The 55853-nt window shown below is 72.9% G+C and carries 52 protein-coding genes (2 of these 52 cut by a window edge); 21 read left to right on the top strand and 31 right to left on the bottom strand.

Translation table 11 applies throughout. The features are described from left to right. From IG84_RS0121650 to IG84_RS0121620, 7 genes are all read right to left on the bottom strand, one after another. Positions 1 to 483, bottom strand: the 5' portion of a protein-coding gene (locus IG84_RS0121650; RefSeq protein WP_051862180.1) for an ATP-binding cassette domain-containing protein. 1434 nt of this gene lie to the left of the window's left edge; 483 of the gene's 1917 nt are visible here — the first part of the coding sequence; the start codon lies at positions 481 to 483; the stop codon falls past the left edge of the window. A gap of 16 nt (positions 484 to 499) precedes the next feature. Further along, complete coding sequence (locus tag IG84_RS0121645; protein ID WP_078649161.1) at positions 500 to 2251, bottom strand: ABC transporter ATP-binding protein; 1752 nt, start codon at positions 2249 to 2251, stop codon at positions 500 to 502. A 70-nt stretch (positions 2252 to 2321) separates the two neighbouring features. Further along, complete coding sequence (locus IG84_RS40760) at positions 2322 to 2438, bottom strand: SapB/AmfS family lanthipeptide (RefSeq protein ID WP_107053937.1); 117 nt, start codon at positions 2436 to 2438, stop codon at positions 2322 to 2324. Beyond that, positions 2435 to 5095, bottom strand: coding sequence for a class III lanthionine synthetase LanKC (lanKC, locus tag IG84_RS0121635; protein ID WP_051862152.1), 2661 nt, complete (start codon positions 5093 to 5095; stop codon positions 2435 to 2437). The genes IG84_RS40760 and lanKC overlap by 4 nt, the downstream gene beginning before the upstream one ends. 165 nt (positions 5096 to 5260) lie before the next feature. Next, positions 5261 to 6277, bottom strand: coding sequence for a DUF6114 domain-containing protein (locus tag IG84_RS0121630; RefSeq protein WP_245659485.1), 1017 nt, complete (start codon positions 6275 to 6277; stop codon positions 5261 to 5263). Further along, positions 6268 to 6777 carry a DUF6230 family protein gene (locus IG84_RS0121625; protein WP_382467418.1) on the bottom strand — a complete coding sequence of 170 codons (510 nt, stop codon included), beginning with the start codon at positions 6775 to 6777 and terminating at the stop codon, positions 6268 to 6270. The genes IG84_RS0121630 and IG84_RS0121625 overlap by 10 nt, the downstream gene beginning before the upstream one ends. A 322-nt stretch (positions 6778 to 7099) precedes the next feature. Then, positions 7100 to 8389: a glycoside hydrolase family 18 protein gene (locus IG84_RS0121620; RefSeq protein ID WP_031059637.1), complete on the bottom strand. Its 1290-nt coding sequence runs from the start codon at positions 8387 to 8389 to the stop codon at positions 7100 to 7102. Between the two features lie 343 nt (positions 8390 to 8732). Here IG84_RS0121620 and IG84_RS0121615 point away from each other — a divergent pair, with 343 nt between their 5' ends. After that, the gene (locus IG84_RS0121615; RefSeq protein ID WP_031059634.1) at positions 8733 to 9905 is read left to right on the top strand and encodes an acyl-CoA dehydrogenase family protein; all 1173 of its coding nucleotides are present in this window, start codon (positions 8733 to 8735) and stop codon (positions 9903 to 9905) included. Between the two features lie 165 nt (positions 9906 to 10070). Here IG84_RS0121615 and IG84_RS0121610 read toward each other — a convergent pair whose 3' ends face one another. After that, entirely contained in the window at positions 10071 to 10484 is a 414-nt protein-coding gene (locus IG84_RS0121610) for a hypothetical protein (RefSeq protein ID WP_031059630.1), read from the bottom strand. A gap of 208 nt (positions 10485 to 10692) precedes the next feature. Between IG84_RS0121610 and IG84_RS0121605 the strand changes: the two genes are divergently transcribed. The 5 genes from IG84_RS0121605 to fxsA all read left to right on the top strand — a co-directional run bounded on the left by IG84_RS0121605 (position 10693) and on the right by fxsA (position 16721). Then, on the top strand, positions 10693 to 11133 hold the full coding sequence (locus tag IG84_RS0121605; RefSeq protein WP_030608595.1) for an Lrp/AsnC family transcriptional regulator: 441 nt from the start codon (positions 10693 to 10695) through the stop codon (positions 11131 to 11133). Positions 11134 to 11241: 108 nt separating this feature from the next. Next, positions 11242 to 12882 (top strand): amidohydrolase, encoded by a 1641-nt coding sequence (locus IG84_RS0121600; RefSeq protein ID WP_031059626.1) that lies wholly within the window; start codon positions 11242 to 11244, stop codon positions 12880 to 12882. Positions 12883 to 13472: 590 nt separating this feature from the next. Beyond that, positions 13473 to 15185: an apolipoprotein N-acyltransferase gene (gene lnt, locus IG84_RS0121595; protein ID WP_031059623.1), complete on the top strand. Its 1713-nt coding sequence runs from the start codon at positions 13473 to 13475 to the stop codon at positions 15183 to 15185. After that, positions 15182 to 15961, top strand: coding sequence for a polyprenol monophosphomannose synthase (locus tag IG84_RS0121590; protein ID WP_031059620.1), 780 nt, complete (start codon positions 15182 to 15184; stop codon positions 15959 to 15961). The genes lnt and IG84_RS0121590 overlap by 4 nt, the downstream gene beginning before the upstream one ends. A 193-nt stretch (positions 15962 to 16154) precedes the next feature. Next, positions 16155 to 16721, top strand: a complete 567-nt coding sequence (gene fxsA / locus IG84_RS0121585) for an FxsA family membrane protein (protein WP_031059618.1) — start codon at positions 16155 to 16157, stop codon at positions 16719 to 16721. Positions 16722 to 16801: 80 nt separating this feature from the next. Here the strand turns inward: fxsA and IG84_RS0121580 are convergent, their stop codons facing one another. From IG84_RS0121580 to yczE, 4 genes are all read right to left on the bottom strand, one after another. Beyond that, positions 16802 to 17179 (bottom strand): RNA polymerase-binding protein RbpA, encoded by a 378-nt coding sequence (locus IG84_RS0121580; protein ID WP_030261439.1) that lies wholly within the window; start codon positions 17177 to 17179, stop codon positions 16802 to 16804. Positions 17180 to 17436: 257 nt separating this feature from the next. Continuing rightward, on the bottom strand, positions 17437 to 18789 hold the full coding sequence (locus IG84_RS0121575) for an MFS transporter (RefSeq protein WP_031059615.1): 1353 nt from the start codon (positions 18787 to 18789) through the stop codon (positions 17437 to 17439). A 73-nt stretch (positions 18790 to 18862) separates the two neighbouring features. Beyond that, positions 18863 to 19663: a glycerophosphodiester phosphodiesterase family protein gene (locus tag IG84_RS0121570; protein ID WP_245659481.1), complete on the bottom strand. Its 801-nt coding sequence runs from the start codon at positions 19661 to 19663 to the stop codon at positions 18863 to 18865. A 170-nt stretch (positions 19664 to 19833) separates the two neighbouring features. Beyond that, a complete protein-coding gene (gene yczE / locus IG84_RS0121565; RefSeq protein WP_382467394.1) occupies positions 19834 to 20646 on the bottom strand; it encodes a membrane protein YczE in 813 nt (270 codons plus the stop codon). Positions 20647 to 20745: 99 nt separating this feature from the next. Here yczE and IG84_RS0121560 point away from each other — a divergent pair, with 99 nt between their 5' ends. Further along, positions 20746 to 22251, top strand: a complete 1506-nt coding sequence (locus IG84_RS0121560; protein ID WP_031059605.1) for an SCO1417 family PLP biosynthesis transcription factor — start codon at positions 20746 to 20748, stop codon at positions 22249 to 22251. 138 nt (positions 22252 to 22389) lie between these two features. Here the strand turns inward: IG84_RS0121560 and IG84_RS0121555 are convergent, their stop codons facing one another. Continuing rightward, positions 22390 to 23988 carry a hypothetical protein gene (locus IG84_RS0121555; protein ID WP_078649158.1) on the bottom strand — a complete coding sequence of 533 codons (1599 nt, stop codon included), beginning with the start codon at positions 23986 to 23988 and terminating at the stop codon, positions 22390 to 22392. A 40-nt stretch (positions 23989 to 24028) separates the two neighbouring features. Next, complete coding sequence (locus IG84_RS0121550) at positions 24029 to 24223, bottom strand: hypothetical protein (protein WP_030261424.1); 195 nt, start codon at positions 24221 to 24223, stop codon at positions 24029 to 24031. Positions 24224 to 24440: 217 nt separating this feature from the next. On the opposite strand from IG84_RS0121550, the gene IG84_RS41225 reads away from it, so the two are divergent. Continuing rightward, positions 24441 to 24614, top strand: coding sequence for a hypothetical protein (locus IG84_RS41225; RefSeq protein ID WP_157848926.1), 174 nt, complete (start codon positions 24441 to 24443; stop codon positions 24612 to 24614). Here IG84_RS41225 and IG84_RS0121540 read toward each other — a convergent pair. Further along, positions 24607 to 25233 (bottom strand): histidine phosphatase family protein, encoded by a 627-nt coding sequence (locus IG84_RS0121540; RefSeq protein ID WP_031059600.1) that lies wholly within the window; start codon positions 25231 to 25233, stop codon positions 24607 to 24609. The two genes, IG84_RS41225 and IG84_RS0121540, sit on opposite strands and share 8 nt — an antisense overlap. A gap of 149 nt (positions 25234 to 25382) precedes the next feature. Beyond that, positions 25383 to 25928, bottom strand: a complete 546-nt coding sequence (locus IG84_RS0121535) for a DinB family protein (protein ID WP_051862151.1) — start codon at positions 25926 to 25928, stop codon at positions 25383 to 25385. 218 nt (positions 25929 to 26146) lie between these two features. Between IG84_RS0121535 and IG84_RS0121530 the strand changes: the two genes are divergently transcribed. From IG84_RS0121530 to IG84_RS0121520, 3 genes are all read left to right on the top strand, one after another. Beyond that, the gene (locus tag IG84_RS0121530) at positions 26147 to 27544 is read left to right on the top strand and encodes an MFS transporter (protein WP_063761829.1); all 1398 of its coding nucleotides are present in this window, start codon (positions 26147 to 26149) and stop codon (positions 27542 to 27544) included. A 116-nt stretch (positions 27545 to 27660) separates the two neighbouring features. Then, positions 27661 to 28356, top strand: a complete 696-nt coding sequence (locus IG84_RS0121525; protein ID WP_031059592.1) for a type 1 glutamine amidotransferase domain-containing protein — start codon at positions 27661 to 27663, stop codon at positions 28354 to 28356. Positions 28357 to 28466: 110 nt separating this feature from the next. Next, positions 28467 to 29831: an aldehyde dehydrogenase family protein gene (locus tag IG84_RS0121520; protein WP_037800706.1), complete on the top strand. Its 1365-nt coding sequence runs from the start codon at positions 28467 to 28469 to the stop codon at positions 29829 to 29831. Positions 29832 to 29838: 7 nt separating this feature from the next. Here IG84_RS0121520 and IG84_RS0121515 read toward each other — a convergent pair whose 3' ends face one another. After that, positions 29839 to 30723 (bottom strand): NAD(P)H-binding protein, encoded by an 885-nt coding sequence (locus IG84_RS0121515; RefSeq protein WP_245659479.1) that lies wholly within the window; start codon positions 30721 to 30723, stop codon positions 29839 to 29841. Beyond that, complete coding sequence (locus tag IG84_RS0121510; RefSeq protein WP_031059582.1) at positions 30720 to 31145, bottom strand: nuclear transport factor 2 family protein; 426 nt, start codon at positions 31143 to 31145, stop codon at positions 30720 to 30722. The genes IG84_RS0121515 and IG84_RS0121510 overlap by 4 nt, the downstream gene beginning before the upstream one ends. An 88-nt stretch (positions 31146 to 31233) precedes the next feature. Here IG84_RS0121510 and IG84_RS0121505 point away from each other — a divergent pair, with 88 nt between their 5' ends. Together IG84_RS0121505 and IG84_RS0121500 are read left to right on the top strand one after the other, a co-directional pair. After that, positions 31234 to 31827 (top strand): TetR/AcrR family transcriptional regulator, encoded by a 594-nt coding sequence (locus IG84_RS0121505; RefSeq protein WP_031059579.1) that lies wholly within the window; start codon positions 31234 to 31236, stop codon positions 31825 to 31827. A 26-nt stretch (positions 31828 to 31853) separates the two neighbouring features. Beyond that, positions 31854 to 32417 carry a GNAT family N-acetyltransferase gene (locus tag IG84_RS0121500; RefSeq protein ID WP_031059576.1) on the top strand — a complete coding sequence of 188 codons (564 nt, stop codon included), beginning with the start codon at positions 31854 to 31856 and terminating at the stop codon, positions 32415 to 32417. Between the two features lie 39 nt (positions 32418 to 32456). On the opposite strand, the gene IG84_RS0121495 is transcribed toward IG84_RS0121500, so the two are convergent. From IG84_RS0121495 to IG84_RS0121480, 4 genes are all read right to left on the bottom strand, one after another. Next, the gene (locus tag IG84_RS0121495) at positions 32457 to 33200 is read right to left on the bottom strand and encodes a GntR family transcriptional regulator (RefSeq protein ID WP_031059572.1); all 744 of its coding nucleotides are present in this window, start codon (positions 33198 to 33200) and stop codon (positions 32457 to 32459) included. A gap of 146 nt (positions 33201 to 33346) precedes the next feature. After that, positions 33347 to 34174, bottom strand: a complete 828-nt coding sequence (locus IG84_RS0121490; RefSeq protein ID WP_031059569.1) for an HpcH/HpaI aldolase/citrate lyase family protein — start codon at positions 34172 to 34174, stop codon at positions 33347 to 33349. Then, a complete protein-coding gene (locus IG84_RS0121485) occupies positions 34171 to 35064 on the bottom strand; it encodes an HTD2 family dehydratase (protein ID WP_031059565.1) in 894 nt (297 codons plus the stop codon). Before IG84_RS0121485 ends, IG84_RS0121490 begins: the two co-directional genes overlap by 4 nt. A gap of 33 nt (positions 35065 to 35097) precedes the next feature. Continuing rightward, complete coding sequence (locus IG84_RS0121480) at positions 35098 to 36495, bottom strand: MFS transporter (protein WP_051862145.1); 1398 nt, start codon at positions 36493 to 36495, stop codon at positions 35098 to 35100. 268 nt (positions 36496 to 36763) lie between these two features. Between IG84_RS0121480 and IG84_RS0121475 the strand changes: the two genes are divergently transcribed. From IG84_RS0121475 to IG84_RS0121465, 3 genes are read left to right on the top strand one after another with little or no spacing between them, the layout of a single operon-like run. Then, positions 36764 to 37981 carry an MmgE/PrpD family protein gene (locus IG84_RS0121475; protein ID WP_037800705.1) on the top strand — a complete coding sequence of 406 codons (1218 nt, stop codon included), beginning with the start codon at positions 36764 to 36766 and terminating at the stop codon, positions 37979 to 37981. Continuing rightward, complete coding sequence (locus tag IG84_RS0121470; protein WP_031059549.1) at positions 37981 to 39171, top strand: CaiB/BaiF CoA transferase family protein; 1191 nt, start codon at positions 37981 to 37983, stop codon at positions 39169 to 39171. The genes IG84_RS0121475 and IG84_RS0121470 overlap by 1 nt, the downstream gene beginning before the upstream one ends. A 24-nt stretch (positions 39172 to 39195) precedes the next feature. Further along, positions 39196 to 40359 carry an acyl-CoA dehydrogenase family protein gene (locus IG84_RS0121465; RefSeq protein ID WP_031059547.1) on the top strand — a complete coding sequence of 388 codons (1164 nt, stop codon included), beginning with the start codon at positions 39196 to 39198 and terminating at the stop codon, positions 40357 to 40359. Here IG84_RS0121465 and IG84_RS0121460 read toward each other — a convergent pair whose 3' ends face one another. The 4 genes from IG84_RS0121460 to IG84_RS0121445 form a co-directional block, all read right to left on the bottom strand. Continuing rightward, entirely contained in the window at positions 40360 to 40914 is a 555-nt protein-coding gene (locus IG84_RS0121460) for a PadR family transcriptional regulator (RefSeq protein ID WP_031059545.1), read from the bottom strand. Between the two features lie 92 nt (positions 40915 to 41006). Continuing rightward, positions 41007 to 43028, bottom strand: coding sequence for an oxidoreductase (locus tag IG84_RS0121455; protein ID WP_031059543.1), 2022 nt, complete (start codon positions 43026 to 43028; stop codon positions 41007 to 41009). 268 nt (positions 43029 to 43296) lie between these two features. After that, positions 43297 to 44295: a zinc-dependent alcohol dehydrogenase family protein gene (locus IG84_RS0121450; RefSeq protein WP_031059542.1), complete on the bottom strand. Its 999-nt coding sequence runs from the start codon at positions 44293 to 44295 to the stop codon at positions 43297 to 43299. A 38-nt stretch (positions 44296 to 44333) separates the two neighbouring features. Further along, positions 44334 to 45140, bottom strand: a complete 807-nt coding sequence (locus tag IG84_RS0121445; protein WP_031059541.1) for a DeoR/GlpR family DNA-binding transcription regulator — start codon at positions 45138 to 45140, stop codon at positions 44334 to 44336. A gap of 173 nt (positions 45141 to 45313) precedes the next feature. Here IG84_RS0121445 and IG84_RS0121440 point away from each other — a divergent pair, with 173 nt between their 5' ends. After that, entirely contained in the window at positions 45314 to 45742 is a 429-nt protein-coding gene (locus tag IG84_RS0121440; protein WP_157848925.1) for a hypothetical protein, read from the top strand. A gap of 166 nt (positions 45743 to 45908) precedes the next feature. Further along, on the top strand, positions 45909 to 46271 hold the full coding sequence (locus IG84_RS0121435; protein ID WP_031059535.1) for an STAS domain-containing protein: 363 nt from the start codon (positions 45909 to 45911) through the stop codon (positions 46269 to 46271). A gap of 60 nt (positions 46272 to 46331) precedes the next feature. On the opposite strand, the gene IG84_RS0121430 is transcribed toward IG84_RS0121435, so the two are convergent. Further along, a complete protein-coding gene (locus tag IG84_RS0121430; protein ID WP_031059532.1) occupies positions 46332 to 46817 on the bottom strand; it encodes an Lrp/AsnC family transcriptional regulator in 486 nt (161 codons plus the stop codon). Between the two features lie 59 nt (positions 46818 to 46876). On the opposite strand from IG84_RS0121430, the gene IG84_RS0121425 reads away from it, so the two are divergent. Beyond that, positions 46877 to 48145 carry a trans-sulfuration enzyme family protein gene (locus tag IG84_RS0121425; protein WP_078649153.1) on the top strand — a complete coding sequence of 423 codons (1269 nt, stop codon included), beginning with the start codon at positions 46877 to 46879 and terminating at the stop codon, positions 48143 to 48145. Here IG84_RS0121425 and IG84_RS0121420 read toward each other — a convergent pair. The 3 genes from IG84_RS0121420 to IG84_RS0121410 form a co-directional block, all read right to left on the bottom strand. Then, the gene (locus IG84_RS0121420) at positions 48045 to 49460 is read right to left on the bottom strand and encodes a GNAT family N-acetyltransferase (RefSeq protein ID WP_425424039.1); all 1416 of its coding nucleotides are present in this window, start codon (positions 49458 to 49460) and stop codon (positions 48045 to 48047) included. The two genes, IG84_RS0121425 and IG84_RS0121420, sit on opposite strands and share 101 nt — an antisense overlap. A 117-nt stretch (positions 49461 to 49577) precedes the next feature. After that, entirely contained in the window at positions 49578 to 51161 is a 1584-nt protein-coding gene (locus IG84_RS0121415; protein WP_031059527.1) for an alkaline phosphatase D family protein, read from the bottom strand. Between the two features lie 168 nt (positions 51162 to 51329). After that, positions 51330 to 52217 (bottom strand): alpha/beta fold hydrolase, encoded by an 888-nt coding sequence (locus IG84_RS0121410; RefSeq protein WP_051862135.1) that lies wholly within the window; start codon positions 52215 to 52217, stop codon positions 51330 to 51332. 194 nt (positions 52218 to 52411) lie between these two features. On the opposite strand from IG84_RS0121410, the gene IG84_RS0121405 reads away from it, so the two are divergent. Next, positions 52412 to 53299 (top strand): RNA polymerase sigma-70 factor, encoded by an 888-nt coding sequence (locus IG84_RS0121405; RefSeq protein ID WP_031059524.1) that lies wholly within the window; start codon positions 52412 to 52414, stop codon positions 53297 to 53299. Positions 53300 to 53555: 256 nt separating this feature from the next. Then, a complete protein-coding gene (locus IG84_RS0121400; protein ID WP_031059522.1) occupies positions 53556 to 54308 on the top strand; it encodes a GntR family transcriptional regulator in 753 nt (250 codons plus the stop codon). Here the strand turns inward: IG84_RS0121400 and IG84_RS0121395 are convergent. Continuing rightward, positions 54265 to 55853, bottom strand: the 3' portion of a protein-coding gene (locus IG84_RS0121395; protein ID WP_051862133.1) for an NACHT domain-containing protein. 565 nt of this gene lie beyond the right edge of the window; only the last 1589 of its 2154 coding nucleotides appear in the window; the start codon falls outside the window, past its right edge — the gene reads right to left on this strand; it ends in the stop codon at positions 54265 to 54267. The two genes, IG84_RS0121400 and IG84_RS0121395, sit on opposite strands and share 44 nt — an antisense overlap.

The raw sequence follows: 55853 nt of genomic DNA, 5'->3' as shown, positions 1-55853 counted from the left end.
CAACAGGAGGGCGGGGTCCAGGGTGGCCAGGCCGAGCAGTGCCCCCACCGAGGAGGCGGCGAAACTCTGCACAAACATCACGACCGCCCCGTACGCCTCCCGGGCGATCTCCACCTGTTCGGTCAGGCGTGCCACGCCGCCGGTGTCGGCGGGCCGGTCAGAGCCGGCCGACCGGCGCAGCGTGCCGGACGTCACCAGGGTGACCAGCTCGTCCCGGAGCGGTTCGACGACCGCAGCGAGCCCCAGCGTCGCGTGGCGCGTCGCCCACGCCCCGGTCCCGACCGCGACCGCCAGCACCCCCAGCCAGGCGAAGCCCGTCCCGGCCCGCCCGGCGAGGAAGCCGTCGTCCACGGCACGGGCGATGACCCACCCGGAGAGGAACGCCGGTACGGCCTGCACCAGCGACCACCCCGCGAGCCGTACGAACTCCTTGCGCCGCCGGCGCAGCGAGGACCGCAGCAGCCCCGCGGCCGGGCCCGTCACGCCGCGCCCCCGGCCGTCACGCCGCACCCTCGGCCGCCGCGGCAGCATCCGCGCCGGGGTCCGCGCCAGGGCCCGCACCGGCCGGATCCGGCTGGAACGCGGCCCGGTACGCCGGCTGCGACCAGAGTTCGCCGTGGGTGCCCTGCCCGCGGACGCCGCCGCCGTCCAGCCAGACGACGCGGTCGGCCCGGGCCGCGGTGGACGCCCGGTGGGTCACGACGAGCCGGGTGCGCCCGGCCAGGGCACCGGTGAGGACCTGGCTGATGTGGTGCTCCGTCACGGTGTCGAGGCTGGCGGCGACATCGTCCAGCACCAGCACCCGCCCGGCCTGCACGAACGCCCGTGCCAGCCCGACCCGCTGCGCTTCACCGCCGGAGATCGGGGCGTCGGCCGGACGGGTGCCGTACCCCTGGGGCAGCCGCCTGATGAAGGTGTCGGCCCGGGCCGCCGCGGCCTGCCGCGCCACCTCCTCGGCGCCGGCCGGCCGCGGACCAAAAGCGATCGCGTCGGCGAACGTCTCGCCGAGCAGCACCGGACGCTCGAAGCCGTACGCCACCGCCTCGCGCAGCACCGACCTGCCGAGCCGGCGCAGCGGCACGCCGTCCAGCAGCACCTCGCCCTCGTCCGGGTCGGTGAGCCGCCCGGCCAGCGCGGCCAGTACGGACTTGCCGGACCCGGACCGGCCCACGACCGCGACCAGGGACCCGCCGGGGACGGTCAGCCGCAGATCCTCCAGTACGGTGCCGCGCGGTCCCCGTACGGTGACGCCCCGGAACTCCAGCGTCCCGGGCCCGTCGGGAAGACGCTCGCCGCCGTACGCCACCGGCGGTTCGGCGAGCACCTCGGCCACCCGGCCCGCCGTCGCCCGGGCCAGCGCGAGCCGGCTCGCCGAGGACACCAGAGAGCTGATGCCGGTGGCCAGTACGACGTACTCGCCGGCCGCGAGGACCTGGCCCGGCGAGATGCGGCCGTGCGCGAGCTGCAGACCGGCGACCGCGAGGACGGCGACCTCCAGCAGGGGGATGACCAGCGCCTCCCGCCCCGAGACCCGCGCGAGGACCTGCCACATCCCGGCCCCGTGCCGGCGCAGCTCCGGCAGTGGGCCGAGGACGCGGCGCACCTCGCGGTCCACAGTGCCGGCCGCGGCGATCGTACGGATCCCGGCCAGGGCGTCGACGAGCCGGGCGGCCACCCGGCCCTGGGCCTCGTAGTAGCGCTCGTTGATGTCGGAGGCGTCGCGGACGAACGTACGCACCAGGGACAGCACGACGGGCAGCCCCACCAGGAAGGTGAGGCACAGCCAGGGGTCGATGAGGGCCAGCGCGACGACCGCGCCCACCGGGGGCACCAGGTCCACCACGGCCCACACCAGGGTCGAGGCCACCTGCCCGGTACGGGCGCAGTTCCCCACCAGCCGGCCGACCAGGTCACCGGCCGTGAAGCGGCGCGTGGCACGGATGCCCAGGTCCAGTACATGCAGCAGGAGGGTGTGGCGGAGCCATGCGGTGGAACGTGCCTCGGCCAGCTTGCCCACGAGGTCGTCCAGCAGGTCGCACACCATCAGGACGACGATCGCCGCGATGCTGAGGGCCAGCCAGGTGACGGTGTGCCCGCCGGTGAGCACGGCGTCGACGGTGCGGCCCATGAGGGCGGGCAGCACCGTGTACACACCGGCCAGCAGCAGTGAGGTGGCCATCATGGCGGGCACCCAGGGCCCGCCCCGCCGCGCTGCCGCCAGCAGCAGCCGGTCCGCGGCGCGTCGGTCCATGGCCTCTCCCAGTACGGATACACGAAGGGGCGGGGACGCCTTGCACGTACGTCCTCGCCCCGACTTGCTTTCAGCAGAGCAGCAGGCTGAGCTGGCTGGTGCCGCCGCAGTACTTGCTGGCGCCACTCCTCCTCGGCCGGCCGCCGTGGTGAGCGGTCTCCATGCCTTGCAGGTCCAGGATCGTCATGTCATTTCACCTCCGCACTTCTTCTCCATGGGGACGGGGACGGAATGGCTTGGGGGCCCGGAGTGCCGGGCGTCGCGCGGCGGGGCGAGGAAGGGCAGCCGCACGGGGGAGTCGTGGAGGGCGGCGCCGAGCGCCAGCAGCACTCCGGCGCTTCCGGTGCCGAGGTCCATGGAGAGCCGCAGCAGCTCCTCGCCGGGGAAGGCGAGCCGGCCTTCGTGGACCACGGCGTACCGGGCCAGCCGGCGTATCTGGTCGGCGACGGCCGGGTCCCGCTCGGCCGCGGTCCCGGCGGGGTGCGCGCGGCTGAGGTGGAGGATCATCCCGGCCAGGCCGTCGAAGAGCCCGGGCTCGACGTAGAACCGTCCCTCGGCGGCGCGGCGGATCATCGCGGCGGCCGCCGTGAATCCCTCGTTCTCCCGGTGCGCCAGGTAGTCGTCCAGGACGAGGCCGATGCCCACGCTGCCGTCCGCGAGGTAGGGCATCGTCCGCCAGCCCTCGTTGACCTCCATGACCCCGTCGTCGCGGACCAGGCACCGGCGCAGGTCCTGCCGCAGGGCCGTCGAGGCGAGATCGAGGAACTCCGGGTCACCCGTGTGCTCGTACCACCGGAGGAACAGCAGCGCCGGGCCGGACGAGCCACGCAGCAGGCCGGCGTACGGCTGTCCGCCGCCGCTCACCTCCGGGACCGCGTCGGCCGGGCCCAGCCGGGCGGCCACGGCGTCCACCGCTTCCCTGGCCGCGTCCTGCAGGGCCGGCTCGCCGGTGACCGACGCGAAGTGGAGGAGATTCAGCCCGATGCCGGACAGCCCGCCCCGGAGGTCGAGGCCGAGCCGGAGCCACTGCTCGCCCGCGCACTGGTCGAGGATCTTCAGCGCCTCGTGCCGGTGCCCGAGGTGGTCCAGGACGTACGCGACGCCGTGCAGCCCGTCGTAGAAACCGAGCAGGGACCCCGGCTCCGGGCGCAGGGCGCGCCGGATCAGCCACTCCTCGTGGGCGGGGTGGCGGCCGGCGCCCGTCACGTCCAGCGCGTACAGGACCCCCGCCGCGCCGTACGCCAGGCCCAGCCCGCCGCCCGGCGAGGCGAACTGCTCGATGTCGCCGGGGAAGAGCCGGTCGTCCCGCAGTGGCGTGGCCGCCGCGAGGATGGCGCCCGCCAGCTCGTCGCGGGCCTGTGCCCAGCCCTCGCGGTCCGGACGCAGCCGCGGGTCGGCTGCCGCTTCGGCTTCTGCTTTCGGGGGCGCTCCGCCGTCGCCGGTGAGAGTGCGCACCGCCGCGTCGAAGAACCCGTCGGGGACGGGGAACGTGCGTGCTGCCTCCCGGGCGAGCTGTCCCGCCTTGCCGGGCGCCAGGGCGAGCAGGCCGGTCAGCGGCAGGAAGAGGAAGAGTTTCAGGCAGGCCAGGGCGTAGTCGTCGACGGCCGGGCCGTGCAGCTCGCGCGGTGCCGTGAACCCCTGGGCGCCGAGGGCCTGCCGCTTCCCCTCCGCGGCGTCCGCCGCCCCTTCGAGGTCGATCAGCACCACACCGCCGTCCGGGCGCACGATGACGTTCGACGGCTGGAGATCACCGATGACCACACCGCGCGCGTGGACCTCGCCGACGGCCCGCGCCACGCGGTCGTACAGGTCGAGGGCCCAGGCGGTGTAATCGGCCGTCTCTGCCTCGTCCGCTCCCGCGAGGGTGAGCGGATACCGGTCGACGAACTCGTCGTTGAGCTCCGTCCCTTCGATGAACTCCTCGACCAGGAAGTGGTGGTCGCCCCGTACGAAGTGATCGTGCAGCGCGGGCACGCAGTCCAGGCCCCGCAGCCGCTCCAGCATCTCCCGCTCGCGCTCCTGACGGGCGACCGCGTCCCGGCCGTCCGGCGTCAGTCCCGCGTGCGGGCGGGCCTCCTTGAGCACCACGCGGTCGCCGGTGCGCAGGTCCTCACCCGCGTAGATACCGCCGCCGTTCGAGAAGTGCAGGGCGCTCTCGAAGCGGTAGGGCAGGTCGGCGAGCGCGGCGCCGCTGCCGCGCGCCGCGAGGTGCGGGGCGAGGAAGCCGGGCAGGTCCACCCAGTCCGGTACCTGGAAGGTCGGCGTGCGGACGTCCGGCACCAGCCGGCCCTCGCCGTCCTCCATCGCGGGCTCGACCTCGCCGTCCGGGGAGACGCAGTACCGCTCGGCGAAGGCGCCGTACCGGACGTACAGCGGGCCCTCGCCCCAGCGCAGATCGCTGAGGATGTACGGCCCGGCCTGCCCCTCGAGGATCCCACCCAGCTCGGTGAGCACCCGCTCCAGCTCCGCCTCGTCCGCCGGGTACACCGTCACGAACTTGCCGCTCGAACCGCGGTGGGCGTACTTGGCGTTGGCGAGCAGCAGCGTGTCTTTGTCCGGCAGGAACTTGAAGGCGAGCCGGCGCGGGAGGCAGTACTCCCAGACAGCGGTGAGGATGTCCGCCGCGTTGTCGAGACACGCCGAGACGTGGATCTTCCAGCCCTGGAGGGGGAGCGTGCCGCCGGCGGGACGGAACACGATCCAGTCGTCCAGCTCGGCGCGGCGCCAGCCGTCGGGGGCCGGCCGTCGCGTCTGCGGGAATGCGGTGCCTCCGCTGTGCGCGCGGGCCGGCGCGTCGTAGAAGTGAGGGTCCATCAGGCAGTAGACCTCGTAGCGCTTGTCCACCGACCCCTCCCGGCGGTCTGTGCCGCGGGTTCTCCCTGCGGCCTCTATCTGCGACGATCGCAGAGTTGCCGGGCGGGGAACAGCGTCGTCCGTCACGTGATCGACGGGAAAAACGCAGGCATCACCCATGACATTTGTACTGGTGAGGCCGTGCATCGCCAGGGTTCAGGCGGTCGGCGGCACCGGCCCGTCCGCGCGCAGCCGCAGGCCGTCGGCGACGATCAGGTCCGAGGTGACCAGCGCCTGCTCGGCGGAGACGTCGGTCATGTACACGAAGGGCGGCACCAGCGGCGGTACGGGCAGCCGGTCCGGGGTGAAGGTCAGGCAGAGCACCCCCTCCACGCAGCCGCGGAACTTCGTCAGGTAGAGCGTGACGTCGCCGCTCAGCTCCAGCGACGAGGCGCCCAGCCCCAGTTCGTCGCTGCCGTCGTGGGTGAGGAGGCGGTAGTCGGTGAGGGAGGCGGCCTTCATCTTCAGCACCATCGCCCGGACCGGGCCGCGTGCGGTGGGCACGTCCTCGACCCCGGCGAGAGTGAAGCCCTTCGGCGCGAAACGGCTGGTCGTGACGGTGGGGACGGCGGCGGGGGCGGGGAAGCCCGGCCCGGCGGCCCGGGCCTCGGTGGCGGGTGTCCCGAGCGCGGCGAGGAGGGCGACGGGCAGGGCCACGGCGAGGGTGGTGGACGGGCCCGTACGGGCGGCCGGGGGAGCGGCGCCGGCCTGTGCCGCCGGGCCCGGCTGCTCGGGAAGCGGCGTCCAGCCGAAGCCCATCGCCGCGCCCGCGATGCCCAGCCCCATGCCGACCAGGAAGCCGCCGAGGTTGGTGGCCGCGAAGGAAATCACGGACAGGATCAGCGCGTTGACGCTCACGTAGTGCCGCGCGGCCGGGGCGCACCACAGGAACAGCCCGGCCACGATCAGCGCCAGCCCGATGCCGAGCGCCGCGAGCCCGCCGAGCCCCAGGCTGACCAGCACGCCGAGCGGGGAGAGCGGGACGAGCAGCAGCTCTGCCCCGCCGAGTACCAGCAGCAGCCCGGCCCAGAACGGCCGGGTCCGCCGCCACCCGCGAAACCGGGCCCGCACCTCAGGCCAGGGCAGCCGAGCCGCCTGCACTGTCAGCCGCGCGCGCAGGGCCGTGAGCCGCCTCGTCAGTGCGGCGGGCAGCCCCGGGCGCCTCAGAAGCATTTCTCGCCGTCCAGGCTGACGCCCAGCTTCAGGCCCTTGAGGCGGAAGTTGCCGCCCGTGGCCGACCAGGCGTGCGACTTCACGCCCGCGACCTCGATGTCACCGGCCTGCAGTCCGAATTTCCCCTTCGGGCCGCGGATGCCCGGTACTTCGTCCAGCGTCGAGGCGTCCCGGCCGATCTGCGCCGTGCCGAAGCGCGCGTCGCCGACCAGGTCCTCCCCGTCGATGACGAGGTTGTCCGCGGTGACGGGGCCCGCCTTCCCGCCCGCGGTGAGTTTGAAGACCACCGGCCCCATCGGCGTGCTGACCTGCGCCGACTGGCAGATGTCGGAGAGTCGCGCCGTGCCGATGCCGAGCAGGGCCACCGGATGGCCGGTGCCGTCGGCGGTGCGGTCGGTGTGTACGTACGAGGCCAGCCCGTCGCTGGTCAACTTGCCCGAAGTCACCTGAAAGTTGGTGCCGGAGACGGCGAACGACGCGGCGAGTACGCCCTGCGCCATCACGGTCGCCAGCGCCCCGACGGCCAGTACCGCCGGCACGGCCAGGGCCGCGCTCTTCCTCCAGGACGTGCGGCCTTCTTCCGGTACGGCCCGCTGATTCCTGCCCACTGCTTCCTCCCGGGGGAGCGCTCGGTCATGGCGGTACGGTCACAGCGCTGACGTGCGGTTACTTGCGGTAACGAAGGTAGCTGTCGAGAGATTAGGGCCCTTGTTGACGGTGCGTCAACAGTGCTGCACGACGAAGGGCGGTGACCATGACGGGCACGACGAAGGGCGGGCGGCCGCAGCCACCCGCCCTCACGTACGACTCGCCCGAGGGGTGTTAGTTGATCGCCTTGATCAGCTCGCCGCTCGCGGTGTCCCCGCTCAGCTCCCAGAAGAACGTGCCGCCCATGCCCTGCTCGTTCTTGAAGTTCATCTTCGTGCCGATGGTCTCCGGAGTGTCGTAACTCCACCACTGGTCACCGCACTTGGCGTACGCGGTGCCGCCGACCTTGCCGGTCGCCGGGCAGCGTCCCTTGAGGTCCTTGTAGTCCTCGATGCCCGCCTCGTACTTGCCCGGCGCCGCGCCGGTCGCCGTGCCGCCCGGCGCGTCCTGCGTGACACCGCTCCAGCCGCGCCCGTAGAAGCCGACGCCCAGCAGCAGCTTGCCGGCCGGGATGCCGAGGCCCTTGAGCTTCTTGGTGGTGTCGGCGGTGTTGAAGCCGGCCTTCGGTATGCCGTTGTACGAGGTCAGCGGGGAGTGCGGGGCCGTCGGCCCCTTCGCGTCCCAGGCGCCGAAGTAGTCGTACGTCATGGGGTTGTACCAGTCGACGTACTGTGCGGCGCCCGCGTAGTCGGCGGCGTCGATCTTGCCGCCGGAGGAGGCGTCCGCGGTGATCGCCGCGGTCACCAGGTTGGAGCTGCCGAACTTCGCGCGCAGCGCCTTCATGACGTTCGTGAAGGCGGTCCGGCCGCTGGTGTCGCAGGTCAGGCCGCAGGCGTTGGGGTACTCCCAGTCGATGTCGATGCCGTCGAAGACGTCCGCCCAGCGCTTGTCCTCGACCAGGTCGTAACAGGACTGCGCGAACGCCGCCGGGTTCTTGGCGGCCTCGGCGAACCCGCCGGACCAGGTCCAGCCGCCGAAGGACCAGATCACCTTGAGGTTCGGGTGCAGCGCCTTGAGCTTGCGCAGCTGGTTGAAGTTGCCGCGCAGCGCGCCGTTGTCCCAGGTGTCGGCCTTGCCGTCGACGCTCTGGTCCGCGGTGTACGCCTTGTCGTAGTCGGCGTACGCGTCGCCGATCGCGCACTTGCCGCCGGTGACGTTGCCGAAGGCGTAGTTGATGTGCGTCAGCTTGTTCGCCGAGCCGGAGGTCTCGATGTTCTTGACGTGGTAATTGCGCTGGTAGACGCCCCAGTTGGTGAAGTATCCGACGACCTTGTTGCCGGCCGCCTTGGTCCCCGCGCCCGAAGCGGGTTGTGTGGCGGCGGCCTTGGCGGTGGCGGGGGCGGAGTCGGCGGGCGCGGCCGCGGCGGTTCCGGTGAGCGCGCCGGCGGCCATCGCGGCCGTGCACAGGGCCGCGGCCACGGCCGCGAATCCATGGTGGAGGCGCTTCTTGTGCGGTCTGAGCATGGTTGCTCCTCGGAGTGGGGGTCCATCGAGGGGGAAGTGCTGTGACCTGCGTCCGCAGTGGCGCCGAACGCGTGGAGCGTCGGGGGAGAAGGTAGAAGGACTAGACCAACTCGGTCAATGGTTTGGACCAATTTGCTGAACTCCCGCACACGATCCGGCGACCACCGGAAGAAGCCGATCAAGGAGTGAAGGACACCGCCGTATTGGGCATACTCCTTGCGCCACCGCCGCAGGTCATCGCCTTCCGCGACCCGGAGAGAGACCATCACGGCAGTGGGACCGGTCGCGCCGCGCCACCCGAGCGGCGCGCGCCGCAGTGCCCTACAGGGAGGAGAGCGCCGCCATGACCGAGTACGGCCCCAGGCCCGTGGACCGCAGGCTGCCCACCGACGAAGCCCGCCAGCTCATGACGCTCGTACGCGATCTGGCGGCCCGCGAGATCGCGCCCACGGCCGCCGCCGAGGAGGAGGTGGGCCGGTTCCCCCGCGAGCTCTTCACCCTGCTCTCGGAGTCGGGCCTGCTCGGCCTGGCCTACGCCGAGGAGTTCGGCGGGGGCGGCCAGCCGTACGAGGTCTACCTCCAGGTCCTCGAAGAGCTGGCCACCGCCCGGCTCACCGTCGGCCTCGGCGTCAGCGTCCACACCCTGGCCTGCCACGCGCTCGCCGCGTACGGCACGAAGGAGCAGCGTGCCGAGCACCTGCCCGCGATGCTCGGCGGCGGGCTGCTCGGCGCGTACTGCCTCTCCGAGCCCGCCGCCGGGTCGGACGCCGCGTCCCTGACCACCCGCGCCACGCGCGACGGTGACACCTGGGTCCTGGACGGCACGAAGGCGTGGACCACCCACGGCGGCATCGCCGACTTCTACACCGTCCTCGCCCGCACCGGGGGAGCGGGCGCGCACGGCATCACGGCCTTCCTGGTGCCCGGCGACGCCGAGGGGCTGAGCGCCGCCGCGCCGGAGCGCAAGATGGGCATGAAGGGCTCGCCCACGGCGCAAGTGCACTTCGACGGGGTGCGGATCGGGGACGCGCGCCGGATCGGCGAGGAGGGCCAGGGCTTCGCCATCGCGCTCGACGCGCTGGACTCCGGCCGGCTCGGCATCGCCGCGTGCGCCGTGGGTGTGGCGCAGGCGGCCCTCGATGAGGCGCTGGGGTACGTCGCGACCCGCCGTCAGTTCGGCCGCCCCCTCGCCGACTACCAGGGGCTGCGCTTCATGCTCGCCGACATGGCCACGCAGGTGACGGCCGGACGGTCGCTCTACCTGACCGCGGCGCGGCTGCGGGACGAGGGCCGCCCCTTCACCAAGGAAGCGGCCATGGCCAAGCTCTTCTGCTCGGACGCGGCGATGCGCATCACGACCGACGCGGTCCAACTGCTCGGAGGGTACGGCTACACCGCGGACTTCCCGGCCGAGCGCTATATGCGCGAGGCCAAGGTCCTGCAGATCGTCGAGGGCACCAACCAGATCCAGCGGATGGTCATCGCCCGGCACCTCGCGGGCCCCGAGTCACGCTGACGGTACGGCCCGCTGACGGCACAGCCCGCAGGCGGCGCAGTACCGCTGACGGAGCGTCAAAGGCCGTATTGCGGGAGGCGGGTGCTCATCGTGCGGCAAGAGGGTGCGAGTGAGTCGGGCGGCTCACTCGCACGGTGATGTCGCGGTTGCCGGTCCGCGGGCGCGTCAGCGGTGCCGGCGCATCAGGGGGACGCGCACCGGACGGGAGCCGGGGCCGCCCACGTGGGAGAACGGCTGGGTGCGCCAGTCCAGGCCCGCCGGGAGCGTCAGGAGCATGCCGCTGTCCTGCTCCTGGGGGGCCAGTACGTCATCGGCGGAGGCCGTCTCGGCCACGCCCCGGCCGGACCCCTGGCAGACCGTCAGGCCGAAGGGGTTCCAGGGCGAGGAGCAGACCGCGTGCTCGGGCAGCGTGTCCTCGTCGGCGAGCAGCGCGATGGGCTGCCCGCAGTCCGGGCAGCTGACGCGGTAGAGCTCGACGGTGTCGAAGGCGTCGAAGTCGTCGTCGCGGAAACTGTCGCCCTCCTGGGCGGCGGTGTTCTCCAGCGTGGATTCCTGCTTAGGGCGTCGCATGATGTCCATCCCCCTCGGGTGGGCTGCGAGTACCGCCATCGTCCTGTGTTGGGCGGCCTCGACCACCACGAGCATTTCCCTGCCTCTCCGCTGCATAATCTCGGCTTCCGGCCGGACACGGAGTGAAGGGTGTGGTCTTCGTCACACAGGGGGGCGCGCGGTGTCCACGATCCGGCGCGAGCTGCGCCGTAGTGCTCCGGCACAGTAGGTTGATCGTGTGGAGGAGCTGGACCGACAAATCGTGGATCTGCTCGTCAAGGACGGGCGGATGAGCTACACCGACCTGGGCAAGGCCACTGGCCTGTCCACCTCGGCGGTGCATCAGCGCGTGCGCAGACTGGAGCAGCGCGGCGTGATCCGCGGCTATGCCGCCATCGTCGACCCCGAGGCGGTGGGGCTGCCCCTGACCGCCTTCATCTCGGTCAAACCCTTCGACCCCAGCGCCCCGGACGACATCGCCGAGCGGCTGGCCGAGGTCCCCGAACTGGAGGCATGCCACAGCGTCGCGGGCGACGAGAACTACATCCTCAAGGTCCGGGTGGCCGCGCCGCTGGACCTGGAGCACCTGCTGACCCGCATCCGTACCCTCGCGGGCGTCTCGACGCGCACCACCGTGGTGCTGTCCACGCCGTACGAGGCCCGGCCGCCCCGCATCTGAAGCGGGGGGCCCGCGGGCCCTCAAGGGGCGGCGGCACCGTACGGGTACGGCCGCGCCACACCCACCCCGCGCGACCGCCGGGCACGCGCAGGGGCGAAACTGTCCGGTATGAGTGAACGCACCCCCGCACCGGCCCCCGACCGCACCGTCCTGCTGCGCCGCGGCGAGGTCCACAGCCCGGCCGACCCCTTCGCCACCGCCATGGTCGTCGAGGGCGGCTCGGTCGCCTGGGTCGGCTCCGAGGGCGCCGCCGACTCCTTCGCCGACGGGGTCGACGAGGTCATCGACCTCGACGGCGCGCTCGTGACCCCCGCGTTCACTGACGCACATGTGCACACCACCGCCACCGGGCTCGCGCTGACCGGCCTGGACCTCAGCGACACCCGCTCCCTCTCCGGCGCCCTGGAGCGCATTCGCTCCTTCGCCGCGGCCCGTCCCGCCGACCGCGTACTGCTCGGCCACGGCTGGGACGCCTCCGCCTGGCCCGAGGGCCGCCCGCCCTCCCGCACCGAGCTGGATGAAGCCACCGGCGGCCGCCCGCTCTACCTCAGCCGCATCGACGTGCACTCCGCCGCCGTCACCACCGCCCTCCAGGACCTCGTCCCCGGCCTGCGGGAACGCGCCGGATTCGACCCCGCCGGGCCGCTCACCGGCGACGCCCACCACGCCGTCCGGCAAGCCGCCTACGACACCGTCACCCCCGCCCAGCGCGCCGACGCACAGGCCGCCGCGCTCGCGCACGCCGCGTCGCTCGGCATCGGCACCGTCCACGAATGCGCCGGCCCGGAGATCTCCGGCGAGGACGACCTGACCGCGCTGCTCGCCCGCGCCGCCGCCGGCGACGGCCCGCGCGTCGTCGGCTACTGGGGCGAGCTCATCACAACCGCAAAGGACGCGGAGCGGATCAGGAAGCTCGGCGCCGTCGGCGCCGCGGGCGACCTGTTCGCCGACGGCTCGCTCGGCTCCCACACCGCCCACCTCTGCACCCCGTACGCCGACGCCGCGCACACGGGCAACGCACTGCTCGACGCCGACACCGTCGCCGCGCACGTCGCCGCCTGCACCGAAGCCGGCCTCCAGGCAGGCTTCCACGCCATCGGCGACGCCGGACTCACCGCCGTCGTCGACGGCGTACGGACGGCAGCCGACCGCGTCGGCCTGGACCGGGTACGCGCCGCCCGGCACCGCATCGAACACTGCGAGATGCTCACCCCGGCCACCATCTCCGGCTTCGCCGAACTCGCCCTGACCGCCTCCGTACAGCCCTCCTTCGACGCCCTGTGGGGCGGCGAGCACGGCATGTACGCCACCCGCCTCGGCGCCGAACGGGCCCGCACCCTCAACCCCTACGCAGCCCTCCTCAAGGCCGGCGTCCCGCTCGCCCTCGGCTCCGACAGCCCCGTCACCCCGCTCGACCCCTGGGGCACCGTCCGCGCCGCCGTCTTCCACCGCACCCCCGGACACGGCATCTCCGCGCGCGCTGCATTCACCGCACACACCCGCGGCGGCTGGCGGGCCGTCGGCCGCGACGACGCGGGCATCCTCGTACCGGGCGCACCCGCCGACTACGCGGTCTGGCACACCGGCGAACTGCTCGTCCAGGCCCCCGACGAGCGCGTCGAGCGCTGGTCCACCGACCCCCGCTCCGGCACCCCCGGCCTGCCCGACCTCACCCCCGGCCAGGAGCTGCCGCGCTGCCTGCGGACGGTCGTCGGCGGCCGGACCGTCTTCCAGCGGCCGAACGAGTGAACCTCCCACGGCGGGTGCCGCCGGGCGACGTGCCCGGCGCGTACTCGCCCTACCTGCGGCAGTTCGGCACTGACCTGGTTGAACGCAAAAACGACGCAGGTAGAACAGATGTTGACAGGAGCCCGTCGGCGGCCGGTAGGTTCGGCCGAGTCCACCACAAGGACGTCCGACCGGCAGACCTCCGCGCAGCCGTCGAACGCAGCTGGGCCATGGGGTGGTGCGCCGCACGGCACACCACAACTGGGAGCCAGGTCCACCCCTGCGGCACGGAAGCGACGGTTCAGGTTTCGGCAGGTCGGCGGGTGCGACCCGGGTGGGGCCCGGACGCTCAGTAGACAACGGCTCTCGGTCGACCCGCAGCCAGCGGGCCCCAGGTCGGCCCGAAGGGCGCCGGGCCCCGATCCGCACCCCGCGGATCTCCGCCCCACCCGCACCCCGCCTCGTCACGAGGCCCTCTCCCCGTAAGCGGCACCGTCCTCGCCTCACAGAGAGCGAGCGCGCGTACCCGTACCGGTCACCGGCGTCCCGCGCGCACGCGCCCCGTTGTACCGTCGGCTCACCACCGCACGACCTGCAGGAAGGCCGCGACTGTGCCATCGGGCTCCGAAACCACCGCCGAAGCCGTGCCAGGCCCCGCCAAGGGCCCTGGCGGGGACGGCCCCGCCGCCGACGGCGGCCCCGTGGCCACCGAGGCGCCCGACGCCGCAGAACGCCGCCCCGGACGCCTGCGGCGCCTCGCCGCCCTCGTGCGCCGCGAAACGCCGCGCACGGTACTCGCGGTCCTCGCCGGACTCACCCTGGGGCTCGCCTTCCCGCCGTACGACCTGTGGCCGCTGTCCATCGTGGCGGTGGCGGGACTCAGCCTGCTCACCCGCGGCCGTACGGCACGTCAGGCGGCCTGGACCGGCCTGGTGTTCGGCTGGCCCTTCTTCTTCCTGCTGCTGAAGTGGCTGCACGTGGTCGGCTGGGACGCCGTGATCGGCCTCGCCTTCGCCGAGGCCGTCTTCGTAGCGCTGCTCGGCGCCGGACTGGCGGTCACCTCGCGCCTGAAGGCATGGCCCCTGTGGGCCGCCTGCCTGTGGGTCGCCCAGGAATGGGCCCGCGACCGCGTGCCCTTCGGGGGCTTCCCCTGGGGCCGGCTCGCCTTCGCCAACACCGGCTCGCCCTACACCCCGTTGGCCGCCCTCGGCGGCGCGCCCCTGGTGACCTTCGCCGTCGCGCTCACCGGCGCGCTGCTCGCCGCACTCGCCGTGACGCTCTGGCAGCTCCGCCGGGCGGACAGCGCGGCCGGTACGCGGCTGCGCCGGGCCCTCCCGGCCCTCGAAGCCTTCGGGCTCGCCGCGGCCGTCACCGTCGCCGGGTACGCCGTGCCGGTACCGACCGAGGCCACCGACCACCTGGACATCGCCGTCGTGCAGGGCAACGTGCAGCAGCCCGGCATGGACTTCCTCGGCCGCCCGATGATGATCACGGAAAATCACGCCCGCGCCACCGAGAAGCTGGCCGCCGACGTGAAGGCCGGCCGCGCCAAGAAGCCCGACCTCGTCATCTGGCCGGAGAACTCCTCCGACCTGGACCCCTTCCAGTACCCGGAGGCGTACGACCGGATCAACAAGGCCGTGCGGGCGATCGGGGTCCCCGTGCTCGTCGGCGCCCTCGTGGACCACCCGACCAAGTCCGGCTACGTCTTCAACGAAGGCATCCTCTGGGACCCGAAGACCGGCCCCGGCGCCTCGTACACCAAGCAGCACCCGGTGCCGTTCGGCGAGTACGTGCCCTTCCGCAAGGAACTCAGCAAGGTCATCACGCGCCTCCAGCGGGTGCCGCGCGACTTCTACCCCGGTGACCACACCGGCGTGATGAACATGGCGGGCGCGAAGCTCGGCGACGTCATCTGCTTCGAGGTGGCGTACGACGAGATCGTGCACGACACCGTGAACGCCGGGGCGCGCGCCCTCATCGTGCAGACCAACAACGCCACCTACGGGCGCACCGGCCAGCCCGAGCAGCAGCTCGCGATGTCCCGGCTGCGCGCCGTCGAGCACGGCCGCGCAGTCGTCACCGCGGCCACCAGCGGCATCAGCGCCGTCGTCGCCCCGAACGGCGAAATCACCCACCGCATCCCCGAATTCACCCAGGGCGTGGTCAGCGCGAGCCTTCCGCTGCGGGAGGAAAAGACCGTCGCCGACCGCGTCGGCGCGTCTCCGGAATGGGTGATCGCTATGGTGGGCCTTCTGTCCTGCGCTGCCGCCTTCGTGCTCGGCCGGCGCGGGCGTACGAAGGACGGGAAGGGACAGCAGTGACAGACGGCGGACAGGGCGGCGAGCGGCGGCAGTACGGACCGCTGGGCGACATCTTGGTGATCATTCCGACGTTCAACGAGGCGGAGAACATCAAGCCGGTCGTCGACCGGGTGCGCGCCGGAGTGCCCGCCGCGCACGTACTGGTCGCCGACGACAACAGCCCGGACGGCACGGGCAAGCTCGCCGACGAACTGGCCGCGGCCGACGACCACGTGCACGTCCTGCACCGCCAGGGCAAGGAGGGCCTGGGCGCCGCCTACCTCGCGGGCTTCCAGTGGGGCATCGAGCACGGCTACGACGTCCTCGTGGAGATGGACGCCGACGGCTCCCACCAGCCCGAGGAACTGCCCCGGCTGCTGACCGCCCTGAAGGGCGCCGACCTCGTGCTCGGCTCGCGCTGGATGCCCGGCGGCCGGGTGGTGAACTGGCCCAAGTACCGCGAGTTCCTCTCCCGCGGCGGCAGCACGTACTCCCGGCTGCTGCTGGACGTGCCGATCCGGGACGTCACCGGCGGCTTCCGGGCCTTCCGCAAGGAGACACTGCAGGGGCTGGGCCTGGAGGAGGTCGCCTCGCAGGGGTACTGCTTCCAGGTCGACCTGGCCCGGCGGGCCGTCGAGGCCGGCTACCACGTCGTCGAGGTACCCATCACGTTCGTCGAACGCGAGCGGGGCGACAGCAAGATGAACCGCGACATCGTCGTGGAGGCCCTGTGGCGCGTGACGGCCTGGGGCGTCGGCTCCCGCCTGGACAAGCTGCGCGGCAAGAAGAGCGGCTGAGGGGCGAGGGGAGCTGCTGAGGTGGGCCTGTGGATAACTCGGGGGCGGGGGGCGGCCGGGGCTAGTTTGGGGGTGTGCGGTGGTGGCGGGGGAGGGGGTCCCACTCACTGGTGGGGGAGAGGGAGGGGCCCTGCCACGGCTGCGGGGCGCAGGGGCCCGTAGCGAACGCCGCCCGACCAGGCACACTTGAACCATGACGTCCGCCACCACGCCCCCGCGTTCCCGTCCGCCCCAGCGCTCCCGCGCCCGCCGTCTGGTGCCGCTCGGCATCGCCGTGTGGGTCGTCCTGGAGGTCTGGCTGCTCACCCTGGTCGGGCAGGCAGCGGGCGGACTGACGGTCTTTCTCCTGCTGGTGGCCGGCGTGGTCATCGGCGGTTACGTCATCAAGCGGGCCGGCCGGCGCGCCTGGCAGAACCTGGCGGGCGCCTTCCAGCAGCCCGGCGCCGATCCCGCGAAGCCGGCCCCGGAGGCCGGCGGCGGCAACATGCTGCCGATGCTCGGCGGGCTGCTCCTGATGTGCCCCGGGCCGGTCTCGGACGCGGCGGGGCTGCTGTGCCTCTTCCCGCCGACCAGGAAAATCCTCCAGCGGCGCGTGGAGCGCCTGCTGGCCCGCCAGGTGCGCCACACCCCGGGCTCCTTCGGCGACGCCTTCCAGCAGGCGCGTATGCACGCTCCGGACGGCAAGGTCGTCCCGGGCGAGGTCGTCCGCGACGACGAGCCGCCCGCCCCGCCCCGGCAGGACCCGCCGCTGCCCCGCTGAGGACGTGGGCTCCGAGAACGCCGCGAGGGCCGGTACCCCTGCCGTAGCAGGGATACCGGCCCTCGACGTGAGGTTCGCCGTCAGGCGGACTTCTTGTTGCTGTCGCGCGGGTGCACAGCGATGTTCATGGTGCCGGAGCGCAGGACGGCCAGCCTCTCGGCCAGCACCTCCTCGAGCTCCTCGCGGGTGCGCCGCTCCATGAGCATGTCCCAGTGCGTACGCGCGGGCTTGCCCTTCTTCTCCTCAGGGCCATCGCCATCCACCAGAAGTGCGGGAGCGCCGCAAACCTTGCACTCCCATTCCGACGGAATCTCGGCCTCTACCGAGAAGGGCATCTCAAAGCGATGTCCCTTCTCGCATGCGTACTCCACCGCCTGGCGCGGGGCCAGGTCGATGCCGCGGTCGGTCTCGTAGCTGGTCACCACAAGTCGCGTGCCGCGAAGAGCTCGCTCACTCATGAATCGTGCCTCCCGGGCTTTGTCGCCCACAGGACAGGTGTCGCTGTCGTCGTCATCCGGTCAACGTCCGGTCGGCGGTGAAGATTCCCGAATTCGGGACCCAGGTCGCCCGTCGTGCCGCCCCTTGTTGTACCCACCAGCGCCCGGTTTGTCACATCTGGCAGCAGATGTCACCCGACGCTGTCCGAAGTTCAGCGCGCAGTAACGGTCCGCCTGGTGAGCCAAAGGCGTACACTACCGGCCCGCGTGCCACTTGCCTAAATCAGGTCGGGGACGCGGTTTCCGGCCGCCACCGCCGCGCGCCGCACGGGCACACGGGCGAGCAGGACAAATCCGATCAAGAAGAACGCCGCCAGCGAGGCGATCGCGTCGCGATAGCTGCCCGTCAGTTGGTAGGCGATCCCGAAGACCAGCGGCCCCAGCCAGCTCACACCCCGGTCGCTGATCTCGTACGCGGCGAAGTATTCGGCCTCTTTTCCGCGCGGGATCAGATGCGAGTACAGCGACCGCGACAGCGCCTGACTGCCGCCCAGCACCAGCCCGATCGCCACGGCCAGGCAGAAGAACCACACGGGCGCGTGCGCGGGCAGGAAGAACCCCGCCACGATCACCGCCGTCCACGCCACCAACGACGCAAGAATCGTCCGTTTGGCGCCGTGCCGCCGGGCCAGCCGGCCCATCAGCACCGCGCCCGCCGCCGCCAGCGCCTGCACCAGCAGCACCGCGACGATCAGCGTCGTCTGGTCCAGGCCCAGCTCCTCCGAGCCGTACACCGACGCCTGGGTGATCACGGTCTGCACCCCGTCGTTGTACACCAGGTACGCGAGCAGGAAGGCCAGCGTCAGCGGGTACCGGCGCAGGTCGCGCAGCGTCTCCCGGAGCTGCCGCAGGCCCCCTCCAGGGGGCGGGGGCGTGGCCGTACGGAGCGGGCGGCGGTCCCGGAGCCGGCGCAGCGGTACGAGGGTGAAGACCGCCCACCACAGGCCCGCCGACGCCAGGCAGATCCGGATGGCGTCCTCCTGCGAGACACCGAAGGAGGCGTGGCCCGCGTACAGGACCAGATTGGCCACCAGGACCAGCGCGCCCGCCGCGTAACCGAACGCCCAGCCCCGTGAGGACACCGCGTCCCGCTCCTCGGGGGCCGCGATCTGCGGCAGGTAGGAGTTGTAGAGCATCATCGACACGACGAAGGACACGTTCGCGACGATCAGCAGCGCACCGCCGAGCAGATAGCGGTCGCCGCCCAGGAAGAGCAGCCCCGTCGTCGCCGCCGCGCCCGTGTACGCGGCCCCGCCCAACAGCGGCTTCTTGCGCCCTGTGCGGTCGGCGACGGCCGCCGCCAGCGGCATCGCCAGCACCGACAGCAGCAGCGAGGCCGACACCGAGTACGCGTAGAACGATCCGGCGCGTACCGGGATGCCCAGCGGGTGGACGAAGCCGTGCGCGTCGGCCGCCGCCTTCGCCACGGACGTCAGATACGGCCCGAGGAACACCGTCAGGACGGTCGTCGAGTAGACGCTGTTGGCCCAGTCGTACCAGTACCAGCCGCGCTGCTCGCGCCGCCGGTCGGCCACGTCGTTCGGCTCGGCCGGTTCGACAGCGATGTCCACACCCACAGGTTCCCCCTTGCGCTCCCCGTCACGGCGGCGGAAGCGGTCGCGGTGCCGGTGCCCGTGGGTCAGGTCAGGTCCAGGCGCCCCGCGCGGTCAGCACATCCCGCAGCGTGTCTATGTGATCGGTCATGATGCCATCTACACCTAGATCCAGGAGATCCGCCATCCGCGCGGCGTCGTTCACGGTCCAGACGTGCACCTGGAACCCGAGCTGCCGGGCCGCGCGCAAGAAGAGCCGGTCCACCACCCGTAGACCCGCGTGCCGCTCCGGTACCTGTACGCACACCGCGCTGCGCCGTACCGCGGCGCCCAGCAACCGGTCCAGCGGCAGGCTCCGCCCGTAGGAGCGCAGCCGCAGCCCCGCCACCCCGCGGGTGCCCAGCGAGGTGGCCAGCCGGCCGCCCGCGAGCTGCTGCGCCCGCCCGGCCCGCGCCTCCGAGAACGAGCCGACGCACACCCTGTCCCACGCGCCCGTACGGCGCAGCAGCGCCAGCAACGGGCGCAGCGCCGCCTCGGCCTTCACGTCCACGTTCCAGCGCGCCTCCGGGAACTCCTCCAGCAGCTCCTCGAAGAGCGGCAGCGGCTCCCGGCCCGCCACCCTGGCCTGCCGCACGGCCCGCCAGGGCAGCGCCCCGATCCGGCCGCTGCTGTCGGTGACCCGGTCCAGGGTGGCGTCGTGGAACGCCACCAGGCGGCCGTCCGACGTGGCGTGCACATCGGTCTCCAGATAGCGGTAGCCACGTTCGACGGCGTGGCGGAAGGCGAGCGCGGTGTTCTCCAGGCCGTCCGCCGCGCCGCCCCGGTGGGCGAAGGCGAGCGGCGCCGGGTGGTCGAGGTACGGGTGGCGGGGGCGCGGGCGCAAGACGGTCACGCGGGCAGTATGGCGCGCGCTCCGCACAGAGAGGCAGCGGGGTCCGGCCCCGGAGGCGCGCGCATGGCCTTCGAGGCGCGCCTCTGCCCTTCGAGCCGCGGCCCTGGTTCCCAAGGCGCAGCCCGAGGCGCGTCCCCCTGAAGGCGCCCCGCCCCCGTAAGCCGCGCGCCTCAGGCCCCGCAGCCCGTGACCGCCTCCGGTGCCGCCTCCGATGCCGTCGCCGGTTGCTCCTGTGGCGCGGACTTCCCCGTGACCACCCGGGACGGCTCGTCCAGTGCCTTGATCGCGAAGAGCCGCAGGAAGAACTGCGCCATCGGCCCGATGGCCAGCGCGTACACGACCGTGCCCACGCCGACCGAGCCGCCGAGCGCGAAGCCCGAGGCCAGTACGGTGATCTCGATGCAGGTACGGACAAGGCGAATGGGGCGGCCGGTGCGCAGATGCAGCCCGGTCATCAGCCCGTCCCGCGGCCCGGGACCGAAGCGCGCGGAGATGTACAGGCCGGTCGCCGCGCCGTTCAGGGCGACCGCGCCGGCCAGTACCGGGATGCGCACCCAGAACGACGAGGACGCGGGCACCAGGGCCATCGTCGCGTCCATCACCAGGCCCAGCACGATCACGTTCGAGACCGTGCCCAGGCCCACGCGCTGCCGCAGCGGGATCCACAGCAGCAGGATCAGCGCGCCGGAGACGATCGTGACCGTGCCGATCGTCAGGCCGGTGTGTTCCGCGATGCCCTGGTTGAGCACGCTCCACGGCTCCAGGCCGAGGTCCGCGCGTACCATCAGCCCCATGCTCACGCCGTACAGCACCAGACCGACGTAGAGCTGGACCAGCCGTCGCGGCAGATGGCGCCCGCGGGGCCGCCCGGCGGCCGCCTCCGGCTCACCCTCCCGGCCGTCCGCCGAACCGCCCTCCGGCCCCTTTCCCGACCCCTCCGCGGGCCCCTTTGCGGACGCCTTTGCAGGTCCCTTTGCAGACAACGGGTTCCCCTCCTGGCAAGATTGGACTGTAGGAGGTCAGCCTGTGGCGGGCTGGCGGCCGGGATCCATGGCCAATCACGGAAAGGTGGACTGGTCGAAATGGCGCAGTGGACTTCAGCGGTGGGTGCGGCCCAACTCGCCCGCCTGGTGCGGTCGCAGGACGACCGCGCCGCCTCGGCGGCGGTCGGCGGCCGCCGTATCCCCGCGTACCGGACCCTCGCCGACGGCGTCCGCCTCCTGGTGCTCGAAGGGCGGGTCCCGGTGGCCGCGCGGCTGCCCGCCGAGCGCGAGCTGGCCGCCGCGCTGTCCGTCAGCAGGACCACCGTCGCCGCCGCCTACGAAGCGCTGCGCGCCGAGGGCTTCCTGGAGTCCCGGCGCGGCTCGGGGAGCTGGACGGCCGTGCCGGCCGGCAATCCGCTGCCCACCCGGGGCCTGGAGCCGCTGCCCCCGGAGGCCGCCGGCTCGATGATCGACCTGGGCTGCGCCGCGTTGCCCGCGCCCGAGCCCTGGCTCACCCGCTCCGTGCAGGGCGTCATGGCGGACCTGCCGCTGTACGCCCATACGCACGGCGACTATCCGGCTGGGCTGCCCGCGCTGCGCCAGGCCCTTGCCGACCGCTACACGGCCCGCGGCATCCCCACCATGCCCGAGCAGATCATGGTGACCACCGGCGCGATGGGCGCGGTGGCCGCGATCTGCCGCCTGATCACCCGCCCCGGGGAGCGGGTGGCCGTCGACTCGCCCTCGTACGCGAACATCCTGCAGCTCATGCGGGACGCCGGGGCCCGGCTCGTCCCCGTGGCGCTCGCGGAGCGGCTGGGCGGCTGGGACATCCCGGCCTGGCGCCAGGTGATGCGGGACGCCGCGCCCCGTATGGCGTACGTCGTCGCCGACTTCCACAATCCCACCGGCTCGCTCGCCACGGAGGAGCAGCGGCGCGGACTGGTCGCGGCGGCCCGCTCGGCCGGCACGGTCCTGGTCGTCGACGAGACGATGGCCGAGCTGTGTCTCGACCCCGGGGTCGAAGTGCCGCCCGCCGTCTGCTCGTTCGATCCCTCGGGCAGCTCGGTGATCACCGTGGGTTCGGCGAGCAAGGCGTTCTGGGCCGGCATGCGCATCGGCTGGGTGCGCGCGGCCCCGGACATCATCCGCAGCCTGGTCGCCGCCCGCGCCTACGCCGACCTCGGCTCGCCGGTCCTCGAACAGCTCGCCATCACGTCGCTGCTGGACGGCGGCGGCTGGGAGGAAGCGGTCGCCATCCGGCGGGAACAGGCGCGCGAGAACAGGGACGCGATCGTCGACGCCGTCCGACGCCACCTGCCCGACTGGGAGTTCAGCGTCCCCAGCGGCGGCCTCACCCTCTGGGCGCGCACGGGTGGCCTGTCCGGCTCGCGCATCGCGGAGGCGGGGGAGCGGCTGGGCGTAAGGGTGCCGTCGGGCCCGCGCTTCGGTGTGGACGGCGCCTTCGAGGGCTTCGTGCGCCTCCCATTCACGGTCAGCGGCGCGGTCGCCGACCAGGCCGCCTCCCGGCTGGCCGGCGCCGCCCACCTCGTCGCCACGGGCCGCTCCCAGGACAGCGACACGCTGCACTCCTTCGTGGCCTGACACCGGTCCCGGAAAGTGCCCTGGCACCGGTGCCGCAGGGTGACCGCACACCGGTTTCGGAAGAAATGATCCGGGCGGCCGCCGGTGGAGCGCGTCACCGGTGGCCGCCCGGAGAAGAGGGCCCGTGAGGGCGGTCGGTCACACCGCCCCGGAGGCGGTGCCGGCGCGGTACCCGAAGTCCGCGTCGTCGGCGGGCGGGGCGGCGGCCGCGGGCACGGAGCCGAGGGCCGTGCGCTCCGGCAGCAGCGCCAGTACCGCCTGCCGGTGGTACTCGCTCGTCGCGTCGTCGAACGGATCGGGCGTGGCGGGCACTTGGAGGCGGAGGACCGGGCCCGAGCCGAGCCGGGCGTAGCCGCGCCCCGGCGGGACCTGGTCGGCGGGCGTGGTCTCCGGGGGCGCGCCCAGGACGGCGCGCACGTCCTCCGGGCCGGAGGGCCCGAGCACGACGCGCGCCCGGGTATGGGCGCGTACCGGCTCGCTCAGCAGCTCCGCGCTCTCGAACTGGTCGGCGACGGCCACGGTGACGCTCGCGGCGCGCCCGTGGCGCAGCGGTACTTGGAGGAGGCGCTGCGGGTCGTCGCGGCCCTCGGCGGCGGCGAGGTGGGTCAGCGCGCTCGGCCGGTCGACGAGGACCCACAGGGGCTGGCGGATGTCGTCGGGGACGGGCAGTCCGGCCTGCCGCGCGCGGTTCGCGGCGATCAGCCGCCGCTCCGTCTCGTGCGCCGCCCACTCCAGCGTGGCCAGCGCGCTGGTCAGCCCGGACTCCACGCCGAGCACGCCGGGCCGCCCCAGCAGGAAGGCGAACTCGCCGGTCCCGCTGCCGTCGATCACCAGCACGTCACCGTGGCAGAGCGCCTGCAGGGCGACGGACCGCAGCAGGGTCGTGGTGCCGCTCCCGGGGCGCCCCAGGGCCAGCAGGTGGGACTCGGTGGAGCGCGGTCCGGTCCGCCAGACCACCGGCGGCACGTCCCGCGACTCGGCCTCCTCGGCCGCGCCCGACACCGGGACGGTGCGCTGGACCGCGCCCGCGTCGGTGAAGCCCAGCACGGTCTCGGTCGGCGTGGTCACGAAGCGCTGGGCCGCGATGTCGGTCGGCAGCGCGGGCAGCACGGTCAATACCAGTTGGTTGCCCTCCTGGTCCCACGCGAAGTGGTACTCCCGGCCGCGCCCCGACTTGGCGAGCAGTACCTGTTCGATGCGGACCCGGGACTGGGGCTCGGCATCGGTGAAGTAGACCGGGTACTTCAGGCGCAGCCGCGCGAGCCGCCCGTCCTCGTCGAACTCGTACTCGGTGAAGGCCGCGGTCCAGTCGCCGTCGTGCACGTACAGCGGGTTCGGGTCGCCCTCGAAGCTCAGGTACGGCACCAGCGCTTCGTACAGGGCGCGCAGCCGGCCGGTCTCGGCCTCGGTCGGCCCGGCGTCGGCGGGCGTCCGCTCCCGGCCCGCCCAAGCGGCCGCCGCCATCACCGAGATGAGGCCGAGCAGCGGTCCGTACGGCACGAGCGCCAGGGACACCAGGCAGACGGCCGTCGTGGCCAGCACCGGGCCGCGGCGCTCCCGCGGCGTCGCCGACCACCGCTGCCGGCCGGCCGCGAGCAGTCGGCGCAGGCCGCGGCCGATGACGAGCAGCGGGTGGAACACGTCGGAGGCGCTGTCGGCCGCGGTCCGCGCGAAGTCGCGGCCGCGGGTGAGGGGAGCGCTGTTGCTCAGGATGCTGGGCAGTGGACGCCGGGGCACGGAAGATCTCCTGGGGATGCGTGACGACTCGGCAGGACTCTCAGAGCGAGAGCCCCTTGAGCAGACCCGCGAGGCTCGCGCCGCCGGCCTTGATGCCCGGGGCGATGGCGGTGCCCGCGAGGTAGAAGCCGAACAGCGCGCAGACGATGGCGTGGGAGACCTTCAGTCCGTCCTTGCGGAAGAACAGGAACATGATGACGCCGAGCAGGACAACGCCGGAGATGGACAGGACCATGGGGGTTCTCTCCTGGGTGGTGGGGACGGTCACCATGAGTTCTTCCAGCCTCACAGCCCGTATCAAGCCCGGCAAAGCCGCAAATGGGTGATTTATCGTTGAAACCCCCCAATCGGGCCCCGTCGTAGCGCAATCTGCCCCGGAGTGTGCCTACAAGCGCCGTAGATGCCGGTCGCGCCCCTTGTGCGGCACTTCGGCGCGCAGGAATGTGGGCGCCATGGCCGTCACCGTGCGACCGCACTGCTCGAAGTGCTGCCCGGTCGTCCCCCCGAGGCCGGTCATCCCCCCGCGCCTGCCCACCTCCGTGTGGGTCGGCTTCGTCCTCGCCGCCGCGGCCCTCATCGGGAGCTGGGCCCTGATGATGTGGCTGTTCAGCAGCCTCTTCAGCTGATGGGCAGACCCGTCGCCGGGATGTCGATGTCCGACCAGGACACGGCCGTCCAACCGCTGGCCGGGGAGCCCTCCAGGACGACGACCGCGGTGTTCGGGAGGGGGTGCGCGATGGCGAAGTCCGCGTCCAGGTTGTTCGCGCGGGCGGCGGACCAGGTACGGATCGCCGCGCCATGGCTCACCACGGCGGCCGCCTCCACACCGGAAGCGGCGATCTCCTCGATCACCGCGTCGTAACGCGCCAGCATCTCCACGCCGTTCTCGCCGCCGGGCATCCGCAGCTCCGGCTTGCCCGCCGGCCAGGAGAACGCCACACGCTGGTACTGGTCGTTCGAGGCCGCGTCGCCGCGCATCTCCAGGTCGCCCGCGGCGATCTCGCGGACGCCGTCGCGGATCACCACGTCCAGTCCGCGGGCCTCGGCGAGCGGCGCCGCGGTGAGCTGCGTGCGCACGAGGGTGGAGGCGTAGAGCGCGTCGATCTTCTCGTCGGCCAGCCGCTCCGGGAGCGCGGCCGCCTGCTGCTCGCCCAGCTCGGTCAGGCCGGGTCCCGGGGCCGTGGTGTCCAGCAGGTGGCCGACGTTGGACGGGGTCTGACCGTGACGGATCAGCAGCAGGCGCATGGGAGAACTCCGGTCGGGGAGCGGACGGCGCCCCGCACGGCGCGTGTCCGTACTGGCGCGCCGCCCGTACGGCACGTACGTATATGGGCTATGCAAGCAATTTCAGGCTACCGGACGGCGGACCGCCGGCGCCGGGCCCGGCCGTGTGCTCACGCGGTGACGCCCGTCGCGCCGTCCGTCTGCTCGCGGAGGATGTCGGCGTGGCCGACGTGCCGGGCAGTCTCCTCGATGACATGCACATAGACCCAGCGCAACGAGATCTCACCGATCTGCGGATGCGGCACGACATGGTCCAGGGGGAACGGGGCGGCCACCGCGCGCGATCGCGCGCACGCCGCGTCGTACGCCGCCAGCAGCCCGTCGAGCGACTCCTCGGGCCCCACCTGCCAGCCGCCGTCGTGCCCGCCCGCCGCGGCTGCGTCGCCCGTGTCCCCCGCGGGCGATTCCGCACCGGTCAGCAGGTCGGGGAACCAGGACCGCTCCACCAGGGTCAGGTGCTTGACCAGCCCCGCGAGGGTGGTCTCCGAAGGGACGAGCCGGCGGCGCGCCGTGTCGTCGGCCAGGCCCCGCACCTTCCCCCGGAGCGTCGAGCGGTGGAAGTCCAGGAACGCCTCCAGGACTTCGCGTTCGCCGCCGGTGCGGACGAGCAGCGGTGCGGGCACGGCGTCGGGGGCGGTCGGTGTGGTCTCGGTCATGGAGCGAGTCTGCCGTACCGCCCGCGCACGGGATTACGCGGGGAGCGAGCACTGCCGCCCGAGCACATCGGGCGGTATAGGAACGAAATACATCCACAGGAACTGGCGCGGGCGCGCGACGGCGCGCGGACGGAACGGGGGCGGGCGGCGTGAGCGGACCCATCGGGGAACAGGTCGACGGCAGCAGACGGACCGGAGGCGGCCGGAGCGGCAGACGGGTGGGCGGCTGGACGCGGCTGCGACCGCTGGCCGGACTGCTGACGGCCGCCGCCGTCTCCCAGGCCGGCACCCGGGTATCCGCGATCGCACTGCCCTGGTTCGTCCTGGTCACCACGGGCAGCGCGGCACAGACCGGCCTGGTCGCGTTCTGCGAAATGGCGCCGTACGTCCTGATCAAGGCGCTGACCGGGCCGCTGGTCGACCGGGCGGGAGCCCGGGTGATCTCCTGGACGGCGGACGTGGTCAGCGCGGCGGTGGTCGCCGCGGTGCCGGCACTGCACGCCCTGGGCCTGCTGGACTTCTGGCTGCTGCTCGTCCTGGTCGCCGTGATCGGCGGCGCCCGCGGCCCCGGTGACCTGGCCAAAGAGGTCATGATCCCGGAGGCCGCCGCACGCTCGGCGATGGCCATCGAACGGGCCACCGGCCTCCTCGGCGTGGTCGAACGGCTCGCCGCCACGGTGGGCCCCGGCCTCGGCGGCGTACTGGTCGCCGTACTCGGGCCGCTGGCCGGCCTGCTCGTCAACGCGGCGACCTTCGCCCTCGGCTCGGTCCTCGTCGGCCTGGCCCTGCCGCGCGGCATGGGCGGCGCGGACGACGGTACGGGGACGGCGTACGGCGGGGACGCGGCCGCCTCCGGAGCCGCGGCCGCCGAGTCCGAAGCGGGCTACTGGCACCGGTTCGCCGAGGGCTTCACCTACCTGCGCGGCCAGCCGCTGCTGCTCATCATCATCTGCACCGTCGGCTTCACCAACTTCCTCGACGCGGCCCGCACCTCCGTGCTGATGCCGATCTGGGCCAGGGAATCCGGCCACGGCCCCTCCGCGATCGGCCTGACGGCGAGCGCGGCGGGCCTCACGGCGGTGGCCGGCAGCCTGGTCGCCGCGGTCGTCGCCCACCGGCTGCGCCGCCGGCCGGTCTTCTTCGCCGGCTTCCTGATCGCCGGCGCGCCCCAGTTCGTGATCCTGGCGGTGGACGTACCGGTATGGGCGGTGGTGGCCGTGTACGCGCTCTCCGGCTTCGGTTCCGGCTTCCTCAACCCGATCCTGGGCGCGGTCATCTGGGAGCGGATACCGCGCCGCCTCCTCGGCCGGGTCGGCGCGCTGGGCGACTCGCTGGCCTGGGCGGGCATCCCGCTCGGCGGCCTGCTCGCCGGCGCTGCGGTGGTCTGGGCGGGCCTGGTCCCCGTCCTCGCGGTGAGCGGCGCGGCGTACTTCCTCGCCACCAACCTGGCGGGGCTGCGCCACGAATGGCGGGAGCTGGACCGGGAGGCGGGGACGGGACCGGCGCCTCCCGAAACCCCGGCCGGGCCACCCGCGCCCTACCCGGACGGTCCATCCGGGCCGCACCCGGCGGACGGTCCGTCCGTGCCCCACCCCGACCGGCTGGAGAAGGCATAGCGCGCGGCACGCCGGGAATGCGGGCACCGGCGCGCTGGGCGGCCTCGGACGCGTACAGCCGTTACGTTCGGGGCACCACGTGAACCCCGCCGAACCGAAGGACCCGGAGGACCGACATGGCGAAGATCCTTTTCGTGCTGACCGGCGCCGACCACTGGACGCTGGCCGACGGCACCCGGCACCCCACCGGCTTCTGGGGCGAAGAGGTGACGGCCCCGTACGAAGCGTTCACCGGGGCCGGCCACGAGGTCGTGGTCGCCACGCCCGGCGGCGTGCTGCCCACCCTGGACCCGGCCAGCCTGGCCCCGGAGGTCAACGGCGGCCAGGAAGGCGCGGACGCGGTCGCCGCCACACTCCAGTCGATGGACCCGCTGCGCCGCCCGGTCAAGCTGGAGCAGGTCGACGTGGCCGGTTACGCGGCCGTCTTCTACCCCGGCGGCCACGGCCCGATGGAGGACCTCGCCACGAACGAGGACTCGGGCCGGCTGCTGACCGACGCGCTGGCCTCGGGCCGGCCGCTGGGCATCGTCTGCCACGGCCCGGCCGCGCTGCTGGCCACCCGCGGCCCCGACGGCACCTCGCCGTTCGCCGGCTACCGCCTCACCGCCTTCAGCAACGCCGAGGAGGCGCAAGCAGGCTTCGCCGACAAGGCGCCGTGGCTGCTCCAGGACCGGCTGGTGGAGCTCGGTACGGACTTCCGCGAGGGCGAGCCGTGGGCGCCGTACGTCCTCACCGACCGCAACCTCTTCACCGGCCAGAACCCGGCCTCCTCCGGCCCGCTCGCCGCGGAAATGATCAAGGCGCTGGGCTGAGAGCCGGGCGCCCTTCCCGTCCCGGCACGGACCGGCGTGGAATGAATGCTTCCGCGCCGACGCTGTGCATGGTCGATCGCACGCACCACCCTGAACGAATCGAGCACCGCATGACCGGCTCACCCGTCACCTCCGCCGAAGCCCCCGCAGCAGCAGCCGGGGCCGCCGAGGCCCCCGCCGACCTCGTCGCCCGGCTGCGTGCCACCTTCCGCGGCGGCCGCACCCGTTCCCTGGACTGGCGCGCGCAGCAGCTCTGGAAGCTCCGTACGCTGCTCACCGAACACCGCGCGGACCTCGCCGCCGCCCTCCACGCGGACCTGGGCAAGAGCGAGGCGGAGGCGTCCGGCGCCGAGGTGGACTTCCCGATCCGGGAGATCGACCACACCCTGGAGCACCTGGAGGAGTGGCTGCGGCCCAGGCCGGTCGCCCTGTCCGCCGAGGGTTTCCCGGCCGGCAGCACGGCGGGCACCCGGTACGATCCGCTCGGCGTCGTCCTGGTCATCGCACCCTGGAACTACCCCGCGCAGCTGCTGCTCGTCCCCCTCGCGGGCGCGCTCGCCGCGGGCAACACCGTCGTCGCCAAGCCCAGCGAGCTGGCCCCGGCCACCTCGGCCCTGCTGGCCCGGCTGCTGCCGGAGTACCTCGACAACGACGCGGTCGCCGTCGTCGAGGGCGGCGTACCGGAGACCACCGCTCTCCTCGCCCAGCGCTTCGACCACATCTTCTACACCGGCAACGGCACGGTCGGCCGGATCGTGATGCGCGCCGCCGCCGAGCACCTCACGCCCGTGACCCTCGAACTGGGCGGCAAGTCACCGGCGTTCGTGGACCGGGACGCGGACGTGACCCGGACGGCGCAGCGGCTGGCCCGCGCCAAGTTCCAGAACGCCGGCCAGACCTGTGTCGCGCCCGACTACGTCCTGACCGACCCGGAGACCTCCAAGGCCCTCCAAATCGCCCTCGCCGAGGCCATCGAGGAGCTGTACGGCCCCGACCCGGCGGCCTCGCCCGCGTACGGCCGGATCGTCAACCACCGCCACTTCGACCGCCTGACCGCCCTGCTCGACTCGGGCCGGACGGTCACCGGCGGCGCCCACGACCGGGCACAGAAGTACATCGCGCCGACCGTACTGGCCGATGTCGGTGCCCGCTCCCCGGTCATGCAGGAGGAGATCTTCGGCCCGGTGCTGCCGATCGTCGAGGTCGCGGACCTGGACGAGGCGATCGCGTTCATCAACGACCGCGACAAGCCGCTGGCCCTCTACGGCTTCACGGAGAACGAGGCCACGCGCCGCAGGCTGGCCACGGAAACCTCCTCGGGCGGCCTCGGCTTCGGTATGCCCATGGCCCACCTCCGCGTCCCCGACCTGCCCTTCGGGGGCGTCGGCGAGAGCGGCATGGGCGCCTACCACGGCCCGCACTCCATCGCCACGTTCAGCCACCGGAAGGCGATGCTGGACGTGCCCCTGACCTGACGCCACGTCACTTGCCGCGCGCCCGCTCCCGTTCCGCGACCTCGCGGAAGCCGTGGGGCGGGCGGCCGGTGAGGCGCTGGACGGCGTCGGTGGTGCGGTCCTCCGCGCCCCGGGCGATGGCGCGGTCCATGCCGGCCAGCAGCGCGGCGAACTCCGGCGGCACCTGCGCCGCGAGGCGATCGCACAGTTGGTCGTAGGTCAGCGCGTTGTGGACGACGGGCCGCCCGCTGACCTCCGTCATGATCGTGGCGATGTCGTCGTAGCTGAGCGCCTCCGGTCCGGTGAGGATCGGATCGGTGTTGGGGGCGCTGTCGTCGGTCAGGGCGCGCACGGCGACGGCGGCGATGTCGTCGGCGTCGACGAAGCCGACCCGCCCGTTCCCGGCGGCGGTCAGCAGGGTGCCGCTCTCCCGGATGCTGACGGCGTGGGCATGCGAGCCGGTGAAGTTCTGCATGAACCACGACGGCCGCAGCACGGCCCACTCGTCGAACAGACCGGGCAGCGCCTGGTGCACGGCCCCCACCGCCGGGCCGCCCTCGGGGATGGCCGAGGAGCTGAGCAGTACCGCGCGGCGTACGCCGGCGGCGCGCGCCTGCCGGAGGAAGGGCAGCATGACGGCCGCCGGGTCGGAGTCGCCCACGGGCGGTACGAGGTAGAGGCGGTCGGCGCCGTCGAGCGCCGCACCGTGCGTGGCCGGGTCGTACCAGTCGAAGCGGACCGGCTCCGCGCCCCGGACCGGGGTGGCACGGCGGCTCGCGGCCTTGACGCGGTGGCCCGCGGCGATGAGCTGCGCGGCGGTACGGCCGCCGGTGGTGCCGGTGGCGCCGGTGACCAGGGTGGTGCCGGGGGCAGCCGTCGGGTGCTCCGTGCTCATCGGGTGTTCCGTGGTCATCGGGTGCTCCCCGCGAAGTCGGCGCCGGGTTCGAGCACGGCGAGTGGGTTCCAGTAGTCGCGGTAGGAGGTGATGCGTCCCTCCCGGACGGTCACGACGGCGATGTACGTCATGTCGAAGGGCCTGCCGGTCTCCACCAGGCGGCCCACGCCGCGCATTTCGACCACGATGGTCTCCGGGTCCTCGGTCCGGTGGATCCGCAGGTCGGGGAAGTCGTGCAGGTCGATGTGGTCGGGGTAGTGGCGCATGTAGTCGGCGACGGCCGCCTTCCCCTCCAGGCGCCGGGGCCACCCCTCGGGCGCGAAGGGGAATTCCATGACGCCGTCCTCGGCCCACAGGCCGGTCCAGGCGGGAATGTCCTTGTCGAGCAGCAGGCGCAGGCTGTGGCGGTACAGCTCGGTCGGTGAGGTGTGTACGGGCATGGGTGTCCTCTCGTCCCTTAGAATGCGGACCCGGGGTCCGCTTCTACAAGATACGGACCCGTGGTCCGCTTTGTAAAGGAGGAGCCGCGTGCCCGAGCGCAGAGCCCGTAAGGACGCAGTCCGCAACCGGGCGGCCGTCTTCGCCGCCGCCGACACCCTGTTCACCGACTGCGAGAGCCCCGACGACGTCACCATGGCCGACATCGCGGCAGCGGCCGGCGTCGGCAAGGGCACGCTCTTCCGTGCCTTCGGCGACCGCGCCGGCCTGATCAGGGCGCTGTACGCGGCGCGGCTCGAACCGGTCGAGGAGGCCGTCGAGGCCGGCCCGCCGCCACTGGGGCCCGGCACCCCGCCGCTGCAGCGGGTGCCGGCCCTGCTCGACGCCCTCCTCTGCTTCAAGCTCGACAACCGCCACCTCGCCCTGGCCCTGGAGGGATCCGGCAGCGGCAGCCCGTACCGGGCAGCGCACTACGAGCGCTGGCACACCCTGCTGCGGACCATGCTGGAGGGGCTGCCAGGGCTGCCCGACAGCGGATTTGCCGCCCATGCGCTGCTCGCCGCCGTCCGCGCCGACCTCGTCGAGCACCTGGCGGGCGAGGAGCGCGTGCCGCGCGAGGTGATGCGGTCACAACTGGCGGACTGCACTGCTGCGTTCATCGGGTCACCGCGTGATCCGGAGTGACGCGCTTCGGGGTTACCGTGACCGGCATGCCCAGTGACGCCAGTGTTCTGCCGGGCGGTGTCGTCATGCGGCCGGCCGCCGCCACCGACGCCGAAGCGCTGCTCGCGGCGTATCTGCACAACCGCGAGCACCTGCGCCCCTGGGACTCGTTGCGGGAGGCGGACTTTTTCACGATCGAGGGCCAACGTGCCCGTCTGATGGGGCAGTTGGCGGAGCGGGAAGCCGGCCGGTTGCTGCTGTGGGTGCTGACGGACGGCCCCCGGATCGTCGGCGTGATCACCTTGTCCGGCATCCGTCACGGCCCGTCCTGCAGCGGGAACCTCGGTTACTGGATCGACGTCGACCACGCCGGGAAGGGGCTGGCGAGCGCGGCCGTCGAGGCGGTCGCCCGGTACGCGGACGAGGAGGCCGGGCTGCACCGCCTCGAAGCGGGCACGTTGCTGCACAACGCCGGCTCGCAGCGCGTCCTGGAGAAGTGCGGCTTCGAGCCCTACGGCGTCGCGCCGCGGTACCTCCACATCAACGGCGAGTGGCAGGACATGCGGCTCTTCCAGCGCATCCTGAACGACCGCCCGCCCGCCGGTGCATGACCGCCCGCGCACCGGTATCTGAGTGCCCGGCGCCCGGGGTCAGCGGCGCAGCCGTACCCGGTAGGAGTACTGCTCGGGCAGGAAGTAGCTGATGGCCAGCTCGACGCGGCGGCCCTCGGAGGTCGTGTAGAGGCGGTCGATGCGCAGCAGCGGGTGGTGCGGCTCGCACGCCAGCTCCTCCGCGACGGCGTCCGGCGCCGGCGCGACCGTGATGGACTGCTCGGCCTCCGTGATCGGCGAGTCCAGCCGGTCGTCCAGCAGGCCGATGATGGTGAACGTGGAGCGCGCGCCGGTCTCGGTGAGCTGGCCGACGCCCGCCAGCGTCTCGCCGACGTCCGGCGGCAGCCACACCGTGGTGTGACAGAACGGGACATCGTCGTGGAACCGGCGGAAGGCGAGGGTGTGCACCATGTCGCTGTCCAGCCGCAGCCGCCCGGCCGCGTCGATGTCCACGCGCCGCCGCAGCGGGCTGGACAACTGCATGGTGGTGTCCAGGGACAGCCCCATCAGGTCGTCCACCGAGCCGAACCTGCGGAGATACCGGCCGTCACGCGGCGCGGCGAACGTACCGCGCCCGGGGACGCGGTACACCAGGCCCTCGGCGACCAGGTCATGGAAGGCGCGGCGCACAGTCTGCCGGCTGACCTGGTACGTCTCGGCCAGCTCGGCCTCGGTCGGCAGCCGCACCCCCTTGGGGTACCGGTCGCCCGCGAGATCCGTGCGCAGGTCGTCCGCAAGCTGCTGGTACGCGGACCGCCCACGGACCGGCTTGTTCGCCGCCATCACATCCTCGTCGCCGTTCGGACAGATCGGTGGTTCAGGTGGTCCGGACAGGCCGGACAGGAAGGAACCGCCAGCTTATCGGCCGCGGAACGGGCGGGTCACCTGCGGGGACGGCCGCTGAGCCCCAGTGGGCCCGGCGCAGGCTCTCACCCGCCGCCCGCGCTCAGGATGCGGCGGGCCCGCTCCAGTACCGGGCGGTCCACCATCTGCCCGTCGACCACGGTGACCGCCTCGCCCGCCGCCAGCACTCGCCGCGCCCAGTCCTGTTCGGCCGCCGAAGGAGTGAACCCTTCGTGTACGGCGTCGAGTTGACGCGGGTGGATGCAGAGCTTGCCGGCGAAGCCCAGTCTTCGCGCGTGCGCGACGTCCGACGGCAGCGGTCCGTCGGCCGAGAGATCGGCGGTGACGCCGTCGAGCGGCGGCGCGAGCCTGGCCGCCGCCGAGGCACAGACCACCCGCGAGCGCGCGTACGCCAGCGCCTGGTGGTCGTCGGGGTCCACGCCGAGCTGCGCCGCCAGGTCGATGTTGCCGAAGGCGGCCCGGACGAGGTTCGGTGCGCGGCACAGCGCGGCGGCGTTCTCCACCCCGGCCGCGGTCTCGATCAGCGCCAGTACCGGGCTGCGGCCGCCCGTACGGCAGGCGATGGACGTAAGGACGGCGGGGTCCTCGGCCTTGGGCAGCATGACGGGCGCGCCGTGCGCCGCCGCCATCGCCAGATCGGCCTCGAACCACTCGGTGCCGTGCGCGTTGATCCGCACCACCGCCCGCGCGCCGCCCGCGAGCCACAGGGCCACGTCGTCCCGCGCGGCGTCCTTCCCGTCCGGCGCGACCGCGTCCTCCAGGTCCACGATCACCCCGTCAGCGCCCGCGGCGGCCGCCTTGGTGAACCGGTCGGCGCGGTGCCCGGGGACGAAGAGCAGGCTGCGCGCCGCGGCGAGCGCCTGCGCGTACGAGGGTGCCTCGGTGCCGGTCATGCGAAGGTCACCTCCGCCGTGGCGTGCTCCGCCGCGCGCGGCCCGGCGACCGAGAGCCGCACGCCCGACGCGGCGCCGTCCTCGTACGGTGTGCCGCAGGACAGCAGGCGCTCGCCGCAGAACGCCGGGGTGCGCAGCCGGTAGGAGAGGGTGCGGACGGTGCGCCCGGGCGCGCGGCGGCGGACCAGCTCCAGCATCTGCAGGACGAGCAGCGGGCCGTGCACGACCAGGCCCGGGTAGCCCTCGACCCCGGTGACGTAGGGCTCGTCGTAGTGGATGCGGTGTGCGTTGGCGGTCAGCGCGCTGACGCGGAAGAGGACGGCCGGGTCGGTGGTCCACGGAAGCTGCCACGGCGCGTCGCTGTGCGGCTCGGCATCGGGGTCGAGGGTGAGCCGGTCCGGTACGGGCGCGTCGCCGCCGCTGCGGTAGACGATGTCCTGCTCCTCGGCGACCCGCATTTCGCCGTCCTGGCGGAACTCGCTGCGTACGGTGACGAACAGCAGCCCGCCGGTACGGCCCCGCTTCGCCTGCACCTTCGCCACCCGGCTGGTCTGCTCGGCGGGGCGGCCCACGGTCAGCGGCGTACGGACCTCCAGGCGGCCGCCCGCGAACATCCGGCGCCGCTCGGGCAGCGGCGGCAGGAAGTGGCCGTCGCGCAGGTGCCCGTCCGGGCCCAGCTCGCTCTGCCGGGCCCAGGTCAGGAAGTGCAGCCAGTGCCACAGCGGCGGCAGCGGCTGCCCGGCGGCGGCCACCGGCTCCGGCAGGTCCAGTACGGCGGAGAGCGCGGCGACCGGGGCCGGGGCGAGGGGGTCGGTGGCGCTGGTGTCGGCCGGGTGCCACGTGCGTGCGGTCTCTTCGAGGATGCTGAAGTCGGCGGGGGCGCCGGACATGGGGACTCCTGTCTGTGCGAGGTGCGGGGCGGGTCAGTGGGCGGCCGTCGGGCTGGGGGAGCCGGGGCGTACCGGATCCTCCTGCGGCGGCCGGCCGTGCAGCTCCTCCAGTGCCCGGCCCCGCGTGTCGATGCCGAAGAACGCGACGGTGAGGGTGGCGATCAGCCAGGCGCCGGCGACGAAGGCGAAGACGCCCACGTAACCGAGCTGCGGCGCGGTGTAAACGGCGGCGATGACCAACGGCGCGACGATGTTGGCGGCCCGGCCGGCGCCGTTGCCGAGGCCGGAGCCCGCGGTGCGCAGCGCGGTGGGGAAGTGCTCGGGGGTGTAGGAGTACAGCACGGCGATGTACGCCTGGCTGAGCGCGGCGACCAGGACGCCGAAGACCATGACGGCCCCGGTGCTGGTGCTGAGCCCGTAACCGAGGCCGACGGCGGCGACGATCAGGCCGAGCGCCACGGCGAGGTGCTTGCGCGAGAAGCGGTCGATGAACGGGGTGGCGAGGAACGCGCCGGGCACCGCGCCGATGGTGGTGATCGCCGACATGGTCATCGACCGGGCGAAGTCCTGGCCGCGGTCGGCCAGCAGGGTCGGCACCCAGGACTGGAAACCATAGAAACCGGTCAGCGCGAAGGCCCAGACGACCATCATGACGACGGAGTTCCGCCGCTGGCCGGGCGCGAAGAGATCGCGGAAGCGGGCCTTGGGCCGGTCCGCGGCGGCCGGCTCGGACGGCTGGTCCTGCTCCTGCCCGCCGCGGAAATCCGGTACGAAGCGCCGCACCGTCTCGGCTGCCTCCGCGGCCCGGCCCCGGGAGAGCAGCCAGCGCGGCGACTCCGGGAGCCGCAGGACGAACGGGAGGAGCAGGAAGCCGAGTGCCCCGGCGACGAAGAGCCAGCGCCAGGCCGCCGGGTGGGAGACGGTGATCCCGCGGGCGGTGAAGGCGACCAGCGGGATGCCGACGAGGCCGACGCCGAGCGTGACGGCCTGGAAGCGGCCGCGGTGGGTGGCCGGGGTGACCTCGGAGAGGTAGGAGATCGCGATGGCGGTCATCGCGCCGAGGCCGAAGCCGGTGAGCGCGCGGGCGGTGGCCATCGGGCCGGGCGTGGAGACCACGGCGTTGAGCAGTGAGGCGGCCGAGAAGACGGCGACGGCGGCGGACATGCCGAGGCGGCGGCCGAGCAGGTCGGCTGCGCGGCCGCCCAGGACGGCGCCCACCGCCATGCCGGCGAAGCTCATGGCGGTCACCAGGGCCACGTCCTGGACGGTGAAACCGTGCACGGCGCGGATCGCGGGGGCCGCGAAGGCGAAGGTGTTCAGATCGGCGAGGTCGAACAGGAACATCGCGCTGACGATCAGGAGCACTCTGCGGTGCGTCCGGCCGATCGGCGCCCCGCTCAGCGCGGCGAGGGCGGGGGATGGGGTCGTCACTGACCTACCTCCAGAGGGGTCCCAGAAACGGGCGGCCATTTAGCGCGGTCATGTACGGCATCGCTACGTACAAAGTGACTCCACGCATGGCGTCGGCATTCTGTGGCCCGGCTCACGGCGGTGTCAAGGGCCTGGCACTCCGGCGTGGGCAGGGGATTTCCGGACCCGCCCGGCACCGTTGACACGGCGATCATTTGGCCGTACAAATCTGCGGCAGAGGAGCCGCCGGCCGGACCGCCGGCGGCCGCCGCATCACGGAGGGGACCGCATGACCGCCGCCCGAGCCCTCGCCCAGTGGGCCCACGACCACCGGGCAGACCCCGACGACCTGGCACTCGCCGGCCGCGCGCTGGCCGACACCGTCGCCGTCGCCCTGGCCGCCCGCGCCCACCCGCTGCAGCCGATCACAGCACCGCTCCCGGACGCCGCCCGCTGGGCGGCCATGGCCCACGTGCTGGACTTCGACGACCTGCACATCGAGAGCACCACCCACATCTCCGTGGTCACCGTCCCGGCCGTGCTCGCCACCGGCGGCGACGCGCGCGCCTACCTCGCGGGCGCCGGCGTCATGGCCCGGCTCGGCGCGATGCTCGGCTGGGACCACTACGCGAGCGGCTGGCACGCCACCTGCACCGCGGGCGCCCCGGCCGCCGCCATCGCGGCCGGCGTCGCCCTCGGCCTCGGCCCCGAGCAGCTCGCCACCGCCATGGCGCTCGCCGTGCCCGCGGCCGGCGGCGTCCAGGAGGCGTTCGGTACACACAGCAAATCCCTGCAGGTGGGCTTCGCCGCGGACGCCGGCGTACGGGCCGCGCGACTCGCACAGGCGGGCGCCACCGCCGACCCGCGCGCCCTGGACGCCTGGCTGACACGCGTCGGCGGCACCCCTGCCACCGAGATCCCCGCGGCCCCGGCCGTCCCCGGCGGCCTCGCGATCAAGATGTACCCCTGCTGCTACGCCATGCAGCGGCCGATCGCCGCGCTCCGCGAGATCCGCGACAAGGCGGACGGCGAACTCACGGGCGTCACTGTCACCACTCCAGCGGGCACCGTCCACCCCCTCCTCCACGACCGGCCCGCCACCGGCCTGGAGGGCAAGTTCTCCATGCCGTACGCCGTCGCCACCGCACTCCTCGACGCCTATCCCGGCTTCGACAGCTTCACCGACGAGGCCGTGAACCGCCCCGAGGCACAGCGGCTCATCGGCCGGGTCACCGTCGACCGGCGGCCCGGCGAAACCACCACCCTCCTCGACGGCGAGGTCGCCCTCCGCCTCGACTTCGCCGACGGCACCGCCCTGCACTCCGCACTGGCCCTGCCACCCGGCTCCCCGCAGCGCCCACCCACCGACGACGAACTGCGCGCCAAGTTCGCCGCCTGCGGCCCCGACGTACCGGACCTGCTCGCGGGCATCACGTGGGAGGGGGCCGCCGAGCTGATGCGGACGGCGTTCCCCGCCACCACCGGCCGTACGGACAAGGAGTCCTGATGCAGGATCAGCAACGCCCCCTCGAAGGCATCACAGTCGTCAGCATCGAGCAGGCCGTGGCCGCCCCCTTCGCCACCCGCCAGCTCGCCGACCTCGGCGCCCGCGTCATCAAGATCGAGCGCCCCGGCGACGGCGACTTCGCCCGCCGCTACGACACCACCGTGCACGGCCACTCCAGCTATTTCGTCTGGCTCAACCGCTCCAAGGAAAGCCTCACCCTGGACCTCAAGGACGAACGCGGCCGCGACATACTGCACCAACTCCTCGCCGACGCCGATGTGTTCGTACAGAACCTCGCACCCGGCGCCGCCGACCGCCTCGGCCTCGGCACCGACGCGCTCACCGCCCGCTACCCGCGGCTGATCCCCTGCACCGTCTCCGGCTACGGCACCAGCGGCCCATGGGCCGACCGCAAAGCGTACGACCTGCTCGTCCAGTGCCAGACCGGACTGGTCTCACTCACCGGCAGCGCCGACGAGGCCGCCCGCGTCGGCGTGTCCGTCGCCGACATCTCCGCAGGGATGTACGCCTACAGCGGCATTCTGACGGCGCTTTTCGCGCGCGCCACGACCGGTGTCGTCCGGCCCGTGGAGGTCTCGCTCTTCGAGGCGCTCGCGGAGTGGATGAGCCAGCCCGCCTACTACACCCGGCACAGCGGCAGCCAGCCGCCGCGCGTCGGCACCCAGCACGCCACCATCGCCCCGTACGGCGCCTACACCGCCGCCGACGGCAAGGACGTGCTCTTCTCCATCCAGAACGAACGCGAATGGGCCGCGCTGTGCCGGGAGTTCCTCGGCCGGCCCGAGCTGACCGACGACCCGCGGTTCGCCACCGGCTCCGACCGCGTCACCCACCGCGACGAGCTCAACGCGATCGTCGCCGAGCGCTTCGCCCGCTCCGACGCCGCGGACATCATGAAGGTCCTGGAGGAGATCGGCGTCGCCAACGCCGGGGTCAACTCCGTCGCCGAATTCCTGGACCACCCCGTCCTCGAAGGCCGCGACCGCTGGCGCGAGGTCGCCGTCCCCGGCGCCACCGTGCAGGCCCTCCTCCCGCCCGCCGACCTCGCCGGACTCACCGCCCGCATGGACCCCGTACCGGCCGTCGGCGAACACACCGACGCCATCCTCACCGCACTCGGCCGCACACCCGACGACCTCGCAGCCCTCCGCGCCGCCGCCGTCATCTGACCGGACCCACCGAAGGAATCCCGCATGAGCACCCTGGACACCCTCCCCGAGGACGAGCGGTTCGTCGTCGAGACCGTGCACGACTTCGTCAACAAGGACGTCAAGCCCGTCGTACAGGAGCTGGAGCACGCCAACACCTACCCCGAAGCGCTCATCGAGAAGATGAAGGCGCTCGGCATCTACGGGCTCGCCATCCCCGAGGAGTACGGCGGCACCAAGGTCTCCACACCCTGCTACGTCCTGGTCACCGAGGAGCTCGCGCGCGGCTGGATGAGCCTGGCCGGCGCGATGGGCGGCCACACCGTCGTCGCCAAGCTGCTGCTGCACTTCGGCACCGAGGAGCAGAAGCAGCGGTACCTGCCGAAGCTGGCCACCGGCGAGATCCGCGCGACCATGGCGCTCACCGAGCCGGGCGGCGGCTCCGACCTCCAGGCCATGCTCACCAACGCCCGTAAGGACGAACAGGGTTACCTCGTCAACGGCTCCAAGACCTGGATCACCAATGCCCGCCGCTCCGGGCTGATCGCCCTGCTCTGCAAGACCGACCCGGACGCCACCCCGGCCCACAAGGGAATCTCGATCCTCCTCGTCGAGCACGGCCCGGGCCTCACCGTCTCCCGCGACCTGCCCAAGCTCGGCTACAAGGGCGTCGAGAGCTGCGAGCTGTCCTTCGACGACTACCGCGCCGCGCCCGACGCCGTGCTCGGCGGCGTCGAGGGTAAGGGCTTCGCCCAGATGATGAAGGGCCTGGAGACCGGCCGCCTCCAGGTGGCAGCGCGTGCGCTGGGCGTCGGGCGGGCCGCCCTGGAGGACTCCCTCGCCTACGCCCAGGAGCGCGAGTCCTTCGGCAAGCCCATCTGGAAGCACCAGTCCGTCGGCAACCACCTCGCCGACATGGCCACCAAGCTGACCGCCGCCCGGCAGCTCACCCTGCACGCCGCGCGCGAGGCGGACGCGGACCGCCGGGTCGACATGGAAGCCGGCATGGCCAAGCTCTTCGCCTCCGAGACGGCGATGGAGATCGCCCTCAACGCCGTCCGCATTCACGGCGGTTACGGCTACTCCACGGAGTACGACGTCGAACGGTACTTCCGTGACGCGCCGCTGATGATCGTCGGCGAAGGCACCAACGAAATCCAACGCAACGTCATCGCCGCACAGCTCGTCAAGCGCGGCGGACTGGACTGATCAGCCCGTCCCGGGCCCGCTCTCCAGCGCTTCCAGCTCGGTGAGAGACTCGGTCAGCCACTGGACCCAGAAACTCTCCTGAGCGATGCCGGCACGCAGCACGAGATGCTGCAGCCGGTCCGCCTCCGCCGTCTTCTCCGGCGGAAAATCGCGCGCCTCGATCTCGTGGTACTCCGCCAACTGCGCCTCATGCAGCGCGAGATGGCGGCGGAACTCCGCCGTCAGGCCGGTCGCGCCGACCACGGCAGCGGCCCGCAGCCGCAGCAGCAGCGGGTCGCGCATGGCCCGGGGGTCCTGCCGCTCCGCCACCCACGCGGTGAGCGCCTCCCGGCCGGCCGGCAGCACCTCGTACTCCCGCTTCTGGCCGCGCGAGGGCTGCGCCTGCGGCAGGGCGTGGATCAGCCCCGACTCCTCCAGCTTGCGCAGGTCCCGGTAGATCTGCTGGTGGGTGGCGGACCAGAAGTACCGGATGGACCGGTCGAACCGCCGCGTCAGCTCCAGCCCCGACGACGGCTTCTCCAGCAGGGCCGTGAGGATCGCGTGCGGGAGGGACATGGCGGTGCCTTCCTGGGTGGCGGTCGTGCGCTGCCGGGCGTGGGTACCGGCGGCCGTACGCGGCCCCCGGTACCCACGATCCTAAGCCGCCCTCAGATGTCCGCCGCCAGTCGCGTGCCCTGCAGAATCGCGCGCTTGGCGTCCAGCTCCGCGGCCACATCGGCGCCGCCGACGACGTGCGCGGTGTGCCCGGCCGCCACCAGCGCGTCGTACAGCTCGCGACGCGGCTCCTGGCCCGCGCACAGCACGATCGTGTCCGCCGCGAGCACGGACTTCTCGCCGCCGACGGTGACGTGCAGCCCCTCGTCGTCGATGCGCTCGTACGTGGCACCCGGCGTCATCGTCACGCCCCGGTGCCGCAGCTCCGTGCGGTGGATCCAGCCCGTCGTCTTGCCCAGCCCCGCGCCGACCTTGCCGGTCTTGCGCTGCAGGAGATGGACCGTGCGCGCCGCGGGCGCCCGCACCGGCGCCTTGAGCCCGCCACGGTCCTCGTACGAGGTGTCCACACCCCACTGCGCGAAGAACGCCGCCGGGTCCAGGCTCGCCTGCTCCCCGCCGTCCGTCAGGAACTCCGCCACGTCGAAGCCGATGCCACCGGCGCCGACGATCGCCACCGTCCGCCCGGCCTCGACCCGGCCGGTCAGCACGTCAAGGTAGCTGACGACGCTGGGGTGGTCGACGCCGGGGATGTCCGGGGTGCGCGGGGTGACACCGGCCGCGATCACAATCTCGTCGTACCCGCCCGCGCCCAGCTCCTCGGCACTCACGGCCGCGCCCAGCCGCACCTCGACCTTCAGCTCCTCCAGCCGCGTACGGAAGTACCGCAGCGTCTCGTTGAACTCCTCCTTGCCCGGGATACGGCGGGCGACGTTGAGCTGGCCGCCTATCTCACCGGCGGCGTCGAACAGCGTCACGCCGTGCCCGCGCTCGGCCGCGGAGACCGCGAACGCCAGGCCCGCCGGGCCCGCGCCGACCACCGCGAGCTCCTTGCGGCGCCGGGTCGGGGAGAGGCTCAGCTCGGTCTCGTGGCAGGCACGCGGGTTGACCAGGCAGGAGGTGAGCTGCCCGGAGAAGATGTGGTCCAGGCACGCCTGGTTGCAGCCGATGCAGGTGTTGATGGCGTCCGCGCGGTTCTCGCGGGCCTTGGCCACGAAGTCGGGGTCGGCGAGGAACGGCCGGGCCATCGACACCATGTCGGCCCGCCCCTCGGCGAGCACCCGCTCGGCCACCTCCGGGGTGTTGATGCGGTTGGTGGTGATCAGCGGGATCTTCACCGCGCCCATGACCTTCTCGGTCACCCAGGAGAACGCGCCACGCGGTACCGAGGTCGCGATGGTCGGGATCCGCGCCTCGTGCCAGCCGATGCCGGTGTTGATGATCGTGGCACCGGCAGCTTCGACCTCCTGGGCGAGCTGTACGACCTCGTCGTACGTCGAGCCGCCGGGCACCAGGTCCAGCATCGACAGCCGGTAGATCAGGATGAAGTCCGGACCGACCCGCTCGCGCGTACGCCGCACGATCTCGACGGGGAAGCGGATGCGGTTCTCGTAACTGCCGCCCCAGCGGTCGGTGCGCTGGTTGGTCGGCGCGGCGATGAACTCGTTGATGAGGTAGCCCTCCGAGCCCATGATCTCCACGCCGTCGTACCCGGCCTGCTGCGCGAGCGCGGCGGCCCGCACGTAGTCCTCGATGGTCTGCTCGACCTCGTCGTCGGTGAGCTCGTGCGGGGTGAAGGGGTTGATGGGCGCCTGGATCGCGCTGGGTGCCACCAGCTTCTCGCTGAAGGCGTATCGCCCGGTGTGCAGGATCTGCATGGCGATCTTCCCGCCCTCGCGGTGCACCGCCTCGGTCACCTGCGCGTGCTCGGCGGCCTCCGCCTCGGTGGTGAGCTTGGCGCCGCCGTCCATCGTGCAGCCCGCCTCGTTGGGGGCGACGCCGCCGGTGACGATGAGGCCGACGCCGCCGCGCGCCCGCTCCGCGTAGAAGGCGGCCATCCGCTCGAAGCCACCGGGCGCCTCCTCCAGGCCGAGGTGCATCGAGCCCATCAGGACCCGGTTGGGCAGGGTGATGAACCCAAGATCCAGCGGGCTCAGCAGGTGGGGATACAGGCTCATCCGAAGTCTCCTCGCGCGCACAGTGCCGACGAGCTTCGTTTGTAGTCCAGCGGAACCGCTTTTGCAACATGTTGCATAAGCGGCGTCGGTCACGTGGGAGAAGGGGCTGTGGGTAAGCGGCGTCGGTCACCCGAGAGGGCCTGTGGATAACTCGGGGAGGGGTGGTGGGAGGGGCTAGCTTCGGGGGTGTGCGGTGGTGGCGGGGGAGGGGGTCCCACTCACTGGTTGGGGAGAGGGAGGGGCCCTGCCCAGAACCAAGGCGGGCCCCTCAGCCCGCCGGCCGAAGCTGGATCTTGCGCCCCACCCCCCGCCGGAACGTCTCCAGCGCCGTACCGAACTCGTCCAGCCCGTACGAGTGCGTGAGCATTGTCGCGGCGTCCAGCGCGCCCTTGCCCATCAGCTCCACGGCCCGCCCGAAGCTGTGCACCACCGCCATCGAGCCGACCACGGTGATCTCATCGTTGTAGATCCGGAACGGCGAGATTTTCGCCATCGCGTCCGACGGTGCCACGCCGAACTGCTGGAACGTGCCGCCGCGCCGCACCCGCGTGAGCGCGTCCTCGATCACCGGCACCACACCCGTGCAGTCGATGACGATCTCCCAGCCCTGCGGCCGGTCCAGCGCGTCCGCGCCGGTGGCCACCGCGTCGGCGCCGAGCTGTTCGGCCACCTTCAGCCGCTCGGTGTTGATGTCCACGACCGACACGGAGGCCGCCCCGGCCCGCCGCGCGAGCTGCAGCATCATCAGGCCCATCGTGCCCGCGCCATAGATCAGGTAGTGCGCGCCCAGGTCCCGCGGCAGTACGTCGAAGGCGTGCACCGCGCAGGACAGCGGCTCGATCAGCGTGCCCTGCGCGAGGTCCACGCTCTCCGGCAGGCGGTAGCAGTTGGCCGCCGGCACCTTCACGTACTGCGCCATCGCGCCGTCCACGGTGTCGCCGATCGCACCCCAGCGCTCGCAGAGATTGCCGCGCCCGATACTGCAGAAGTGACAGGACCCGCAGAACAGCGACGGGTCGACCGCGACCCGGTCGCCCGCGCGCACCCCGCCCACCTCCGCGCCGAGCGCCACGACCTCGCCGGTGAACTCGTGGCCGGGCACGATCGGGTAAGGCGTCGGCGCGAACTCGCCCTGCACGATGTGCAGATCGGTACCGCAGATGCCGACCGCGGCGACCTTGACGACGACCTCGCCGGGGCCCGGCGTCGGATCGGCGACCGTCTCGACGGAGAAGGAGCCGGGGGTCCGGATGACGACGGCACGCATGGCGTACTGCCTTTCTCTCAGGAGTGATTGACGGCCTGTCAGTCAGGACTGACGGACGGTGCGACCACGTGGACCGGTACGCCCAGCCGCTCGATGGCCGCGATCTGCTCCGCCGGCGTCGCGGTGTCGGTGACCACCAGGTCGTACCCGGACGCGTCGCCGTACCCATGGGTGGCGGTCCGCCCGAACTTGGTGTGGTCCACGGCCAGCGCGCTGCGCTCCGCCGCCTCCCGCATGGCCTCCTTCAGGTCGGCCCACTCCTGGACCGGGTGGAAGAGGCGGCCGCGGTCGACGGCGGTGGGGGAGGAGAAGGCGAGGGTGGCGCGGATGCGCGAGAGGTGGCGGAGGGTGTCCGTACCGGCGCACGCCTCGAAGTCGGGCCGGTAGCGGCCGCCGAGCAGGATGACGTCCGTACCGGACGTGCCCGCCGCGCTGACCAGGGAGGCGACGCGCAGGGAGTTGGTGACGACGGTCAGCCCTTCGATGCGGCCGAGCCTGCGGGCGAGCGGGAAGAGTGTCGAGCCGCAGTCCATCAGCACCGTGTCACCCGGACTGACCTCCCGCACCAGCAGCTCGGCGAACGCCTCCTTCGCCTCGGTCTGTTGGTACTCGCGGAAGCGGGTCGCGGTCTCCATGGTGACCTCGGGCAGCGCGACGGCCATGCCGCGGCGCTTCTCCAGCAGCTTCCGGGACTCCAGATTTGCCAGGTCGCGGTGCACCGTCATGGCGCTGACCTGGAGATTTTCGGCGAGTACGGCGATCCGTACGGCGCCTTCTTCGATGACCTGCCGCAGCACCCGGCGGCGGCGCTGCTCGACCTCGGCTTCGGAACCACGACTCTGCATCACGGCTGACCTCCGCGGAACATCACACAGTTTCCGTGATGTTTTTGCAAGAGTGTGTGACCTACGCATTTCCAGGCGGTCTTGCCCCGGGCCCGTTCCGGCCCGACGCTGAACGCAACGTCCGGCGCCGAGGCGCCGGCGAGACGACATCACAACGACGGCAGGAGGGGAACGTGCCACAGCCGGCACCGCAAGGACCGCCGCCCGGCCCCGCCACGGGGAGCCCCGACCCCGAAGTGGCCGAGGTGGTCTACCTGGTAGGGGCGGAACTGAACGCATCCGGCAAGGCCCGGCTGGCCGCCTTCGAGGCCGCCCTCGTCGAGTCGGGCATGGAGAACCTGGACCACGGCGACCTCGACTCGGTCGGCGTGTTCCAGCAGCGCCCCAGCATGGACTGGGGCACCGCCGAGCAGTGCATGAATGTCAACTACGCGGCGCACCGGTTCTTCGAGCGGGCCATCGAGGAGGACGCGGAGGACTCGGACCTCACAGCGGGTCAGCTCGCCCAGCGGGTCCAGGCGTCCGCCCATCCCGAGCGTTACGACGCGCGGGAGGAGGAAGCCCGGCAGCTCATCGAGGCGACCCGCGACGCGCTGGACTGACGGCCACGGGCCTGTGGCTCCGGCACATGCCCGTGCCACGGTCACGGTCCGTGACGGAATTCTTCGGTCGGTTTCGATCGGCGGGCCCTGCCGCGGACCTCACCGCGCCATCATGGGGGCCGTGAGCCGGTGCATCCGGTGAGTTGTCTGAAGGGAGGCGGCCGGGATGCTCGTGAAAGCCCCGACCGACAGGCGCGTACGGATCGAGAGGTGGCCGGTCCCCGCCGGCTCGCCCACCCTGGCGAAGCTGGCCGTGGTGGGCACCCTCGATGATGACAGTGCGTCAGGGCTGTGCGACGCCACCGCGGCGGTCATGGCGGGCGGCAAGCGCCATCTCCGGCTGGACCTCTCCGGCGTCACCTCGTGCGACACCGCCGGTCTCTACACCCTCCTCGGGGTGCAGAGCGCGCTGCGCTCCATGGGCGGCGGCCTGGTGCTGCTCCGCCCCAGCCTCCCCGTCCACGCGGGGCTCAGGGCCGCCCGCCTGCACCTCAGGCTCGTCATCGCGCCGCCCGGCTCCGTGATGTAACGGCCCTGCGCAGCTCTGCGTTGTCTTCCGAAGCCCTGCGCAGCCTGTGCGCAGTCCCGCTCAGCCGACCGCGTCCGCCGGCGGCAGGAGCGGGCCGCACGCCCAGCGCTGGAAGACCAGCCGGGTCTCGACCCTGGCCACTTCGCGCCGGGCGGTGAACTCGTCCAGCACCAGCCGCTGCAGGGCGGCCGCGTCCGGCACGGCGACATGGACGAGGTAGTCCTCGGGCCCGGTGAGGTGGAAGAGGGAGAGCGCCTCGGGCAGCGAGCGGATGCGCTCGACGAAGGGGCCGACCAGCTCGCGGCGGTGCGGCCGTACTTGTACGGACAGCAGTGCCTGCAGCCCGCGGCCCAGTTTGGCGGGGTCCAGGCGCAGTTCGTGTCCCAGGATCACGCCGCTGCGGCGCAGTCGGGTCACCCGGTCCAGACAGGTCGACGGCGCGACGCCGACCGCCGCGGCCAGGTCGCGGTATGTGGTCCGGGCGTCGTTCTGCAGCAGGCGTAATATCTCCAGATCCACCGGATCGAGACGCACAGAGTCGGCCATGTACCGAACGTAACACGGAAGTTGACCATCCGGTCAGGGCCCCCGACCAGCATCGGAGCATGACCCGATCAGCCGCGCGGCCGGACCGCGCCACCACCGCCGTCACCGCCCCCGACGCCCTGCCGCGTGCCCTGGCCACCGAGGCCGTGCACGCGGGCCGCGAGGACCTCGCCGCGCAAGGACTGCACGCGGCCCCGCTGGACCTGTCGACCACGTACCCCTCGGCGGACAGCCGTGGTGAGGCCGCCCGGCTCGACGCGTTCGCCGCCACCGGCGCCGAGTTCGAGGGCCCGCCCGTCTACGGCCGGCTCGGCAACCCCACCGTCGCCCGCTTCGAGACCGCCCTCGCCCGCCTCGAAGGCACCGAGTCCGCGGTCGCCTTCGCCAGCGGCATGGCGGCCCTCACCGCCTGCCTCCTGGTCCGGCACGCCGAAGGGCTGCGGCACGTCGTCGCCGTCCGCCCGCTGTACGGCTGCAGCGACCACCTGCTGTCCGGCGGGCTGCTCGGTACCGAGGTGACCTGGACCGACCCGGCCGGCATCGCCGACGCGCTGCGCGCCGACACCGGCCTGGTCATGGTCGAGAGCCCGGCCAACCCCACGCTCGCCGAGACCGACCTGGCGGCCGTCGCGCACGCCTGCGGCTCCGTGCCGCTGCTGGCCGACAACACCTTCGCCACTCCCGTACTGCAGCGTCCGGCCGAGGCCGGCGCGCGGCTGGTGCTGCACAGCGCAACCAAGTACCTCGGCGGCCACGGCGATGTACTGGGCGGCGTGGTGGCCTGCGACGAGGAGTTCGCGCGGCGGCTGCGGCAGGTGCGTTTCACCACCGGCGGCGTGCTGCACCCGCTCGCCGGCTATCTGCTGCTGCGCGGGCTGGCCACCCTTCCCGTACGGATGCGGGCGGCGTCCGCCACCGCGGCGGAGCTGTCCCGGCGGCTCGCCGGCCATCCCGGCGTGGCCCGGGTGCACTATCCGCAGCTCGGCGGCGCGATGGTGGCGTTCGAGGTGCGCGGGGACCCGCACGACGTGACCGCCGGGGTGCGTCTGATCACCCCGGCGGTCAGTCTCGGCAGCGTCGATACCCTCCTTCAGCACCCGGCCTCGATCAGCCACCGCGTCGTCGATGCCGCCGACCGGACGGCCGGCGGCATCTCCGAACAACTGCTGCGGCTGTCGGTGGGCCTGGAGGACGTCGAGGACCTGTGGCAGGACCTGGACGCGGCGCTCAGCGGCCGGCCGTCTCCCACGCTGCGGGCATCGGTTCCGGCCGGCGGTCGGCGGTACGCGGTTGCGGCCGGCGCCGCAGCCCCGCAGGCCGGGCCGTGATCACCAGCGTGCCTTCCTCGACCTGGTAGTCCAGCGGCAGCCCCAGGCCGCGCATGGCCGCCACCATCCCGGTGTTGGACGCCTGCGTGATCGCGTACACGCTCTCGCAGCCCGTCTCGGCGGCCATCCCGACCAGCCGCTCCAGCAGCTCGGCGCCGATGCCGCGGCGCTGCCACGCGTCCTCCACCAGGAGCGCCACCTCGGTCTCGTCGCCGTCCCACAGCAGGTGGCCGAGGGCCACCAGCCGCCCGGAGGCGGTCTCCACGGCCAGCGTGCGGCCGTGCCGAGGGCTCAGCAGGTGGTCGAGATAGCGCGCGGAGTCCTGCACGGGGCCGTGGTAGCGCAGCGACAGCGTCCGCTCCGAGCAGCGGTCGTGCATCTCGCGCGCTGCCGCCAGGTCGGAGGGGTCGGCGCGGCGCACGGTGATGTGGTTGCCCTCGGGGAGGGTGAGGGTGTCCCGGCGCTCCGGGACCCGCTGGCCGAGCCGGGCGTCCAGCTCCACCAGCGCCCGGACCCGGGCGAACTCGGTCGGAGTGAAGGGGAGTTGCGGCCGCTCGATGGTGATCGAACCCCCGGACGGGTCGCGGAACTTCATGGTGTGGTCCTCAAGTACGCCGTCGTCCGGCACTCGTTCGGCCTGCGGCTCGCCCTTCAGCGTGTGCGCGGGTACCGAGTGGATGGTGCAACGGCCCAGCAACTGCCGCAGCGCCAGGGGCAGTTCCGCGGAGTCCAGGGCCGTTCGGGTGGCCAGGGACAGCATACGGGCCGGCGCGTCGACCAGATCATGGGCATCGGCGCGTTCCAGCCAGGTGTCCCGGCCGCCCGCCGCGGTCACCGCGCCCGCCAGTACGCCCCGCTCCGGGGTGCCCGGCACCCGTAGCAGGAACTCGTCCACCGTGCCGTCCGACAGCGGGTGGGTCTGCAGGCTCAGGATGTCGACCCGGTGCGCGGCCAGCGCCTGGCACAGCGCGGCCAGGCTGCCCGGCTCGTCCCGTACGGTCGTCCGCATGCGCCACAGCGTCGTCTCGGGGAGCTCCGTACCCTCGGCGAGGGCGGGGGCCGACGACGCCGCGGCGCCGGTATCGCCCGGCGGGGGAGCGTGTTCGTGGCGCCGTGCCCACCACACGTGGAAGCCCGCCGTGGCGAGCAGCGCGATAGCCGAGGCGCACAGGAACACCGGGCCCGACGGGCCGTGCGCCACGGCGTTGGCGACGGAGTCGGCCACCGCGACGGCGGTGAAGAGGGCGGCCAGTTCGACGACGTCCCGCCGCCAGTGATGGCGGCGGGCGCTGCGGTTCGGCGTCTTCTCGGACAAGCATTTCTCATTCATGCACTCCAGCATCACCGACCGGTGTTGCATGATCACAAACGCTCTGTGTCCGCCAGGTAAAGGGCGCAATTGCCCCTACCGGCGCCTTCGAACCAAACGCCGCTACTGTCCGACTCGCCCCGGTTGCAGGGTCTGGCTGAACAGCACCTCGCCGCTGTCCTGCCGCAGCCGCACCGTCAGCTCCCCGCTCCCGCCGTCGATGTCGATCTCGCCGAAGTACTGCGGCGTCTCGGCCGGCGAGGTGTTCGCGCGGTCCGGAGCCTTCAGGAACCGCTGCTCGGGACCGAACGTACCGTCCAGCTTCAGCGCCTGGAACCCGCCCGCGTTCAGCGGCCCGGAGACGAACTCCCAGAACGGCTCGAAGTCCTTGAACGCCGCGCGCGACGGATCGTAGTGCTGCGCCGAGGTGTAGTGCACGTCCGTCGTCACCCACACCGTGCCCGTGATCCGCCGGTGCTTGATGTGCCGCAGCAGCTCGGCGAGCTGCAGCTCCCGCCCCAGCGGCTGCCCCGGATCGCCCTGCGCCACTGCCTCGAAGCGGGTCTTGCCGTCCGGCACGACCAGCCCCAGCGGCATGTCGGACGCGATCACCTTCCACACCGCGCGCGACCGCGACAGCTCCCGCTTGAGCCACCGGAGCTGCTCGGCGCCCAGGATGCCCTGCGCGTCCTCCGTCTGCCGCCCGTCGGAGTTGGCGTTCCGGTACGTCCGCATGTCCAGCACGAACACGTCCAGCAGCGGCCCGTGGCGGACGACCCGGTACACCCGCCCCTGCTCGTCCGGGCGCAGCGTGCGGATCGGGAAGTACTCGCTGAACGCCCGCAGCGAGCGCGCGGACAGCACGTCCGCGTCCTTCACCGTGTACCGGTCGTCGTCCAGGATCTGCCCCGGGTACCAGTTGTTGTGCACCTCGTGGTCGTCCCACTGCGTGATCGTGGGCACCTGTGCGTTGAACCGCCGCAGGTTGTCGTCCAGGAGGTTGTACCGGAAGGCGCCGCGGAACTCCGCGAGCGTCTCCGCGACCTTGGACTTCTCCTCGGTCGTGATGTTCCGCCAGACCCGCCCGTCGGGCAGCTTCACGCTGGCCGTGATCGGGCCGTCGGCGTAAATGTTGTCCCCGCTGCACAGGAAGAAGTCGGGGTTCCGGCGGCGCATCTCCTCATAGATCCGGTAACCGCCGCGGTCGGGGTTGATGCCCCACCCCTGCCCCGCGAGGTCCCCCGACCAGTGGAACCGCACCCCCTCGCCGCGCTTCACCGGCGCCGTACGGAACGTCCCGGTCACCGGCTCACCGGTGCGCCGAGGATCGTGGGGATCGACGAGCGTGACCCGGTAGTGGATCTGCTCGCCGGGCGGCAGGCCGCGCAGCGAGGTCAGCCCCGTGAAGTCCGTGTCCGCACCGATCACCGGCCCGTGCCAGGTGCGCGCGTCGCGGAACGACTCGGTCGCCGCGGTCTCCACGATCATCCGCGCGGGCCGGTCCGACCGTACCCACACCAGCCCCGAGCCGGTCGTCACATCACCCACCTGCACGCCCCAGTCGGCGCTCGGCCGGCCGGTGCGCGCCTGGGCGGGGGCCGCGCCGCCGATCGCTGGCAGCGCGAGCGCCGCGGACGCGGCCGCCGCTCCGTGCAGCACCGAACGCCGCCCGAAGGCTCTGCCGCCTCCTGCCGCTCCCTGCGCCATGTGATCCTCCGTTGCTCGATCGCTCTGCGTACGGTCCCGTTCGTACCGGTGCCCGGTGCCCCGAAACCGAACGCACAGTGAACAGCCGGCCGACAACGGCACGGAAGCCCGGAACCGGCCCATGGTCGCAAGTGGACGGGGCGATGGCCAGGAGGTCGGCGCTACGGGTCACACCCCGGTCGGCATCACCGTGTCGAGGATGACCCTGGCGACCAGGGCCGGGTCGTCGTTCATGGGGACGTGGCCGCAGCCGGGGAGGCGGACGAGGCGGGCGCCCGGGATCACGCGCTTGGCCCGTACGCCCTGGCGGGGCAGGAGCAGCCGGTCGCGGGTGCCCCAGCCGATGGTCACGGGAACATCCGGTATGTCGTGGCGGAACAGCACTCCGGGGCCGCGCCCCGCGGCGAGCGTGGCGGCGAAGCCGGGCGCCTCCCGGAGCGCGCGGGTCTCGGCGGCCACGGCGGCCGGTGAACGGCGCCAGGGGCGCGCGTAGATCGAACCGGTCAGCGCCGCGCGGCCGGCCGCCGTGCGGGCCAGCACCTCGACCACCTGCGGCGGCAGGGCCCGCGCCCCGGCCCGCATGCCCGTCAGGACGCTGAAGGCGTACCGGCGTTCGGCCTCCGTCCAGAAGCCGGCCGGCGACAGCGCCGTCACCGACCGCACAGCCCCCGTGAGGCCGAGTGTCAGCGCCAGCAGTCCGCCGAGCGAGTTGCCCACCACGTGCGGCCGCTCGACACCCAGCGCCGCGAAGGTGTCCGTCAGCAGCGGGACCACCGACGCCAGGTCGTACTCCACGCCGTCGGGCAGGGCGGGGGAGGCGCCGAAGCCCGGCAGGTCCAGCGCGATCACGTCGTGCGACGCGGCCAGGACGCTGAACACCGGCTCCCACGCCTGGTAATGGTGGCCGATGCCGTGCAGCAGTACGACCGGCTCGCCGGCGCCCTTGCGCTCGTACGCGACGGTGAACGGCGGCCGGCCGTCGGGAGAGACGAGGAGGGAGGAGGCCGTGGCGGTCGGAGCGGTGCGGGTGGTCGACGCGATCCTGGCGGTCGTCATGGGGGCTCCTTCGAGGGGATCCGAGGGGGGAAGCCGCTGGGGAGGGCCGTACCTGGGGAGCGGCCCAAGAGACACCATGTCAGCAACCGTTACCGATGGGTAGCAGGCGGGCGTGAATTCCCCGGCCACGCCGAACCCGCCGGACCACACGGAACCCGCTGGACAACACGGCGGCGTACCGGTGGGATAAGGGCGTGCTGACCGACACCGCGACCGATGTCTTCGAAGAACACCGCCCGGTCCTCCAGGGCGTGGCCTACCGCATGCTCGGCCGGGTGGCCGACGCCGAGGACGTCGTCCAGGAGGCGTGGCTCCGCTGGTCGGCCGCCGACCACGACACGGTACGGGAGCCGCGCGCCTACCTGGTGCGGGTCACCACCCGGCTCGCGATCGACCGGCTGCGCCAAGTACAGGCCCGGCGCGAGGCGTACGTGGGGCCGTGGCTCCCCGAGCCCGTCGCCACCGACTTCGGCGGCGCCGTCCCCGACACCGCCGACCGTGCCGTCTTCACCGAGTCCGTCACTCTCGCCGTCCTCGTCGTCATGGAGTCCCTCTCGCCGCTGGAGCGCGCCGTCTTCGTACTGCGCGAGGCGTTCGGCTATCCGTACGCGGAGATCGCGTCCGTACTGGAGCGGGGCGAGGCCGCGGTGCGCCAGTTGGCGGGCCGGGCCCGGCGTCACGTGGAGGAGCGCAAGCCGCGCTTCGAGGTGAACCCCGAACGCCAGCGCGACCTGACCGAGCGCTTCCTGGCCGCCGCGGCCGGCGACGACCTCCAGGGGCTGATCGGCCTGCTCGCCGAGGACGTGCGGCTGGTCGGCGACAGCGGCGGCAAGGCCAAGGCGCCGCTGCGCGTCATCGAGACGGCGGACAAGGTCGGGCGGTTCCTGGTCGGCATCTCCAAGGCTCCGGCCGCGGACCTGCGGTTCGGCTTCGCCGAGCTCAACGGAGGGGTCGCGCTCGTGGGGCGGGTCGGCGACCGGGTCGACACGGTGTTCCAGCTCGACGTGGTCGACGGCCGCATCCAGACGATCTACGTCGTCCGCAATCCGGACAAGCTGGCGGCGGTGCCGTCGGCGGCCTGAGGCCGCCCCTCTGCAGGGCCGGCGGCCGGTGTGCCGCCGGCCCTGTCGCGCTCCCGCGCACCCACCGGCCGTCTCCAACCGTGTTGAGTCGGTCACGCTACGGCATCGGATGGCCCATTGGTCTTGACCAAGGGTGAGGCCGCTCATATCGTCGCAGGCATATCTCAACAACCTTTAATAAAGAAGCGCTCAAAACCCCTGGCCGGCGCCGGGGGGCACCCCCGGGCACCGGGACACGGCGAATGCGGAGGACAGGGTGGGGACCACGCAGCTCGACACGGTGCAGGAACCGAAGTATTGGCACCTCAAGACGGTGCTCAGCGACGCGCTCGACTCGGAGTTCGCGGTCGGCGAGATCCTGCCGAACGAGCGGGACCTCGCGGCGCGCTTCGGCGTCGCCCGCGCCACGCTCCGGCAGGCGCTCGAACAGCTCGAGCTCGAAGGCAGGCTGCAGCGCCGCCGCGGCGTGGGCACCACGGTCGCGCCGCCCCGTATGGGCGTGCCCGTGGACCGCTCCGGACACAGCTGGCCCGGCGCGCCCGGCGACGCCTGGCAGCCGGCCGACGCGGCGGCGGTGGACGGCGGGTCGGTCCCGCCGGCCGTCGCCGAGCCGCTGGGGGTGGACGCGGGCGACACCGTGCATGTCGTGCGGCGCACCAGGGTCGACAACGGCCAGCCGGTCGCGGCCGAACTGCTCTACGTACCGGCCGAGTCCGTGCCCGGCCTGGCGACGGCCGCCGCCACCGGCCCGGTGGCCCGCGCCCGCGCCGTCCTGCAGGAACTGCAGCGGCTCGACCTGGACGGCGAGGAGCGCGCCGTGGAACTGGGCTCGGCGCGCGCCGAGGACGCCAAGCAGCTCGACCGGCTCCCCGGCGCGCCGGTACTGGTGGTCACCACGCGCTATGTGACCGGCGGCCGCACCACCGCGGTCTCCGTCTCCACCTACCGCGCCGACACCTGCCGCCTCACCTTCGGGGACCGCGACGACGTGGCGGTACTGACGGGCTGAGACGGTCCTGCAGACGCGCGTGGCGGAACTGGTAGACCGGGCCGTTGCGGCGGAGCACGCCGCGGCGGTGCGCATCCCGGAGGAAGCGCATCAGGCGCCAGGGCAGATCGCCGCGGAGCGCGTACCAGGCGCGAGTCACCAAGAACCAGCTCCAGGTGCCGGCCGGCAGTCCGGTCTGGAACCGGCCGACCAGCCGGCCGGCCGCGCCGATGCTGAGACCGGTGCCGAGTCCGACGGTCAGGCCCGTCATGACGCCCAGCTCCCGTTCGAAGACCAGGGCGACCACGACCCCGGCGACCAGCCCTGAGCCGAGGGTCTCCACCAGGAAGCGGATGGCCATGACGGCGCGGTCGTTGCGCAGCAACGACTCCGGGCTGGCCGAGCTCAGGGCGTCGGCGGGGGTGTTGAGCCACTCCATGACGCCGAAGGAGACCCCCAGCCCGATGCCGGCCACGAGCCCGGCGAGCAGCCCGACGACGCGGCCGCCCGTGAGCTCGGCCAGCAGCCCGGCCCCGACCCCGGCGCCCACTCCCGTGGCGAGCCCGACGGTCAGCCCGGAGCCGAGTCTGCGGCCGAGGCGCCGGCCACGCCCCCGGAGGCGGATATTGACCTGCTGGGGATAGACGGGCGGCCGGACCAGAAGGCCGGCGACGACCGAGGCCGCCGTGCCGGCGGCCAGTCCGGCCGCCAGACCGACCGACAGCCCGGCAGCCAGCCCTCCCACCAGTCCGCTGATCAGTTCCAGTACGAGCGCGGCGACCCGGCGTCCGCAGGGGGAGAGCGCACGGTGCAGCCGCCACCAGGCCAGGTCGCGGGTGTCCTGGCGGTGCAGGTGGGTGGCGAGGAAGGCCAGCCAGCGCAGCGCCTGTTCGGGGGAGTGGCACCGGTCCGTGCCCGCTCGGCCTCCGCCGGTTCCGGGGAGCACCGCGCGGGCGGCGTAGACGGCGGGAACGAACGCGTCCAGGAGGTGCTCCTCGACGGCGTCGCGGTCCGGGAACCGGGTGGCGTCGAGCAGCTCGGCGGGATCGGTCGCCGGTGACATGTAGGCGGTGCGGGCCATGGCCGCCATCAACGGGGCGGACAGCGCCTGGGCCAGGGGTGCCCCGGGCTGTTCCCGCAGGCGGGTGAAGACGGGTGCCCAGCGGGCGTCCTCGGCGACGGTCCCGCCGGTCAGAAAGGAGATGGTCTCCGGCACGTCCACCGGTGCGAGCTCGACCACGGCCGCCGTGGCCAGCAGCTGGCCGCTGCTGGTGACGGCGGTTTCGTACTCGGTGCTGCGGCAGGTGACCACGAAGGGGCGGCCGGCGGCCGCCCGGTCGATCTCCGCCAGCGCCGCCGGGCGCAGCGGAGCGGGCATCTCGTCCAGGCCGTCCAGTACGGGCAGGATGTGCCCATCGGTGGCCAGCCGGGTCGCCGCGTGGGGCCCGAACACGTCCGGGTTGGCGAGCGCGGGGTAGTCCTCGGCGAGTCGGCGGGCGACCCAGGTAAAGAGATGCTCGCCGTGCGGGTCCCACGACGACATCGACAGCAGCACCGGTACCGGCC

Source organism: Streptomyces ochraceiscleroticus, assembly GCF_000720485.1.
Lineage (GTDB): Bacteria > Actinomycetota > Actinomycetes > Streptomycetales > Streptomycetaceae > Streptomyces > Streptomyces ochraceiscleroticus.
Note: the sequence above shows the minus strand (reverse complement) of the source record. Positions and strands in the feature narration are given on the sequence as shown.

What these genes read in the sequence shown, in the direction of transcription:
- IG84_RS0121645 (WP_078649161.1), bottom strand. Translation starts at nt 2,251, where the DNA reads ATGGACCGACGCGCCGCGGACCGGCTGCTGCTGGCGGCAGCGCGGCGG.
- IG84_RS40760 (WP_107053937.1), bottom strand. Translation starts at nt 2,438, where the DNA reads ATGACGATCCTGGACCTGCAAGGCATGGAGACCGCTCACCACGGCGGC.
- IG84_RS0121630 (WP_245659485.1), bottom strand. Translation starts at nt 6,277, where the DNA reads ATGCTTCTGAGGCGCCCGGGGCTGCCCGCCGCACTGACGAGGCGGCTC.
- IG84_RS0121625 (WP_382467418.1), bottom strand. Translation starts at nt 6,777, where the DNA reads ATGGCGCAGGGCGTACTCGCCGCGTCGTTCGCCGTCTCCGGCACCAAC.
- IG84_RS0121620 (WP_031059637.1), bottom strand. Translation starts at nt 8,389, where the DNA reads ATGCTCAGACCGCACAAGAAGCGCCTCCACCATGGATTCGCGGCCGTG.
- IG84_RS0121615 (WP_031059634.1), top strand. Translation starts at nt 8,733, where the DNA reads ATGACCGAGTACGGCCCCAGGCCCGTGGACCGCAGGCTGCCCACCGAC.
- IG84_RS0121610 (WP_031059630.1), bottom strand. Translation starts at nt 10,484, where the DNA reads ATGGACATCATGCGACGCCCTAAGCAGGAATCCACGCTGGAGAACACC.
- IG84_RS0121600 (WP_031059626.1), top strand. Translation starts at nt 11,242, where the DNA reads ATGAGTGAACGCACCCCCGCACCGGCCCCCGACCGCACCGTCCTGCTG.
- fxsA (WP_031059618.1), top strand. Translation starts at nt 16,155, where the DNA reads ATGACGTCCGCCACCACGCCCCCGCGTTCCCGTCCGCCCCAGCGCTCC.
- IG84_RS0121580 (WP_030261439.1), bottom strand. Translation starts at nt 17,179, where the DNA reads ATGAGTGAGCGAGCTCTTCGCGGCACGCGACTTGTGGTGACCAGCTAC.
- IG84_RS0121560 (WP_031059605.1), top strand. Translation starts at nt 20,746, where the DNA reads ATGGCGCAGTGGACTTCAGCGGTGGGTGCGGCCCAACTCGCCCGCCTG.
- IG84_RS0121550 (WP_030261424.1), bottom strand. Translation starts at nt 24,223, where the DNA reads ATGGTCCTGTCCATCTCCGGCGTTGTCCTGCTCGGCGTCATCATGTTC.
- IG84_RS41225 (WP_157848926.1), top strand. Translation starts at nt 24,441, where the DNA reads ATGGCCGTCACCGTGCGACCGCACTGCTCGAAGTGCTGCCCGGTCGTC.
- IG84_RS0121540 (WP_031059600.1), bottom strand. Translation starts at nt 25,233, where the DNA reads ATGCGCCTGCTGCTGATCCGTCACGGTCAGACCCCGTCCAACGTCGGC.
- IG84_RS0121535 (WP_051862151.1), bottom strand. Translation starts at nt 25,928, where the DNA reads ATGACCGAGACCACACCGACCGCCCCCGACGCCGTGCCCGCACCGCTG.
- IG84_RS0121525 (WP_031059592.1), top strand. Translation starts at nt 27,661, where the DNA reads ATGGCGAAGATCCTTTTCGTGCTGACCGGCGCCGACCACTGGACGCTG.
- IG84_RS0121520 (WP_037800706.1), top strand. Translation starts at nt 28,467, where the DNA reads ATGACCGGCTCACCCGTCACCTCCGCCGAAGCCCCCGCAGCAGCAGCC.
- IG84_RS0121515 (WP_245659479.1), bottom strand. Translation starts at nt 30,723, where the DNA reads ATGACCACGGAACACCCGATGAGCACGGAGCACCCGACGGCTGCCCCC.
- IG84_RS0121510 (WP_031059582.1), bottom strand. Translation starts at nt 31,145, where the DNA reads ATGCCCGTACACACCTCACCGACCGAGCTGTACCGCCACAGCCTGCGC.
- IG84_RS0121500 (WP_031059576.1), top strand. Translation starts at nt 31,854, where the DNA reads ATGCCCAGTGACGCCAGTGTTCTGCCGGGCGGTGTCGTCATGCGGCCG.
- IG84_RS0121495 (WP_031059572.1), bottom strand. Translation starts at nt 33,200, where the DNA reads ATGGCGGCGAACAAGCCGGTCCGTGGGCGGTCCGCGTACCAGCAGCTT.
- IG84_RS0121490 (WP_031059569.1), bottom strand. Translation starts at nt 34,174, where the DNA reads ATGACCGGCACCGAGGCACCCTCGTACGCGCAGGCGCTCGCCGCGGCG.
- IG84_RS0121485 (WP_031059565.1), bottom strand. Translation starts at nt 35,064, where the DNA reads ATGTCCGGCGCCCCCGCCGACTTCAGCATCCTCGAAGAGACCGCACGC.
- IG84_RS0121475 (WP_037800705.1), top strand. Translation starts at nt 36,764, where the DNA reads ATGACCGCCGCCCGAGCCCTCGCCCAGTGGGCCCACGACCACCGGGCA.
- IG84_RS0121470 (WP_031059549.1), top strand. Translation starts at nt 37,981, where the DNA reads ATGCAGGATCAGCAACGCCCCCTCGAAGGCATCACAGTCGTCAGCATC.
- IG84_RS0121465 (WP_031059547.1), top strand. Translation starts at nt 39,196, where the DNA reads ATGAGCACCCTGGACACCCTCCCCGAGGACGAGCGGTTCGTCGTCGAG.
- IG84_RS0121460 (WP_031059545.1), bottom strand. Translation starts at nt 40,914, where the DNA reads ATGTCCCTCCCGCACGCGATCCTCACGGCCCTGCTGGAGAAGCCGTCG.
- IG84_RS0121455 (WP_031059543.1), bottom strand. Translation starts at nt 43,028, where the DNA reads ATGAGCCTGTATCCCCACCTGCTGAGCCCGCTGGATCTTGGGTTCATC.
- IG84_RS0121450 (WP_031059542.1), bottom strand. Translation starts at nt 44,295, where the DNA reads ATGCGTGCCGTCGTCATCCGGACCCCCGGCTCCTTCTCCGTCGAGACG.
- IG84_RS0121445 (WP_031059541.1), bottom strand. Translation starts at nt 45,140, where the DNA reads ATGCAGAGTCGTGGTTCCGAAGCCGAGGTCGAGCAGCGCCGCCGCCGG.
- IG84_RS0121435 (WP_031059535.1), top strand. Translation starts at nt 45,909, where the DNA reads ATGCTCGTGAAAGCCCCGACCGACAGGCGCGTACGGATCGAGAGGTGG.
- IG84_RS0121430 (WP_031059532.1), bottom strand. Translation starts at nt 46,817, where the DNA reads ATGGCCGACTCTGTGCGTCTCGATCCGGTGGATCTGGAGATATTACGC.
- IG84_RS0121425 (WP_078649153.1), top strand. Translation starts at nt 46,877, where the DNA reads ATGACCCGATCAGCCGCGCGGCCGGACCGCGCCACCACCGCCGTCACC.
- IG84_RS0121415 (WP_031059527.1), bottom strand. Translation starts at nt 51,161, where the DNA reads ATGGCGCAGGGAGCGGCAGGAGGCGGCAGAGCCTTCGGGCGGCGTTCG.
- IG84_RS0121410 (WP_051862135.1), bottom strand. Translation starts at nt 52,217, where the DNA reads ATGACGACCGCCAGGATCGCGTCGACCACCCGCACCGCTCCGACCGCC.